Origin of the sequence: Gemmatimonas phototrophica (assembly GCF_000695095.2) — a bacterium.
GTDB lineage: Bacteria > Gemmatimonadota > Gemmatimonadetes > Gemmatimonadales > Gemmatimonadaceae > Gemmatimonas > Gemmatimonas phototrophica.
In genome coordinates, this window is sequence record NZ_CP011454.1 from 3453145 (window position 1) to 3510815 (window position 57671).

General features: G+C 64.4%; 38 protein-coding genes, 1 pseudogene and 1 riboswitch (2 of these 40 only partly in view). Of the genes and pseudogenes, 17 read left to right on the top strand and 22 right to left on the bottom strand.

Annotation, left to right across the window (positions count from 1 at the left end; all coding sequences use genetic code 11):
* The 5 genes from GEMMAAP_RS14635 to GEMMAAP_RS14655 all read left to right on the top strand — a co-directional run.
* On the top strand, window positions 1–296 hold the 3' portion of the coding sequence (locus tag GEMMAAP_RS14635; protein ID WP_026848594.1) for a hypothetical protein. 97 nt of this gene lie to the left of the window's left edge; 296 of the gene's 393 nt are visible here — the last part of the coding sequence; the start codon falls outside the window, past its left edge; the stop codon is at window positions 294–296.
* 139 nt (window positions 297–435) lie between these two features.
* A complete protein-coding gene (locus GEMMAAP_RS14640; RefSeq protein ID WP_053333702.1) occupies window positions 436–1290 on the top strand; it encodes an alpha/beta fold hydrolase in 855 nt (284 codons plus the stop codon).
* Window positions 1291–1304: 14 nt separating this feature from the next.
* Window positions 1305–1607: a hypothetical protein gene (locus GEMMAAP_RS14645; protein WP_026848593.1), complete on the top strand. Its 303-nt coding sequence runs from the start codon at window positions 1305–1307 to the stop codon at window positions 1605–1607.
* 29 nt (window positions 1608–1636) lie between these two features.
* Complete coding sequence (locus tag GEMMAAP_RS14650; RefSeq protein WP_026848592.1) at window positions 1637–2446, top strand: cyclase family protein; 810 nt, start codon at window positions 1637–1639, stop codon at window positions 2444–2446.
* A gap of 66 nt (window positions 2447–2512) precedes the next feature.
* A complete protein-coding gene (locus tag GEMMAAP_RS14655; RefSeq protein WP_053333701.1) occupies window positions 2513–5272 on the top strand; it encodes a serine/threonine-protein kinase in 2760 nt (919 codons plus the stop codon).
* A 55-nt stretch (window positions 5273–5327) separates the two neighbouring features.
* Here the strand turns inward: GEMMAAP_RS14655 and GEMMAAP_RS14660 are convergent, their stop codons facing one another.
* Complete coding sequence (locus GEMMAAP_RS14660) at window positions 5328–7484, bottom strand: serine/threonine-protein kinase (RefSeq protein WP_053333700.1); 2157 nt, start codon at window positions 7482–7484, stop codon at window positions 5328–5330.
* Between the two features lie 16 nt (window positions 7485–7500).
* Window positions 7501–9648 carry a serine/threonine-protein kinase gene (locus GEMMAAP_RS14665; protein WP_053333699.1) on the bottom strand — a complete coding sequence of 716 codons (2148 nt, stop codon included), beginning with the start codon at window positions 9646–9648 and terminating at the stop codon, window positions 7501–7503.
* 335 nt (window positions 9649–9983) lie between these two features.
* Between GEMMAAP_RS14665 and lon the strand changes: the two genes are divergently transcribed.
* A complete protein-coding gene (lon, locus tag GEMMAAP_RS14670) occupies window positions 9984–12533 on the top strand; it encodes an endopeptidase La (RefSeq protein WP_026848591.1) in 2550 nt (849 codons plus the stop codon).
* Between the two features lie 62 nt (window positions 12534–12595).
* On the opposite strand, the gene GEMMAAP_RS14675 is transcribed toward lon, so the two are convergent.
* From GEMMAAP_RS14675 to GEMMAAP_RS14690, 4 genes are all read right to left on the bottom strand, one after another.
* Window positions 12596–16183: a M1 family aminopeptidase gene (locus GEMMAAP_RS14675; RefSeq protein WP_026848590.1), complete on the bottom strand. Its 3588-nt coding sequence runs from the start codon at window positions 16181–16183 to the stop codon at window positions 12596–12598.
* Window positions 16183–17079, bottom strand: coding sequence for an ABC transporter ATP-binding protein (locus tag GEMMAAP_RS14680; protein WP_043579448.1), 897 nt, complete (start codon window positions 17077–17079; stop codon window positions 16183–16185). Before GEMMAAP_RS14680 ends, GEMMAAP_RS14675 begins: the two co-directional genes overlap by 1 nt.
* Before the next feature lie 115 nt (window positions 17080–17194).
* Window positions 17195–18376 carry a porin gene (locus GEMMAAP_RS14685; RefSeq protein ID WP_026848589.1) on the bottom strand — a complete coding sequence of 394 codons (1182 nt, stop codon included), beginning with the start codon at window positions 18374–18376 and terminating at the stop codon, window positions 17195–17197.
* 70 nt (window positions 18377–18446) lie between these two features.
* A complete protein-coding gene (locus GEMMAAP_RS14690; protein WP_082821364.1) occupies window positions 18447–19367 on the bottom strand; it encodes a prohibitin family protein in 921 nt (306 codons plus the stop codon).
* Window positions 19368–19794: 427 nt separating this feature from the next.
* Between GEMMAAP_RS14690 and GEMMAAP_RS14695 the strand changes: the two genes are divergently transcribed.
* A complete protein-coding gene (locus GEMMAAP_RS14695; RefSeq protein ID WP_053333698.1) occupies window positions 19795–21486 on the top strand; it encodes an aminotransferase class V-fold PLP-dependent enzyme in 1692 nt (563 codons plus the stop codon).
* On the opposite strand, the gene GEMMAAP_RS14700 is transcribed toward GEMMAAP_RS14695, so the two are convergent.
* From GEMMAAP_RS14700 to GEMMAAP_RS14710, 3 genes are all read right to left on the bottom strand, one after another.
* On the bottom strand, window positions 21409–22545 hold the full coding sequence (locus tag GEMMAAP_RS14700) for an NAD(P)-binding domain-containing protein (RefSeq protein ID WP_026848588.1): 1137 nt from the start codon (window positions 22543–22545) through the stop codon (window positions 21409–21411). The two genes, GEMMAAP_RS14695 and GEMMAAP_RS14700, sit on opposite strands and share 78 nt — an antisense overlap.
* 44 nt (window positions 22546–22589) lie before the next feature.
* Window positions 22590–23798: a ferrochelatase gene (gene hemH, locus GEMMAAP_RS14705; RefSeq protein WP_202969145.1), complete on the bottom strand. Its 1209-nt coding sequence runs from the start codon at window positions 23796–23798 to the stop codon at window positions 22590–22592.
* Window positions 23799–24269: 471 nt separating this feature from the next.
* Window positions 24270–26354 (bottom strand): penicillin-binding protein 1A, encoded by a 2085-nt coding sequence (locus tag GEMMAAP_RS14710; protein ID WP_026848587.1) that lies wholly within the window; start codon window positions 26352–26354, stop codon window positions 24270–24272.
* A gap of 62 nt (window positions 26355–26416) precedes the next feature.
* On the opposite strand from GEMMAAP_RS14710, the pseudogene GEMMAAP_RS21250 reads away from it, so the two are divergent.
* The 5 genes and pseudogenes from GEMMAAP_RS21250 to GEMMAAP_RS14730 form a co-directional block, all read left to right on the top strand.
* Window positions 26417–27253 (top strand): annotated as a pseudogene (locus GEMMAAP_RS21250) (nitrilase-related carbon-nitrogen hydrolase); the annotation flags it as partial.
* Window positions 27254–27511: 258 nt separating this feature from the next.
* Window positions 27512–28342 carry an NAD+ synthase gene (locus tag GEMMAAP_RS21255; RefSeq protein WP_026848586.1) on the top strand — a complete coding sequence of 277 codons (831 nt, stop codon included), beginning with the start codon at window positions 27512–27514 and terminating at the stop codon, window positions 28340–28342.
* 26 nt (window positions 28343–28368) lie between these two features.
* Window positions 28369–28959, top strand: a complete 591-nt coding sequence (locus tag GEMMAAP_RS14720) for a HupE/UreJ family protein (RefSeq protein ID WP_026848585.1) — start codon at window positions 28369–28371, stop codon at window positions 28957–28959.
* 30 nt (window positions 28960–28989) lie between these two features.
* The gene (locus GEMMAAP_RS14725; protein ID WP_026848584.1) at window positions 28990–31065 is read left to right on the top strand and encodes a M1 family metallopeptidase; all 2076 of its coding nucleotides are present in this window, start codon (window positions 28990–28992) and stop codon (window positions 31063–31065) included.
* Between the two features lie 12 nt (window positions 31066–31077).
* Complete coding sequence (locus GEMMAAP_RS14730; protein WP_026848583.1) at window positions 31078–31587, top strand: DUF6702 family protein; 510 nt, start codon at window positions 31078–31080, stop codon at window positions 31585–31587.
* A 608-nt stretch (window positions 31588–32195) separates the two neighbouring features.
* On the opposite strand, the gene GEMMAAP_RS14740 is transcribed toward GEMMAAP_RS14730, so the two are convergent.
* The 4 genes from GEMMAAP_RS14740 to GEMMAAP_RS14755 form a co-directional block, all read right to left on the bottom strand.
* Window positions 32196–32984, bottom strand: a complete 789-nt coding sequence (locus tag GEMMAAP_RS14740; RefSeq protein ID WP_043579445.1) for a creatininase family protein — start codon at window positions 32982–32984, stop codon at window positions 32196–32198.
* Complete coding sequence (gene ypfJ / locus GEMMAAP_RS14745) at window positions 32984–33844, bottom strand: KPN_02809 family neutral zinc metallopeptidase (protein WP_026848581.1); 861 nt, start codon at window positions 33842–33844, stop codon at window positions 32984–32986. Before ypfJ ends, GEMMAAP_RS14740 begins: the two co-directional genes overlap by 1 nt.
* Window positions 33845–34282: 438 nt before the next feature.
* A complete protein-coding gene (locus GEMMAAP_RS14750) occupies window positions 34283–34762 on the bottom strand; it encodes an HNH endonuclease (RefSeq protein WP_043579443.1) in 480 nt (159 codons plus the stop codon).
* Between the two features lie 339 nt (window positions 34763–35101).
* A complete protein-coding gene (locus GEMMAAP_RS14755; RefSeq protein WP_043579441.1) occupies window positions 35102–35569 on the bottom strand; it encodes an HIT family protein in 468 nt (155 codons plus the stop codon).
* A 198-nt stretch (window positions 35570–35767) separates the two neighbouring features.
* On the opposite strand from GEMMAAP_RS14755, the gene GEMMAAP_RS14760 reads away from it, so the two are divergent.
* Window positions 35768–37918 carry an alpha-ketoacid dehydrogenase subunit alpha/beta gene (locus GEMMAAP_RS14760; protein ID WP_026848580.1) on the top strand — a complete coding sequence of 717 codons (2151 nt, stop codon included), beginning with the start codon at window positions 35768–35770 and terminating at the stop codon, window positions 37916–37918.
* A gap of 147 nt (window positions 37919–38065) precedes the next feature.
* Here GEMMAAP_RS14760 and GEMMAAP_RS14765 read toward each other — a convergent pair whose 3' ends face one another.
* From GEMMAAP_RS14765 to GEMMAAP_RS14790, 6 genes are all read right to left on the bottom strand, one after another.
* Window positions 38066–40024 (bottom strand): polysaccharide biosynthesis protein, encoded by a 1959-nt coding sequence (locus tag GEMMAAP_RS14765; protein ID WP_053333697.1) that lies wholly within the window; start codon window positions 40022–40024, stop codon window positions 38066–38068.
* A 167-nt stretch (window positions 40025–40191) separates the two neighbouring features.
* Entirely contained in the window at window positions 40192–42639 is a 2448-nt protein-coding gene (locus GEMMAAP_RS14770) for an SLBB domain-containing protein (RefSeq protein ID WP_082821367.1), read from the bottom strand.
* 114 nt (window positions 42640–42753) lie between these two features.
* Window positions 42754–43752: a DUF4412 domain-containing protein gene (locus GEMMAAP_RS14775; RefSeq protein WP_043579439.1), complete on the bottom strand. Its 999-nt coding sequence runs from the start codon at window positions 43750–43752 to the stop codon at window positions 42754–42756.
* A gap of 157 nt (window positions 43753–43909) precedes the next feature.
* Window positions 43910–45550 carry an ABC transporter permease gene (locus GEMMAAP_RS14780; RefSeq protein WP_026848577.1) on the bottom strand — a complete coding sequence of 547 codons (1641 nt, stop codon included), beginning with the start codon at window positions 45548–45550 and terminating at the stop codon, window positions 43910–43912.
* The gene (locus GEMMAAP_RS14785; RefSeq protein WP_053333696.1) at window positions 45547–46479 is read right to left on the bottom strand and encodes an ABC transporter ATP-binding protein; all 933 of its coding nucleotides are present in this window, start codon (window positions 46477–46479) and stop codon (window positions 45547–45549) included. Before GEMMAAP_RS14785 ends, GEMMAAP_RS14780 begins: the two co-directional genes overlap by 4 nt.
* A complete protein-coding gene (locus GEMMAAP_RS14790) occupies window positions 46472–46891 on the bottom strand; it encodes a GntR family transcriptional regulator (protein ID WP_026848576.1) in 420 nt (139 codons plus the stop codon). Before GEMMAAP_RS14790 ends, GEMMAAP_RS14785 begins: the two co-directional genes overlap by 8 nt.
* A 104-nt stretch (window positions 46892–46995) precedes the next feature.
* Here GEMMAAP_RS14790 and GEMMAAP_RS14795 point away from each other — a divergent pair, with 104 nt between their 5' ends.
* The 3 genes from GEMMAAP_RS14795 (at window position 46996) to GEMMAAP_RS14805 (ending at window position 50960) form a co-directional block, all read left to right on the top strand.
* Window positions 46996–47328: a PadR family transcriptional regulator gene (locus GEMMAAP_RS14795; RefSeq protein WP_053333695.1), complete on the top strand. Its 333-nt coding sequence runs from the start codon at window positions 46996–46998 to the stop codon at window positions 47326–47328.
* Complete coding sequence (locus tag GEMMAAP_RS14800) at window positions 47328–47942, top strand: hypothetical protein (protein ID WP_026848575.1); 615 nt, start codon at window positions 47328–47330, stop codon at window positions 47940–47942. The genes GEMMAAP_RS14795 and GEMMAAP_RS14800 overlap by 1 nt, the downstream gene beginning before the upstream one ends.
* Before the next feature lie 81 nt (window positions 47943–48023).
* Window positions 48024–50960: a S9 family peptidase gene (locus GEMMAAP_RS14805; RefSeq protein WP_053333694.1), complete on the top strand. Its 2937-nt coding sequence runs from the start codon at window positions 48024–48026 to the stop codon at window positions 50958–50960.
* Window positions 50961–51154: 194 nt separating this feature from the next.
* Here the strand turns inward: GEMMAAP_RS14805 and GEMMAAP_RS20630 are convergent, their stop codons facing one another.
* The gene (locus GEMMAAP_RS20630; protein ID WP_158514879.1) at window positions 51155–51304 is read right to left on the bottom strand and encodes a hypothetical protein; all 150 of its coding nucleotides are present in this window, start codon (window positions 51302–51304) and stop codon (window positions 51155–51157) included.
* A 422-nt stretch (window positions 51305–51726) separates the two neighbouring features.
* A riboswitch (cobalamin riboswitch) is annotated at window positions 51727–51926 on the top strand.
* Window positions 51927–52122: 196 nt separating this feature from the next.
* On the opposite strand from GEMMAAP_RS20630, the gene GEMMAAP_RS14810 reads away from it, so the two are divergent.
* Window positions 52123–54552, top strand: a complete 2430-nt coding sequence (locus GEMMAAP_RS14810; RefSeq protein ID WP_075071540.1) for an ATP cone domain-containing protein — start codon at window positions 52123–52125, stop codon at window positions 54550–54552.
* Between the two features lie 200 nt (window positions 54553–54752).
* On the opposite strand, the gene GEMMAAP_RS14815 is transcribed toward GEMMAAP_RS14810, so the two are convergent.
* Together GEMMAAP_RS14815 and cphA are read right to left on the bottom strand one after the other, a co-directional pair.
* Window positions 54753–56603 carry a Mur ligase family protein gene (locus GEMMAAP_RS14815; protein ID WP_053333693.1) on the bottom strand — a complete coding sequence of 617 codons (1851 nt, stop codon included), beginning with the start codon at window positions 56601–56603 and terminating at the stop codon, window positions 54753–54755.
* Window positions 56596–57671 carry the end of a cyanophycin synthetase gene (cphA, locus tag GEMMAAP_RS14820; protein WP_026848571.1) on the bottom strand. It continues 1771 nt past the right edge of the window, so 1076 of the gene's 2847 nt are visible here — the last part of the coding sequence; its start codon lies off the right edge, out of view; the stop codon is at window positions 56596–56598. The genes GEMMAAP_RS14815 and cphA overlap by 8 nt, the downstream gene beginning before the upstream one ends.

Here is a 57671-nt window from a genome sequence, read left to right on the forward strand (position 1 = left end):
AGATGTCGCCCGAGCAGCGCATGGCGCGCCAGAAAGAAATGCTCTTTGCCGGCATTACCCTGTCCAGCGACCAGGCGGCCAAGGTGGACACCATCATGGTCCAGGGCATGAAGAAGCAGGCCGAGGCCCGGCAGGCTGCCATGAGCGGTGGCGGCGGCGGCCCCGCCATGATGGAAGCGATGCGCAAGATGAACGGAGAGCAGATGGAGGCTCTCAAGGCCGTGCTGACCGACGAACAGAAGAAGAAGTTCGACGAAAACGTGGCCGCCATGCCCCAGCGTCGCGGCGGCCGCTGACACGTTCCATCCGGGGGCCTCTCATGATGCCCCGAAAATCGGGGGCATCGGCGATCACAGCCGGTGCCCCCGTGTTCGTGTGTTCATTACCCTTGAAGCAATGGCGCCTACGGCCTGCCCCCTTTCGTTCCGCCGCTGAATGCGCGGTGAATTTGTGGACCTCAACGGGGTCCGGTTGTACTGCTATGCCTTTGGGCAGCGCGGCGCCGGTCATCCCATTGTGTTGGTCCACGGCTCCTTCACGTCCTCACATCTGTGGCAGGACGTGCTGCCACGCCTCCCCAAGGGGCATCGGGTCCTCGTGCTCGACCTGCTTGGCCACGGGCGCAGTGATCCACCAGGCTCGACGTCCATGACCGTGGCCGCGCACGCAGACCGCCTGGCGCAGCTGCTCGACGTGATGGGGGTGCGTGAGGCGATGCTGGTGGGGCATGGCATGGGCGCTGCGGTTTCGGCACGTGTGGCGCATGAGCACCCGGACCGCATTGCGCATCTCATGCTGGTCAACCCCACGCTGCTTTCCGGCCACGTCAATGAAGCCGTGCTCAATCACCGCGTGCGGCGCGTGGCCGCGCTGGTGCCACTCTGGCGGCGCCTCGCCCCCTCGTGGCTCGCCTCGGCGCTGCACGCCGCGTTGCTCCCGTGTTTTGCTCACCGTGACGCAGGAGCCCGCTCCCTCGACGTCTACCTCAAGCCCTTCCGTCTGCGCGATGGCCGGGATGCGGCCTGCGCCCAGCTGTCTGCACTGGCGCTCTCGCGCGGAGATACCGTGCCGGCGCTGGCGCCTGGCGCTCTGCAGTGCCCCACGGCCCTGGTGCTCGGCGCCACCGACCCGTTTCTCGATGACGCTCGCAGCGCCCGTGTCATCAACTGGGTGAAGACGGCCACCGACAACACCGCCACCGTACACTCACTCCCGGGCGTCGCCCACGTGGCGCCGGAAGAGGCGCCCGACCGCCTGGGCACCCTCGTGAGCGAACTCATTACCCGCTGACCTCTCCAATTCTCATGACCGATCGTCTCGAAACCATGCGCGCGATGGCCGCGCGCCAGCCGAACAACGCCCTCGTGCGATTCGGCCTGGCCAACGAACTGCTCAAGGCCAACCTGCTCGAAGAAGCGGCAACTGAGCTTGGGGCCTACCTCGCCACGTACGACGATGAAGGCAACGGCTGGCTGCGCTATTGCGACACGCTGGTCGCCCTCGGACGCCACGACGAGGCGCGCGCCGCAGCCGAACGGGGCAAGGACGCCGCCTCGCGCTATGGGCATGGAACGCTCATGCAGGAATTCGACGAACGGGGCTACTGATCATGACTACGCGTTGCCCGCGCTCTGCGATGCGATCGCTGGTTCCGGTTGTCGCGGTGTTGCTCAGTGGTTGCCAGTCGCCATCGTCGCAGGCGACGAAGACACCGCCGGCACTCGACCTCGCACGGCTGCGCCCCATCGATCTCTCGCACGCGTACAACGCGCAAACCATCTACTGGCCCAATTCACCCACCACGTTCTCTCTGCAGTCCCAGGCGAAGGGCCCCACGCCGGGCGGCTGGTTCTACTCGGCCAACAGCTTCTCGTCACCTGAACACGGCGGCACCCATCTCGATGCACCCATTCACTTCAGCGAGCAGGGGCGCAGCAGCGAGCAGATTCCGGTGGCGCAGCTCATTGGCGCAGCGGTGGTGATCGACATCAGTGGCAAGGTGGCGCAGGCGCCCGACTATTTGCTAACGCGCGACGACGTGTTGGCATTCGAGCAGACGCACGGGAAGATCGCCGCGAACAGCATGGTGCTGCTGCGCACCGGCTGGAGCAGCCGCTGGCCCGACCGCAAAGCCTACCTCGGCGACGACACGCCTGGCCGTACCGACCAGCTGCACTTCCCGAGCTTCGGCCCCGAGGCGGCAACGTTACTTGTGGAGGAGCGCCAGGTGTCGGTGCTCGGCGCCGACGTGGCGAGCATCGATGGCGGGCAGTCGAAGGATTTCCGGGTGCATCGCATTGCCGCGGCGAAGAATGTACCGGGGCTCGAGAATCTCACCAACCTCGATTCGCTACCGCCCACGGGTGCGTTCGTACTGGCGCTGCCCATGAAGATCGAAGGCGGTTCGGGCGGGCCGCTGCGGGCCGTGGCGCTGGTGCCGCGCTGAGCCGTTCCGACCACCGGCGAGCGCTCAGCGCGCAATGGCGAGGGCTTTAGTGCAAATTCTCAAACCATGACTGTCTTCTCCCGACTGGCCACGGCCCTCGCCGACCGCTATCACGTAGAGCGTGAACTGGGCGCCGGTGGCATGGCGACCGTGTATCTCGCGCACGATCTCAAGCACGAGCGGGATGTGGCCATCAAGGTACTGCACCCCGACCTTGGCGCCGTACTTGGCGGTGAGCGGTTCCTGGCCGAGATCAAGACGACTGCGAAGTTGCAGCACCCGCACATTCTGCCGCTGCTCGACAGCGGGGTGGCGGACGGATTGCTGTTCTACGTCATGCCGTTTGTCGAAGGCGAGACGCTGCGGGCGCGCCTCGACCGAGAGCGGCAGTTGCCCATCGCCGATGCCTTGCAGCTCGCGCGCGAAGTGGCCGATGGGCTGCAGTATGCACACGACCGCGGCGTGATTCACCGCGACATCAAGCCGGAAAACGTCCTGCTCCAAGGCGGTCATGCGTTGGTCGCGGACTTCGGCATCGCGTTGGCGGTGCAGCAGTCAGGTGGCGCGCGCATGACGCAAACGGGGCTCTCGCTGGGCACGCCGCAATACATGGCCCCTGAGCAGGCGATGGGCGAACGCGCCATCGACGCGCGGGCCGATGTGTATGCCCTGGGTGCCGTTACGTACGAAATGCTCACCGGCGAGCCGCCGTTCACGGGACCTACGAGTCAGGCTATCGTGGCGCGTGTGCTCACCGTGCCGCCGGCGCCGCTTTCGCAGACACGCAGCACGGTGCCGGCGCACGTCGAAGTGGCGGTACTGACGGCATTGCAGAAACTACCCGCGGATCGTTTCGCGACCGTCGCCATATTGTCCGACGCGCTGCGTGGGGCCATGACGGGGCCGACGGTCACCATACCTGCCGGCAGTCCCAACGTGGCCGTGCGGCGTGGAGTGCCGCCGCTGCTTTTCGGCGCGGTGTGTATGGCCGCCATCGGCGCCGCGCTCTGGGGGTGGCGCGCGTCGCGCGTACCTGCCTCCCCGACGGTAGCCACCCGCTTCATGCTCGCGCTGCCCGACTCGTTGCGCTTGAGTACGACCGGAGCCCAGCAGGTCATCGCGGTCGCCCCGAGCGGCAGCGAATTCGTGTTCGCGGCCGAAGGCGATCGCCTGTCGCTATATCGGCGACGGCTCGACAGCCTCGAACTCAAGCGCGTGCCGGTCAACGTCGGCTTTGGCAATCCCGTCTATTCGCCCGATGGCCGCTGGTTGGCTTTGCAGGATGCCGACGGTCAGCTGGTGCAGGTACCGCTCGGCGGAGGTGACCCGGTTCTGATCGACAGCAGCGGGAGCCGCCCCTCGTGGTCCGACCCGGACCGTGTCCTGTATCTGCGGGAAGGGCGCCTCTGGGTGCGCGACGGGCTCGACGCTCCGCGGGCCGTCGAACTCAACGGTGTGTCATTGAAGGGCGTCGGACTGGCATTCCCCTTCCTGTTGCCCGGTGGACGTGTGGGGCTCGTGAATCTCCGGCGCGTTGGCGAGGACAACCCAGACGAGTGGGAGGTGGCGGCCGTCTCGCTCTCCGATGGCACGCTCACGCCGCTCGGCGTGCGCGGCGCCCAGCCCCGATTCGTCGCCCCTGACCTGCTCCTGTTGGCCCGGCAGAACCAGACGCTGGTGGCCGTCACGTTCGACCCCGACCGGTTGGCCGTATCCGGGACGCCGTTGACGGTGCTCGACGAGGTGTTCGTGCGAAACGGCGGCGCCGGCATGTATGGCCTCTCCGGGAACGGGGTGCTGGCCTATTTGACGGGAGACTTCCTGGCCGAGGCCGTCGTCGTAGGGCGCGACCGGACGACTAGGTTCCGGCTCGCGGCAAGCCAGGGCGCCAACCGGGCGAGCCAAGGCCTGTTCAACAATCGCGACGGGCGACTTTCCCCCGATGGGCGACGGGTGGTGCTGGTCGCCGAGCGCGCCTTCTTGAATGACCTGTACATCGGCACCGTCGCCACCGGCGAATTGCAGCCGTTTTCCTCCCGTCAGCGGAATCTGAGTACCTCACCGGTCTGGAGTAGCGATGGCCAGTCGGTGCTCTGGACGCGGGTGGAGAACGGGCGCAACGAAGTGGTCCGACGGCGTGTCGATGGAACGGGGGGCGAAGAGGTCGTCCATCGCCTGGAGCCCGGCCTCCGGGCGCGCTCCATGGAGACGATCCCTGGCCGCCAGGAGTTCCTGCTCGCGGTCTATAGAGATCGAAGTGGAATCCAGAGTGTGACCGAACCCGCAAAGCCGAATGCGGCCGAACTCTGGGCGATCACCCCGGGCAGCACGACGCCACCACGTGTGTTGCTCCGCGGTCAGGCCGTCTGGCAACTGCGGAGTTCACCCGACGGGAAGTGGGTGGCCGCCGCGTTCATCGAGGGCGGCAGCTCATTCGTGCGCATTCTCGACCTGGCGCGTCCCGAGCGGTCGGTCGTGGCGTTCAACGCGGCGAGTGCGATCAATGGTAGTCTCTTTTCGTGGCTCAGTGACGCGCGCACGCTGCTGTATCGTCAGGGGGATCAACTGGTGACCGCGACCATCGCCGAGGATGACCGGCTGGAGATCGTCCGGCGGGACACGCTTGGCCGCACACCCACCGGCGCCCCCGCCCCGGGGGTGCTCGCGCAGGCCAATGCCCTCGTGACCGATGTCAGCCGCAACGGCGACCTGATGCTCGGCACTGTGCGCGGCGATGGCGCCACCGGCAACTTGCTCGTGGTTGAGACCCACTGGATCGAGCGGGTGCGGCAGTTGATGGCCCGTATGCGCGACACGAACAAGTAACCGGGCGATTCGATTCGCCTTTGGAAAGTTTTCCGGCATGCCGGGGTTCAACGGGTCAGAGCCGCCGGGTTTCCTCGGCAGCGTCCAGCACGTAGCCCAGATCGCGTGACACGGCGCGGGCTTCCTGCGTGGCGTTCGTAAAGTCGTCGGCAGTGGCACTCACGCCCATCGTACGCAGCTTCACGATATCGAAACGGAGTGACCGCAACGCCATGCTCGCGCTCTCGAGCTGCCGCTGCATGGTGGCCCGACGTGACTGCAAGTCCTCCAGACTGGTCCGCTGACGTGTGAGCAAGTCCAGGCGACGCTCCCGATCAGGCGCCTGCGCAGGTTCCGCTTCCACGGCCGCAATGCGCGACTGCAACTCCGCCTGCGCATAGCCCGGCAAGTCACGATCCAACCGCTCCAGTCCCGTCGCCAACGAGCCCACCCGCTCCAGCAGCGCCTCGGCGGTGGGCTCCACATCGGGCACCAGCTGTCGGTCTTCCGGCGTCAACGCGCTGGTGATTTCCTGAATCACCAGGCGATCGTCGGCCGCATTGCGCACGGCATTGCCGTACGGGGACTGCATTACCACCGGGCCCGCATGACGTTCGGTGAGTTCGCGCAGGCGATCGGCGTGCGTGCGGGTATCCAACCGTGCCGCCGTCTGACGCCAGTCTTCGCGCCACGCGGCCAAGGGCGAGACGCCCAGCTTGCGCAGTTTGAAAAAGTCGATCGTGAGGAGCTGCAGACTCACCATCGACGCAATCAGACCGCCAACCGCCGGAATGAGGAGCGGCTCGATGTTGAGTGGGGCGCCAATCAGAAGGCTTGCCGTGCCAACTGCCGCCGATGCCCCAAGCCATTTGACGTGTTTGCGGAAGGTGAGGACACGCTCCGCCAACTTGCCCGGTGTCGCGGCGGGGAGATTGGCCAACTGCTGCGCCTTCAGCTGTTCGACGAATACCGCCGAATTGGCCTTGCGCTGTTCCTTCACCGATTGGCGCCATGTGCGCACCGCATCCTTCTGTGCCTTCTTCCAGGCGCGCTGCGCTGAGCGGTCGGCGCCCAGCGGCAACGGCGGCAGCTGCGGCACCGGAGGCAACGCGCCAACCGCTGGCAACTGCCGCGGTGCCGGTGCGGGCTCCACGATACGACGCGGCGCCCAGTCTTCCGCCCGGTGTCCGAACTTGTCGTCCCCCGCCTCACGTGACAGCGATGGCGGCGGCACCACGGGCGCCAGCGCCTGAGCAGCGTGCGGCCCCACGTTTGGCGACAATAACGACCCGTCGCGTTGCACGCGCCGCAATGTATCCCGCAGTTGCAGGGCGCTTTCCCACCGGTCTGACGGCCGCTTGGCCAGACACCGATCGAGAATCTCCACCAGCACGCGCGGCGCATCGGGGCGCAAGCCGCGCAGCAGCGGCGGCGTCTCGCTCACCTGCTTCATGAGCATCGCCGGCGTAGTCGACGCCTCAAACGGCAGCTTTCCAGTGAGCATGAGATAGCCAATGACGCCCACGGAATACACGTCACTGCGGCCGTCGACTTCCTTGTCGCCCATGGCTTGTTCAGGGCTCATGAAGGCAGGCGTGCCCACGGCAATACCGGTCTGCGTCAGCCGTGATCCGCTCTCAGCAGCGCGCGCAATGCCGAAGTCGGTCACCATCGCGCGCCCGGAATCCTTGTCGAGCAGCACGTTGTCCGGCTTGATATCGCGATGCACCACTCCGCTGGCATGCGCATACGCCAACGCATCGGCCATCTGCTCCAGCATATTGGCCACAAAGGCAAACGCGGGGCGGGGCTCGCGCAGAATCCGCGCCGCGAGGCTCTCCCCTTCCACCAGCGACATGGCGAAGCACACCAGCCCCTGCGTTTCGTGCACCGCGTAAATGGGCACGATATGCGGGTGATTGAGTCGTGCCGCCGTCTGGGCTTCACGCACAAAGCGCTCGCGAACCTCAGGGCGAAACGCGAGGTCGGGCGGCAGCACCTTCAAGGCCACCTTCCGCTGCAGTCGAATGTCCTCGGCTGCGTACACCACGGCCATGCCCCCACGTCCCACCTCACGATCAATGAGGTAGATGTCACCGACCGCCGCGGTGACCCGGTCGCGCAGCATCGCTGCGTCTGCGGCGTGCGCATCGTGCCGGCCGAGGTTGCCGTGCACGTTGCCGGCACGATGTCCGGGGAGCTGCTCAGGCGCGACGTCAGGGGTGTCGAACATCGACGCGCCTACGCTCTCAGACGCGGCCGGATGCCGCGCCAGTGGCCGAGCGTGGCGACGTCAGATCGCGCACCTCGTTCACCGCCTGCACGGCAATATCAACGTCCCGGGCCATTTGCATGGCCTGTTCGGCAATGAGTGTGACGCTCTGCACCGAGCTGTTCCCGGTGCGGAGGCGCACGAGATCGAGGCGGACGTTTTCGAGCGCCAGCCGGCAGCTCTCCAGCTGGCCGCGCCGCGCCTGCACTTTGGCTTGCCCGTCCACCAGCGCGCGCCGTTCGCGACGAAGCTGCGCCAACCGCCGCACGCGGGCCTCACTGCGCGACGTGTCCAGCGGGTTGGCTTCGGCTTCGAGGCTGGCGATTTCCTGATCGGCTCGCGCGAGCAGTTCGGGCGACAGCGTCACCTCCATGCGCACGAGATCCCTGGCGATCGTCTCCAGCTTGTTCACCAGATCGACAGCCGTGGCCGCGACATCAGGAATGCGCTTGCGCTCGTCGGCAGGCAGCGTGGATAACAACCGGCCAATCTCTTCACGATCAGCCCGTGCCGCACGGACGAGCGGCATATAGCTGCCCAATTCGTCGTCGCGCGCCGGGGCCATGGCGGCGCCTGGGCGCGACGGACCGCGCACCGTGAGCGCCGTATTGGGCCCGCCCAGCGTGAGCGATCCTTTGAGGCGGTTGGTGAGCTTGCCTTGTGCGCGCAACTCCTCGCGCTTCTTGCTGCTGAAGGTGGCCAGCACCGAGTTGGTCAGGTCTTCGATGACCTCCCCAAACATGCGGTGCTTGGGCTGACGCAGCACGTCCTTCCAGTCGTACCCATCGGACCAGAGCTTGGCGTACTTCCACGCCATGAACACGGACCAAATGGTGGTGACCCCACCAAAGCTGGCATCCCCAAGAATGGAGAAGACCACGAAGGCGCTGTTGACGAACAGATATGGCACCAGCTGCCGACGGAACTTCTGGACCTGCGGCGCTTCCCAACGCGCCACATCCTCGGCGGTAGCCACATACGCGTCATCGTGAGACGCGTACCCCTGACCGTATGACAGCGGCGTCGGCATCCCCGACGCCCCGGTGGCCGTGGACATGCCGAAGCCTGCGGGAGCGGTCGTCAGCGTGCGGGGCGAATAGGCTGGGGCCTGATAGGACGGCGGCGAAAACGACGGCGTTCCGTTCCCGGGCAACGGCATCCCGCCAATGGGCGCGCCATTGAAGGTGACAGGCGAATTGGACAACGGCATGCTGGCGGACGTCGCGCCGGGATGCGCGGGCGGCAGAATACCGGTCTTGATGGCCTGCGTGAGGTCGTTGGCCTGCTGAAACCGATGGTCCGGGTTCTTCTCCAGCAGACGCATGACAATAGCCGCCAGATCGGGGGGCACGTCAGGGCGACGCTGCGTAATGGGGACCGGCGCTTCGGCGAGATGCTTGACCAGCAAGGCCGGCGTGGTGCCGCCCGTAAAGGGTGGTTCACCACACAGCATCTGATACGCCACGATGCCCAGCGAATACAGATCGCTGCGGGCGTCCAGATCCCGATCGCCCGAAGCCTGTTCCGGGCTCATGTACGCCGGTGTGCCAATGGCCATGCCCGTGGCGGTCAGCCGCGGTGTATCGGTGCCATCGCTGCTGGCGGCGCGTGCGATCCCGAAGTCGGTCACCAGCGCCCGGCCATCAATGCCGTCGAGCAGAATGTTGTCAGGCTTGATGTCGCGATGCACCACACCGCGCGAATGCGCATAGGCCAGGGCATCCGACACTTCCTGCAGCCAGCGCCGCACGTTCTCAATGGGCAGCGGCCCGCGCTTCTGCACGAGGGTGCCGAGGTTGTCTCCGTCAATGCAGGCCATGACGAAGAACACCAGATTGCCCACCTCATCAACGGAGTAGATGGGCACGATGTTCGGGTGGCTCAGCTGCGCGGCGGTTTCGGCTTCCTTGAGAAAGCGCGAACGCACATCGCGCCGGAACGACAGCTCCGGCGGCAACAGCTTGATGGCCACGAACCGTTTGAGACGCCGGTCGCGGGCACGATAGACGATGCCCATACCGCCACGACCGATTTCCTGGTCGAGCTCGTAGGCGGCGCTGAGCGCCTGCTCTACGTGAGCACGCAGTTCGGCGTCTTCGGCGTGGTGGGCGGCGTTTTCGGACACTCGGGACGGATTACGGGGAGTCGGACCGGTACTTCATAGTGTAGCACCGCGGGCAAACCGGGAATAGCATCTGGTTGGGACCAACCGTCTCCCGGAGCACCTGTGTCACCCAGCCAGGGCCGGGATGGGGGGTAATACGGGGGGAAGATACCTGAAGTTGCAAAATGACTCACCCCACGGCGACGGGAGGGGCGACGCCTTTTTGGCAGGGGGCGGGGAGGTCATCCCGGCACCCTTCCGCCGGTTCAGCTTGCGAATGCTGCCGCGATGGCGTAATCCCGACGGTGCGGATCGTGCTCCTTCATGAGCGCCATTCCTCTTGATCGGGATTTCCTATGAGTCAGCGCCAGACCCTTCCCGTCCTGCCCCTGCGTGGGACGGTCATGTTCCCCGGAATCACCGCGCCCATTGCGGCGGGGCGACCCGGCACCCTTCGCGCCATTGAAACAGCGCTCAAGGGTGACCGGCTTGTCTTCGCCGTGGCGCAGCGGGATAACACCGAGGAGCCTACCTCCGACATCCTCTTCACCACGGGCGTCATTGCCCGCATCGGTCAGGTGCAGCGCGGCCTGGGCGGGGTGCAGCTGCTGCTGCAGGGAGAGCAACGCGCCACGGCGCTGCACTACGCCGAACAGGATGGCCATCTCACGGCGGTCATTGTGCCGGCCGAAGAGATGACGCCGCTGGATCTCAAAGATCCCGCCTTTACCGCCTTGCACAAGGAAGCCCGCGAACGGGCGGCTGAACTGGGCGAGAAGCGCGGCCTGCCGGAAGAGGTCGTGCATCAAGTGCTCGACTCGGTCGAAGACGCCGGTCGTTTTTCTGACCTCGTGGCGGGCTACATCGAGCTCACCGTCCCGGAGAAACAGGGACTGCTGGAAACGCTGAGCGTGGAAGAGCGCCTCCGCCGGGTGCTCGTGCATGTCCAGCGGCAGATCGGCCTGCTGGAAGCGCAGGAGGACATCAAGAGTCAGGTGCAGGAAGAGCTGGGTGAACGGCAGCGCGAGATGTTCCTGCGCGAGCAGCTCAAGGCCATTCAGAAGGAGTTGGGCGACGACGATTCCAGCAAGGAGATCTCCGAGCTGCGCGACAAGCTCAGCAAGCTCGATCTTCCCAAGGAGGCACGCGCGGAAGTGGAACGCGAGCTGGGGCGCTTGGAGCGTGCCGGACGCGAAAGCATGGAGGCGCAGGTCATTCGCACCTACCTCGAGTGGATCGCCGAACTGCCGTGGAACAGCCGCAGCGATGATCATCTCGAACTGGCGCGCTCCGGTGAGATTCTCGACGAAGATCACTACGGCCTCAAGGATGTGAAGGATCGCGTGCTGGAGTTCCTCGCCGTGCGTCAGTTGAGAGCGCAGCAGGTGGCGGCCGAAGTCGCGACGACGGGGGAGTTCCCGGTGTCGAAGCTCAAGGGCGACACGTCAGACGCGACCCCATCGCTGGGCAGCAGCGACGCCGAGCAGAAGATCACGGACACCAGGGAAGCCAAGTCGCGTGCCATGGCGCGTGGCCCCATTCTGCTTTTCAACGGGCCGCCGGGGGTGGGCAAGACCAGCATTGCGAAGTCCATCGCACGCGCCCTTGGCCGTGAGTACGTGCGCGTGGCGCTGGGTGGCGCCCGCGATGAGGCAGACATCCGTGGGCACCGGCGCACCTACGTAGGGGCGATGCCGGGGCGTATCATCCAGGGCATGAAGCAGGCGGGCACGCGCAATCCGGTCTTCCTGCTGGACGAGGTGGACAAGCTCGGCCAGTCGTATCAGGGCGACCCGAGCAGTGCCCTGCTGGAAGTCCTTGATCCGGCACAGAACGATTCCTTTACCGACCACTACTTGGGCGTCCCCTTCGACTTGAGCGAGGTGCTGTTCATCGCCACGTCGAATTTCATCCAGAACATTCCCGGCCCGCTGCTGGACCGTATGGAAGTGGTGGACTTCAGCGGCTACACCGAGCGGGAGAAGGCGGAAATCGCCAAGACGTATCTGGTGCCGCGACAGCTGGAGGAATCCGGACTGGCCGGGCGCGAACTCGTCTTCAGCGACGAGGCCATCATGAAGGTCATCAGCGAGTACACGCGCGAGAGCGGCGTGCGCCAGCTGGAGCGTCAGGTGGGCGCCGTGGCGCGCAAGGTGGCGCGACGGGTCGCCATGGGTGATACGGCCACCATCGACGACAAGGTGATCAGCGCGGACGAAGTGCGCGAACTGCTGGGCCGCCCCAAGGTGCATCCGGAGCGTGCCAACGAACACGATGAGGTGGGGATCTCCACCGGGATGTACTACACGCCCATGGGCGGCGACATCATGTTCGTGGAAGCGAGTATTCGTCGCGGCGGCCGTACCAAGCCGACGGACGATGAGGAACAGGTGCGCGTGGGGCCCATCTCCCTCATCCTCACCGGGCAGTTGGGTGACGTGATGAAGGAAAGCGCCCGCGCGGCGCTGACCTACGCGACCAACAACGCCGAGCTGTTGGGCATTCCGGCCGATCGGGTGGCCGGGGCCAGCGAAGCACATATCCATGTGCCCGCCGGCGCGATTCCGAAGGATGGTCCCAGTGCCGGGATCGCCATTGCCACCGCGCTGGTGAGCGAGATGTCCAACCGCAAAGTGCGGCGCGACGTCTCCATGACCGGAGAGATCACCCTGCGCGGCCGTGTGCTCCCCATTGGCGGCGTAAAGGAGAAGGTGCTCGGTGCCCACCGGGCGGGCATCAAGGAAGTGATCATCCCCAAGGCCAACGAGGCAGACCTTGAGGATGTGCCGGATGAAGTGCGCAAGCAGCTCACCTTCCATCCGGTGGAGACGCTGCGTGATGTGCTGCGCATTGCGCTCATTGATGCCGGGGCAGCCGCTGCGGTAGAGGAGTTGGTGGGGGTGTAAGCTCACCGAACAACAAACGGCCCGCGCATGGCTGCGCGGGCCGTTTGTCGTTTCAGACCTCCTCAGTTGCCGATATCGCGGGAGTTGTCCCCCGGATTGCGATCAATGAGGAGGTTGTACGGGTCAATACCGGCGCGAGCCGGCTTGACCGGTACCACGAATTCGTAGCGCGCGGTGCCCGCTTTCACCCGCACACGCCTGAGGCTCAGCGCCTCGCCAATGCGGGTTCCAGTCTTGGCTGCACCGAACACCCCGATATCCACCAGATCGTTCATGGGGATTTCGGTTTCCGCGCCAAGTGAATCGGCCCGCAGCTTCTTGGCCGTGGCCGTGAGCACCACCTTGTACGACCCATTGGCCAGTTTCGTACTGGAGAGACTGTCGGTCTTCACATCCCACAGGGTGATCGTCTCGAAGTAATCCTCAATGGCGTACTTGAGCGAATCCGGCGTGGCCGCATTGATGTGCCGCATGAGGTCGAGCGAGGTGGCGTACGGCGGGCCGGTAAACCGGCCTTCGTCGAGGTAGGCGCGCAGCGCGGTGTGCAGCGCCTCCTGCCCAATGAGATCGCGTAAGGCGAAAAACGCGATCGCTCCCTTCTGGTACCAGATGTAACTCTGGAGATCTACCCGCGTGAGTGGCCGCTCGCCCTTGCTTTCACCGGCGCGACCACGGAGGTACCGCTCCAGTTCGGCGCGCAGGAACTTCTGCGTAAAGGCCCGCCCGTGCTGGCGGTCGGTCACCACCAACGCCGCGTACTCCGAGAGCGACTCCGACAACATCTGCGAACCTTCCACATCGGCCGGCATGCGCTGATACGGGAACCACTGGTGGGCGATTTCGTGCGCGGTGACAAAGTACGGCAGATCCGTGTCTTCCACGTCCGAACTGTCTACCCGTGCCACAAAGCCGATGTCCTCGGAGTACGGCACCGTATTGGGAAACGACTGCGCAAAGCCGGCGTAGCGCGGAAATTCGAGAATGCGGAGCTGCCGGTGCTGGTACGGACCGAACTCCTGCGAAAAGAACGCCAACGATGCCTTGGACGCATCCAGCATGCGCGCCACGTTGAACGTGTGCGTGGGATGGTGATACACCTCCACTGGCACCGTGCCCCACATGGCTTTCGTCACGGTCCACCGTGCGGACAGCACCGAAAAGAAATTCGGCATCGGCGTATCCATCACATAGTGGAAGTAGCGCCGCCCATTGGCCGTCCATTCCTTTTGCAGGTAGCCGGGCGCCATGGCAATCTGATCCGGATCGGTACTGACGGTGGCCTCGAACGTCACGAAGTCGGCATCGGCCAGGAACGACTGTCGCTGTAGCCCCGCCGAATCGGTGCGTGGCTTTCCACGGCGGGCGAGCGGCAGTGCATACTTGCGACGCAGTTCATCGCTGGCGAGCTCGTTGGACGCCTGGTACCCGAAGGAGGGAAACATCTCCCGGTTGAAGAATGTGCCATTCTCCACCAACGAGCGGTCAGGCTGCCCGTTCGGGAAACCACGACGGGCAAACCGCTGCACCACGCGAACGCGCAGCGAGTCCCCGGGCGCGAGAGGGCTTGCCAGGCGCAGCAGGTGCACGCCCCAGGCGCTGTCGTGCCGGATTGTCGTGAACGGCCGGTCGATGGTGACTGAATCCAGCGTGACGGTCAGTGCGGCGGCATCGGCGGCCACATTGAGCAACATTGTATCAATCGGCACGCCACTCCGGTTCAGCACGGTATAGCTCGTGGCTGTGCGGGCCGTACCGGCCGTGGGTGCAAGATCTACCTGCAGCTCAACGGCCACGACCTTGGGCAGCACCAGCCGTTCCATCGGGCGCCACTGCTGTTCGTAGCGCACCTGCCGCTGCTCCCGTTCCTTACGCGTGAAGTAGGGATTGAGCACACTGGCGTTGTAAAAAAAAAGTCCACCAAACGCGCCGGCTCCTGCCAATCCGCCCGCCACCGCCGCGCGCGTTCCACCGGTGAACCGCGCTCGCATACGCACCGCAAACGGTACGTCCGCCGTGCCCCGTTGCCAGGACAGATACGCCAACACCGCCAGCACCACGCCAATGGATGTCCAGTACCCATGTATTGCCGGAAAGGCCTGCAGATACGGACCGGTGCCGTTAAGGTCGGACCAGCGCAGACTGGGCGTGGACAGCAGATTCAGCAGCCGGTAGTCATATCCCAGATTGGCGGTGGCAGCGGTACTCACCCACACCAGAATCATGATCACATGACCAATGGGCTTGCGCGGCACCAGCGCTTGCACGAGAAACGCCAACGCCACCATGGGCATCCACGTCGGAAAGTCCGCGACGTAGACGTACAACCCGTACACCGGCAGATCGAGCACCGGATAGCCCTTTAGCAATTGCACGGCCATGGTGCCCACCATGGCGGCGGTGGCGAACGCCAGCAAGAGCAGCAGCATGGCCGACATCTTGCCCAAAACAATACTCGCTGTTTGTACCGGTGAGGCGTCCAGTACCTGATCAAGCTTCACCTGTCGTTCACGCCACACCAGCTCCCCGGCATAGAACGTCAGCAGAATGAGCATGAACAGGAACGACGCGTTAATGGACGACTCGGCCATCAGCCAGCTCATGGGCCACGAGCGGTTCTGCCCGTTCTGATCCGCATACCACGCGTTCATCAGCGTGTTGATAAGTCCGATGGTGGCAATGGCCAGAAACGGCACGCTACGTACGAGCGATTGGGCATGAAACCGTGTGACGCTCCACCATCCCGCCACCATACCTGGTGGTGCATAGCTCCCTGCGGCTCGTGGCAGCACATTCACCGGGTCGCGCACCACGGCGTCGGCCTTGGACGCGCGTGACTTACGCGTAACCCGCGATTCCTTTTCGAGTCGCATGAAGCGGAACGTCACGGCAAGCAACAGCGCCCCGAGCGCCGACCACGCCGCGCGATTGATGCCAATGAATCCCTCCACCGGGAGCGTCCGGGCGTTCTTCTCCACCGGCGTCCAGTAGCGCGTCACCAGATCGATGGAGCGAATGGCAAACGGATCAATCAGGTTGGCGAGCTGGTCGCGATCGAGCGTGCGCACCAGTTCGTCGGCGACGGAATACCCCACCAGCAGCAGGATTCCAGCTACGTACACACTAAAGGCACTGCGGGTGAGCGACCCAACCGAGAACAGCAGCGCGCTGAGAAAGAAGACCCCTGGCACGCCAATGAGCAGAAATGGCTGCAGGTAGAACCAGAGATTGATGGGCTGCAGCGTTTCCTGGTCGACCCATGGCATGGCCGAGCCCACGATGGCGCCCAGCGGCAGCGCAGCAAACACGAGCAACATGGCCAGCAGGGCAGCCATGTATTTGGACGCGAGATATCCGCTGCGGGAGATTCGGGTGGTAAAGACCAGTTCGTGCACGCCGGCCTCGAAGTCCCGCAACACCGACGACCCCACCAGCGCGCTGGTGATGATCTGCCCAATGGCCAGCATGATGGCGTACATCTGTGCCAGAGCATACGGGCTGTTCTTCTTTACCTTCCCCATGGCCGCGCCGGTGAGCACCGCTTCCGTACTCAGGGCAAAGAAGGCTAGGAAGAACATGATGGCCACGTACAGCCATGTGGTGGGACGCCGGAAGTGCCCGCGCAGCTCAAACGCAAACAGAGGGCCGAACATCAGGCCTCCACGGGAACACGACCACCGGAGGCTTCCGCCAGACGGTGGAAGTACACGTCCTCGAGACTGGGCTCCACCTGTTCGAAGCCATCACCCGGGTGACTCGTGGCATACACATGCAGCACCGTGTTGCCGGCCACCATGCGACTCGAGATCACCTGATACTGCGCGCGATACGCCTCGGCTTGTTGCCGCGGAATGGTGCGGCGCCAGATATGCCCACGCACTTCATCCAGAATGCGCTCCGGCTCCCCCTGCACCACCACCTGCCCCTTGTTGATCACGGCCATCTGCGAACAGAGTTCGCGGACATCTTCCACGATGTGTGTGGACAGGATCACCACCACATCGTCACCGATCTCGGCCAACAGATTGAGAAAACGGTTCCGCTCCGTGGGATCAAGGCCAGCGGTGGGTTCGTCCACAATGAGCAGTTTGGGGCTGCCGGCGAGCGCAATGGCAATGCCCAGCCGCTGCTTCATGCCTCCCGAATACCCGCCCACACTCTTCTTGCGGACATCGTAGAGGTTGACCTGATGCAGCAGCGATGCCACCAGCTCCTTGCGCTCGCCCGGCTGCACCACCCCTTTGAGCGTGGCGAAGTGATCGAGGATGGCGTCGGCCGGCATGTTGGGGTACAGCCCGAATTCCTGTGGCAGGTACCCCAGTTGCGCGCGCAGCTTCTCCGGCTCGCGCAGGACATCGAGGTCGCGGAACATGATGGAACCGCTGTCGGGTGGCTGCAGCGTCGCAATGGTGCGCATCAGCGACGACTTGCCCGCACCGTTGGGGCCAAGCAGCCCGAACATTCCCGGCGCAATAGTCAACGACAGATCCTGCAACGCACGAACGCCGTTGGGATACGTTTTGGAAACGCTTTGAATTCGCAGGGTCATAGGGGCCGGCCGGTAATGGAGGGGGCTTTCCAGAGTCACCGATCAGCTTGCAGCCACGCCCCGTCATTCGCAACGACGACATACGTTCCCGTTCATGACACGGGGTACATCCGCACTAGAACGCCTGCTGCCAACGCATGACCGCGACATGTTCACGACGACCGCCAAGGGTCGGTGTGGTTGCATCAAGAGCGGCAGTCAGGCGAGTGGTCACGGTGGGAATCCACCCAATGGCCACACCAGCCGTGCGAGCCTCACGCACCGATCCCCCCGCTAACAGCCGCGGGGCCACGTCATGCGTGAGCCGCAACAGGCCGGCGCGTGCGCCTACTTCGATGGCGCCGGCGCCGCCGCGTGGCGTGATCTCCTGATGCACATCGCGGATGCCGTTCAAGACCAGTGCCGAGCGCAGCGAGAGCGCCGCGCTGCGAACGAGGCGATCGGTGGCGGACAGTCGGACCCGCTGCCACTGCTGCGCGGCTTCGGCGCCAACCATGAGGCGCGCAGTGCCCGCGACGCCGCCCACCGAGGCGCGCCCGCGCCGGCCGTCGGCAATAACCGTCCCTTCGTTGGTCCCGTCGCTGCGAAACACGGCCAGCGGCTGCTGGCCGACCGAAAGCAGCCGGGCCACGGCTGGCGTCTCGAGTGTCCCCCGTTCCTCGCCCGCCAGGACGCTCGCCTGCACTTCCGCATAGATCGTCTTGGCGGTACGTCGCCAACTGCTGCGCGCCAGCAGGTCGTAGCCGACGCCGGAGGTGGCACTGACATCGCCGTCGGTGTCCACAATAGGCGCATCGGTCCGCAACGGCGTGCGGAAGGCGCCGCCCGTCAGGGTGAGCGCCCCTCCCTGAACGCTGATTTGGCCACCCATACTGCGGCTGGGCATAAGCGTGTTCACCGCGCTGCGTTCGGCGAACAACAGTGTACTGGAGGACTGCATGCGCTCGGTGCCGAACGCGGGGCGAAAGCGCCCCAATCGAGCCGTCAGGGCGCGGCCGCGCCAGCCCACAAAGGCATCCTGGACCTGCACGCGCCCCTGGCCGAAGTCCGGTTGTAATCGCACATGCCATCCTTGCCGATGGGCGGCATCGAAGACCAACCGCGCGCGACGCAGCAGCAGGCCATCGGGGGCGCGCGCCTGCGGTCCGGATGCCCATCGGCCATCCACCTGGAGATAGCCGCCAAGACTGACGCGTATCTCATCGCCAACGCCGAGATCAAGACGGCCGCGCTCATCATCGGTGCGCGCCGGCGGGCGCCCAGCATCCTGTGCATCGAGGCGCCCCCCCACAAGCATCGCCCAGCACCACCATGTACGCCGCCAGAGCACGCGCCCCCTCATGCGCCGCCCCGTCCGACCGGTACGATCACGGCTTGCGTACAGGGAGCGGCGGCAGCGACGGCCGGACTTCGCGACGCGGGGCGTTGGCCGTACTCGATTCCATCGCGCCCGTGCTGATGCGCGGGTCCACCGAGGTGTCGTTTGTCAGCATCATGGGTGACTTGCCATCCGTCACGATGACCTTGGCGTTGTTGCTGCGCGCCAACTCCCGGAACGCTTCGATCTGCTGGTAATTGATGATGGCCGGCGTCAACCCCTGGGCGATGATCGCCCACGAATCACGGATACCCTGCGCCTCAATAGTCCGCCGCTCGGCCTCCTGCTTTTCCCGATCAAGAACGAAGCGCATCTGCTCCGAACGCTGCTCCGCTTCCAGCTTCTCCTCAATGGCGCGCGCCAGGTCCGAAGGCAGCTTGATACTCTTGAGCAGCACATTCTCCACCACGAAGCCTCGCGGTGAGAGGGTCTCCATCATCTGCTGCCGAATGGCCTGCTCGATGCCCGTACGGGTACCCGAGTGCATGTCCTTGGCCATATAGCGCGCCGAGACATCGGCCGCGGCAGAGCGGAACACCGGAATAATGACATCGTCTTCGTAGCTCACACCGCTCGTTTCGAGGATCTGGCGGATGTTTTCCGTTTTCGCGCGATAGAGAATGGATACTTCCGCCGCCACATTGAGCCCTTCCTTGGACGGCATCTCAAGACGCACCTCGCGATTGACCACACGTGCCGGCACGCGCAGCACCGAGTTGATGCCGGGAATGACGAACTGGGCACCGGGCTGCAGCGGGCCGCTGGAGATCCGCCCGAAGCTGGTCTTTACCCCGATTTCATCCTGACGGATGGTGGCGCAGGCCGTCAGCAGTGGCACCGCACAGAACGCGAGCGCAGTGGCGCGGTAAGCCGTTGGGAATCGGCGGGAGGAGACACGGGTCGCATGCATGGCAAGAGCTCCAGGATGTGCGAAGTGCGAGCGCTTCGCGTCTTCCCTCGGACGGGACTGCACGGTCGTGCAAGGTCCGATAGGTCGCGAAGGTCTCGCACAGGCCACAGTGGTGGCCCCAGCCGATCCGTGCGCACTCGCGGGCGCAGTCTTGGCGAATCGGTCGCACCTGCAGCCGGTCCACGTCAGCAGGCGGCGCTACTCCCCTTCTGAATAGAGCGTAAGCATCCACATTGCATTGTCCCAATCGAATGTTTTGATGTGATGCATAGGTTTTGCCGATGCGTCTCCGCCTGGCCCTGCCCCCTCCATCTTTTGTGGCAGTCGCCGCACGTTCGCCAAGTTTCCCGGTTCCGCGAGCCATATGTGGGCTATATCCGTCACGTGACGGATGTTGCGATGCGCTCCGGCCGGGCATAATTGCCGTATGAACATGCCCCTTTCCGGAACGGTGAGACTGGCGACCCCGGCCGACCACGAGGCCATTCATCGCCTGAACTACCGCACATTCGTCGAGGAAATCCCTCAGCATGCGCCCAACACAGCGCACCGCCTGGTAGATCGTTTCCACGACGAGAACGTGTACGCGGTCTATGAGGTGGGCGGCGAGGTGGTCGGTATGGTGACCGGCCGTGCCCAGCGCCCATTCTCGCTCGACCAGAAGCTCGGCGCCATCGACCAGTGGCTGCCGCCGGGGTGCACGCCCGTGGAGATCCGGTTGCTGGCCGTGGAACCGGCGTTCCGGGCCACCAGAGTGTTCGTGCGATTGGCGCAGTTCATCACCGCACACTTCATGCAGCGCGGCTTTGATGCGGCCGTCATCTCCGGCACCACCCGCCAGCTGGCGCTCTACCACCATATGGGATTTACCCCTTTTGGCCCGCGTATTGGCTCAGACGACGCCCAGTACCAGCCGATGGTCATAACCCAGGCGCAGGTGCAGCAGTGGCCACCGGCGCTCATGGTCACAGGTCACCGCCCGGTGCGTGGCGGCAACTTCCAGACGGGTCCGGTAGGTATGAAGCCTGCCGTCCAGGCCGCCATGAATGCGTCAGCCCTGTCGCACCGGGCAGACGCGTTCATGGCGCAGTACCGCGAGGTGCAGACACAGCTGTGCACCATGACGCAGGCTCGGCACGCCACCCTGCTCCTTGGTTCGGGGACGTTGGCCAATGACGTGGTGGGTGCGCAGTTGCTGCAGCTGGATAGCCGTGGCGTGATTGTCAGCAATGGTGAGTTTGGTGAACGGCTCGTGGATCATGCCACGCGACTTGGCCTGCCCCATACGGTGGTGAGGGCGCCGTGGGGGGCAGCGCTGGATTTCGATGCGGTGGACGCGGCCATGATCACGACTCGCGCCCAGTGGCTGTGGGCGGTGCATACGGAAACCAGCACCGGCGTGGTGAATGATCTCGATCTGCTGCGCACGCTGGCGCAACGGCATCGGGCCCGCCTGGCCCTCGACGCCGTGAGTAGTGTAGGGGCTCTCCCGATACGTCTCGATGGGGTCTGGTGTGCCAGCGCGGTGAGTGGCAAGGCGCTGGCGTCATTTCCAGGAGTGGCCGTGGTGTTGTACGAGGAGCTGCCGGCAACACCGCCTGTGCGGGTCCCCCGCTACCTCGATCTCCACCTCGCCGCTGCCAGCGACGGCGTCCCTTTCACGCAATCGTCCAATCTGCTCAATGCACTGCATGCCAGTCTCACCAGCACCGACTGGCCCACCCGCATCGCACAGCGACGGCGCGATGGGCGCTGGCTGCGCGAGGCGCTGGCGCAGCGGGGGCTGCACACGCTCGCCGCTCAGGACTGCGCGTCGCCCATCGTTCACACGATCCCGCTCCCCCCAACCGTGTCCGCGCAGCTGGTCGGGCTGACGCTACGGCAACAGCAGTGGCATGTAGGGTTCGAGAGTGCCTACCTGCGAGCGCGTAATTGGCTGCAACTGTGCCTCATGGGGGAATACGAGGACGCATCGCTGCGGGCACTCCCCAGTGCCGTATCCACGGCCACCGCGCATGTCACCCGATCCGCCAACGGGTCGTCAGGCGCGGGAGAGTTCCCGCAGCACGAGGCGGGTCACTTTTCGCACCATTTCGTCCACGGGCGCGCTCTCGTCTGAGGTGGCCACGGCAAGCGCCTGCTCTTCCAACGCCCCCAGCCGGGCGCCAAGGTGATGGCGATGGGTGGCTCGGGCATAGCGCGCGAGCTCCTGCTGCAAGGCCACCGCTGCTCGCCGGTGACGGGCTTCATGCAGCGCGCGCCACTGCGCACGATGAACCTCCGCACCACGCTGGGTCTCGAGCGCTGCCAAGGTCACGAGGTCGACCTGCGGCGCGGCAAACGCGGAGTGCACGGCGGCCGGCACGCCGAGATCGATCCACACCGCCGACGTGTAGCGCGTCGGCAGGGTGTCTTCAAACCCGGCCGACACCAGAGGCGAAGTCACGTGCACGGCGAAAACCACGGCATCCGCGCTGCGTATCGCGCCCTCGCGATCGCCCCAGGGCACCACCGGACACTGGTACGCCGCCGCCAAAGTGGCGGCCCGGGTATCGGTCCGGCTGGTGACTGAAACCATGGCTCCCGGAATGGGGCGAGTACGCAGCACTTGAAGCACTCCGCGGGCGGCGTCGCCAGAGCCAAGCACCAGAACGCGTGAGGGATTGCCCAATTGTGCCGACAGTCGCTCGTGCACCAGTTCGCCGAGGGAGGCGTCGGCATCCGTGCCCATGTCGGCTCGAATGTGGCGTGCCGCATCAATGGCCTGGCGGAACGCCCCATCAATCGGACCGCGGCTTGTTCCCGCGCTTTGCGCAAGCATCCACGCGCGGCGGATCTGACCAAGGATCTCCGGTTCTCCGAAACGCGCTGACTTCATGCCTGCCGCCACGGCAAACAAATGACGGACGGCAAGATCGGCGTCGGCGCGTTCGAACTTCAAGTCATCGGTGCGCCCATCGCGCAGCAGCTCGGCAAACCATTCATGCAACTCCCCGTCACCCCACCAGTACAACTCAGTGCGATGACAGGTACTCACGATCACCGCCGACACATTTCGGCGCTGGAGCTCGGCAAGCGCCCCGGTGAGGCGCTCATGTGACAGTCGGACGCGCCCCACGAGATCGGCTGGATTGGCCTCGTGCGTACACCCGACGACATGAAACGGGAGGAGGAACATGAGTGATAGTCGGTGCGTGGCTCAGCAGGCGTCGTTCGCAGGATTCAGCGACGACCCGCCAGCTCCACGGCCGACGCACTCCCTGGCGTGCACACCGTAGCGGGGTTGGCGCTCGCCGTTGTACCAGCCACTCTCGACGGAACGCCTCGGCATGCGGTGTTCACACATCCGGGGCACTTCTGCCGATACTGCGTGCTCCAGGGCGCACCGGCCTGCAGATGTTCGTACACGATGTCGGCCAGCGCATCCAGAAACTCCGGACGGGCGTTGAGAGCGGGTGCTCGCTTGAAGCCTGGCATGCCCAGCTTGTGCGCGAGTTCGGCGTACTCGATATCGAGCTCGGACAACGTCTCGATGTGATCACTGGTAAAGGCAATGGGCACCACGAGTACGTTTTTCTGCCCACGCTTGGCCAGCTGTTCAATGACCGTTTCCGTGCTGGGCCCCAGCCACCGCACGGGCCCCACTTCGGACTGGTAGGTCACCATGTGCGGATTGCGCAATCCAATAGCCTGCACCACTCGGCTCACCGTCGCCGAGATCTCGGACGGGTAGGCGTCGCCACGGTCAATGACCGACAGCGGGAGGGAATGCGCACTGAACATGACCAGGACGTCGTCGCGCTCTTCTGCCGGAAATTCGTCCAGCCCGTCTTCCACGGCGCTGGCCATGGAGCTCACGAACCCGGGATGCTCTCCCCAGCGATCAATCAGGCTCCACTCGAAGGCATCCTTGAGCCCCGTGCGCTCGGCGGCGCGCCAGAGATCATTGAGACTGGACCCTGTGGTGGAGCACGACCACTGCGGGTACTGCGTAAAGGCAATCGCACGCGTGATGCCATCCGCCTTCATGGCCTGCAGCGCATCATCGGCAAACGGTGGCGCATAGCGGAAGGCCACGTAGAACTTGTGCGGCGCCGACTCCGGCGACATCTCGTCGAGCCGACGGCACATGGCTTCACCTTGCGCTTCGGTCCACTTGAGAATGGGAGACCCTCCACCAATGGCATCGTACAGCTTGCGCACTTTGGGCGCGCGCCGGGTGGCGATGAACTTGCCGAGGTAATCCTGAAACGGTAGCTGAATGATTTCGCGATCAGCAAACAGGCGGAGCAGAAACGGCTCCACCTGATCGAGCGTCGCGGGACCACCGAGATTCATCATCACGATGCCGGTTCCGCCAGCGGGGCGCGGGGCCGCGCCGGCCGAGGGGGCGGCGGGGCGGCGGAAGGGGAGTACGTCGGAAGGCGTCATGCAGTGTAGTCTCGACAGGTGCACGCCAGCATTCCATTCCGTGGAGATACGCACCCACCCCCGTACTCTTACCTACCGTGAGATCTGAGAGGTGAGACCGCCGATGCGGGAGGTAGAGGTGAGAGCGTTGGGAGTCGCGAGGTGCGATGGAGATCGAGTGTGAGAGGCCCGATGAAAGCGAGTTGAGAGGTACGAGTGCTGGCGTCCGCTTGTAACAGCGCGGACGGCCGCTATAGCAGCGGCGTCCGGGGGGTACGACGGCGTGCCGGGGGGTGGCAGCGGCGTCCGGGGGGTAACAGCGACGTCCGGGGGGGAGCAGTGTCCGTGTGGGGCACTCGCGCGCGGACGAAGTGCTCGGACCTCGCATCGTCGTGTTTATCTCGACACTCTCACCGTCGATATCCATCACACGTTCGCGAATCAGACCTCGGGACATCTGATTCGCGACTCTGAGCGCTCAGATCATAGATCTCAGTACCCGATGGGCCCGACGCGGAAGAGGCTGAGTGGCCATGCCAGTGCTCCCGGTTCGGTGCCAATGAGGAACCACTCGGTATAGCGGCGGTCGGTTGGCGTTTTGGCGTCGGCGACCTGGCCATTGGCACGGTCGATCTCCACCGCGACGACCCCCGGCGGCGCGGTCCAGCTGCCTGCCGAACGGGACTCGTAGGCAGCCGCAATAATGCGGCCGGCAATGGGCGCGGCGAGCGTTCCGCCGGCGGCACCGGGGGCTATCATGGCGGGCTTATCGAAGCCCAGCCATACGCCAGTCACCAGCTCTGGCGTCATGCCCACAAACCAGACGTCGGTGTTGTCGTTGGTGGTGCCTGTTTTGCCGGCAACGGGTACGCGGGCGGGCACGAGACGGCGCAGTGCCGTCGCGGTACCTCGCTCCACCACGTCTTTCAGCATGTCACGCATGATGAACGCCACGCGCGGGTCCATGGCGGGGCGCATCGCGGCGCCCTGCGGGGCGAAGACCGTGCGACCGGTGCGATCCTCGACTTTGAGAATGAAACGCGGATCCACCGAGACGCCGCCGTTGTCGAACGACGCATAGGCGGCCACAAAGTCGAGCGGCTGCACGACACTTGCTCCCAACGCACTGGAGGGATACGAGGCAATGGGCGCCCGCAGCCCCGCCCGTCGGGCCAGTGCAATCACGCTGTCCATGCCAACGGACAGTGCCAGCTGCACGGCCACCGGATTGCGTGAACGCGTAAGCGCTTCGCGCACGGTGAGCGCGCCGAGAAACTCGTTGTCGGCGTTGTCGGGCGAATACACTTGACCGTTCTCCAGCCGGATACGCAACGCGGTGTCGGCCACCATGCTACTGGCCGTGAGCCCCTGCGACATGGCTTGCGCGTACACGAATGCCTTGAAGCTCGATCCCGGCTGACGGTTCCCGTCGACCGCGCGATTGAAGCTGGAGCGAGCGTAGTCACGGCCCCCCACCAGCGCCCGCACTTCGCCGCTGGTGGGATCAAGCACGACGACCGCCCCCTCCAGGCAGGCATCCACCCTGGGCGTTCGGGCCTTGGCTGGAGTGGGCGCCGGTGCCGTGAGCTTGGCGCACTGCTGACCGCGAAAGCCCGGCCGCTGTTCAATCTCATCCAGCCCCGCCGACAAGGCCTGCTGCGCTGATCGCTGCAGCGCCGGATCGATGGAGGTGTGAATGCGATAGCCGCCGTTCATGATGGGTACGCCCCCCCGCTCTGCCTGCACCTTCACCACATCGGTGACCCAGGGCGCCAGCTTCTCCAAGCGGCTCACCGTTTTCACGGGTTCCTTCTGCGCCGCGCTGGCTTGTGCCGGTGTGATGTACTGCTGCTCGGCCATCAGAGCCAGCACCGTATTGCGTCGCTCGCGATTGCGATCGGGATAGCGCGACGGATCGTACTGCACAGGGCTCTTGGGCATACTGGCCAACGACGCCGCTTCGGCCAACGTCAGCTCGGAAGCGCCTTTGCCAAAGTACTGACGCGCCGCCATTTCGATGCCGTACGCCCCACGCCCGAACGAGATCTGATTCAGGAAGGCTTCGAGAATCTGTTCCTTGCTGTAGCGACGCTCCATTTCGCGCGCCGCCTGCTGCTCGCGCAGCTTGCGCCCCGGCGACCGGTCGCGCCGGTCAATGACATCAGGGTGCATGTTGCCCACCAGCAACTGGGTAATGGTGCTGGCCCCGCGCAGGTTGCCCTTGGTCACGGCATCCTTGAGCGCGCCGGCCACCCCCACCAGATCCACGCCATCGTGCTGATAGAACCGCTTGTCTTCCACCGCGATGAACGCCTGCCCCACGTACTTGGGAAGGGTGCGCAGCGCCACGTTGAGACGCCGTTCCCGCCCCAGTTCGCCAATGACCGAACCGTCCCGTCCCAACACCAGGGTAACCTGGGGAGGCGTGATGATCGTCCAGGGTTCACCGGTGCTTGTCCCACCGGCCTGTTGGGCGGAGACGGCGGACGCAGCGGGCCCCGAGAGGGCGGCCAGCAGCACGACGACAGACGGCAGGAACGACAGGTTGGCAGAGGGCAGGACAGGCGCGTAGGTCATAGGGGAATTCTACACGGCGCCGGTGGGACCGGTCCGGGCGGTTCCCCCATTATCATTCCGGGATGCCCGGTGATCCGATCCGCCCATTAACTGTTGCGCTGTGCCAGTTCGCCCCCCGCAAGGGCGACACAGCCGGCAACCTTGCCCGCATTGGCCGCCTCTGTGCGCAGGCCGCCACGCTCGAGCCGCGCCCACAGGTCGTCCATTTTCCGGAGACGGCCCTGTCCGGCTACTTCGTGGAAGGGGGCGTGCGCGAGGTGGCCTGCACCGCCGGTGCCTTGGCCAACGACCTCGACGAGGCCTATCGCACGGCCTGCCTCAGTGCCGGCATGGATTGCGTGCCCATTGATGTGGTGATCGGCTTCTACGAGCGGTGGCGCGAGACGCTGCACAACAGTGCCGCGTACATCACCATTGGTCTCGACGACGGGCCGCCCAACATTCGGCACGTCCACCGCAAGAACTTCCTCCCCACCTACGGGCTCTTCGACGAGGAGCGCTTCGTGGAGCGCGGCGCCGATATCCGCGCCTTCGAAACGCCGTGGGGACGCGCCGCGCTGCTTGTCTGCGAAGATGCCTGGCACTCCATCAGCGGTACGATTGCCGCTCTCGATGGCGCGCAGATGGTGTTCATCTCGTCGGCCGCGCCGGCCCGTGGACCCTGGCCGCGGGAAGATGGTATTCAGGGCCCGCACAGCGCGGCGCGCTGGGAACGGCTCATTCGCGATATCGCCGACGAACACGGCGTCTTTGCGAGCTTCGTCAACCTCGTGGGCAGCGAAGGAGGCAAGCGTTTCTTTGGCACCTCGCATCTGGTGGGCCCCGGCGGCGATGTACGCGGGCGCGCTCCGGTGTGGAACGAAAGCTTTGTCTCCATCACCATCGATCTCGACGACCTCGTTCGGGCCCGCGCCGACAGCCCGCTGCTGAGCGATCTGCGCGTCGCGTTGCCACATGTCCTCGACAACGTGCGCCGGGTTACCGAGAGCACGCCGTTTACGCTGTCGTACGATGGGCCCGAGCCCGCGGCGGCCGATCTGCTGCGCGGTGCCCGAGGCTTTACGACTGGCGAGTTTGCCATTCCCACCGAATTGCTCGAAAAAGCCAACACGGTGGTGCGGGCGCTCCCCGAGCAGTTGCCGGTCATTCGCCACGGTATGCGCGATCACGGTGGCCCGCCGCCGTTGCTCCTCGACTGCGATCTCACCGAAGAGTGGCTCACCGGCTTCTTGCGCGAAGAAATGGCGCGCCGTGGCTTTGGCAAAGCGGTCATTGGCATGTCCGGTGGTGTGGACTCGGCACTCACCGCCTCGCTCGCCGTGCGCGCACTCGGGCCGGAGAATGTGATTGGGGTCCGACTTCCCTATCGCACGTCCAGCCAGGAATCGCTCGATCATGCGCAGCTGGTCATCGACGCACTGGGTATTGAAGCACGCACCCTCGAGATCACGCCCGCAGTAGACGGCTACCTCGCCAACGAGCCCGATGCCGACGCTGCCCGCCGTGGCAACGTGATGGCGCGTATGCGCATGATTGCACTCTTCGATCTCTCGGCCCGCTACCGGGCCTTGCCCCTGGGCACGGGCAACAAGACGGAGCGCCTCTTTGGCTACTTCACCTGGCACGCCGATGATTCACCGCCGGTAAATCCCATTGGCGACCTGTACAAGACGCAGGTGTGGCAGCTGGCGCGCTATCTCGGCGTACCCCAGGTAATTGTCGACAAGGCCCCCACGGCGGACCTCGTGGTTGGGCAGACCGACGAGGGAGACCTCGGCATCAGCTATCCGCGCGCCGACGAGATTCTCAACGGCATGCTGCACGGATTCACGCACGAAGCGCTCCGGGCCCGCGGCTACCACGAGGACGAGCTGAACATCGTCTCCAAGCGCCTCAACGGCACGCACTGGAAGCGCCGCCCGCCCGCGGTGGCACTGGTGAGTCAGAGCGGCATTGGCGAGTCGTATCTGCGTCCGGTTGACTACTGAGTCACGCACAATGGTGAGCAACGGCGGTGAGTGAATTCTGGCTGTACGCACAGCTTGGTTTTCATCACATCGCCGACTTGGCCGGCTACGATCACATCCTGTTCGTAGCCGCGCTGGCCATTCCATACGCGATCAGCGATTGGCGGCGGCTGGCGGTGCTCATCACCGCCTTCACGCTGGGGCACAGCCTCACGCTGGCGCTCGCCACCGTGCAGCTGCTGTCGGTGCCGTCCACCCTGGTAGAAGCGCTCATTCCTGCCACCATCGTCATCACCGCCGCCCTCAGCTGGACGGCCGGTCACGAAAGCGTGCGACCGGAGCCCGTCGCTGTCGGGCGCTACCTGATGGCCACAGGATTCGGGCTTATACATGGTATGGGGTTCTCCACCTACCTGCGGGCACTGTTGGGCGAAGAGGAACACATCACCATGCCCCTTTTTGCCTTCAACGTGGGTCTTGAAGTAGGCCAATTACTCATCCTGGCGGTGGTATTGGCAGCCGGGGCACTGCTGGTGCCCGGAATCCTTTCCCGTCGAGTCTGGGTATTGATTCAGGTGGGCGCGACGGGCGGTCTCGCGCTCATGCTGCTGGGCCAGCGGCTGTTCGCTGCGGGCTGAGCACTCACGACCGTCCTTTTTACTACCCCCATGCGACCAATCGCTCGCCTTCTGGTCTGTTCGCTGGCACTGCTGCCGGCCAACATGTCCGCGCAGCAATGGCTCAACACCGAGCCCAATCCCAAGACCAACAAGTCCTCGTTCCGGGCGCTCGATGAATGGCCCTCGCCCAACGACTTCCGCGATGCCTCCGGCTCACCGGGCGCCCGCTACTGGCAGCAGCGCGTGGACTACGTTATTCGCACGTCGCTCGATACCGCCACGCACACGGTCAAGGGCTCGGAGCGCATTACGTACCACAATAATTCGCCGCAGGCGCTCAGCTATCTCTGGTTTCAGCTCGACCAGAACATCGAACAGCAGAATAGCCGAGCCAATCTGACCAAATCGGCATTGCCGGCCACGCTGTCGCCGCAGGCCCGTCGTTTCCTGCTTCCCGACGAAGAGGTGTTTGGCGGCTACGCCATTACGCGTGTCGCGCTGGTAAAGGTGACCGGGCAGCCCGCGAGGGCGGCACGTTACATCATTAACGGCACGCAGATGCGCGTGAATCTCGACACGCCACTGCCTACGGGCGGCAAGGCCGTCGTGGAAATTGACTGGACGTTCGTGGTGCCCGAAGGGGGCAACAACAACCGTGGTGTACGCGAGCAAGTGAAAGACGGCTGGATCTACGAAGTGGCGCAGTGGTTCCCGCGCGCGGCGGTGTACGACGACGTGACCGGTTGGCAGAACGATCCATTCCTGGGCCAAGGCGAGTTCTACCTCAACTTCGGCAACTACGACGTAAGTATCACGGTGCCGCGTGATCACATCGTGCGCTCCACCGGTACGTTGCGGAACTCGGAAATGGTACTCACCCCCACGCAACGGGCACGCCTTGCCACGGCCATGGCCGGCGATACGAGCGTATTCATTGTGCGCCCCGACGAAGTGCAAAAGCCATCGTCGCGGCCGGCTGGCAACGGCATGCTCACGTGGCGGTTTACCGCCGACAACGTGCGCGATTTCGCGTGGGCGTCGAGCAAAACGTTCGTGTGGGATGCCGCAGGCTTCCGGTACGCGAAGGGGGGCCGCGTGATTGAACTGCACTCGGTGTATCCGCGCGAAGCCATGCCACTTTGGAGTGACATTTCCACCAAGGCCATTGCGCAAACCATGCGTACGTACGGCCGGCTGGCCTTTGAGTATCCGTATCCGCAGGCGTCGAACGTGAACGGGCAGGTGGGCGGCATGGAGTATCCCATGATTGCCTTCTGTGGCGGACGCCCGGGCCCCGACGGCAAGTACTCGGTGAACCAGAAGTACGCACTGGCCGCCGTGACCATCCACGAAGTGGGCCACAACTGGTTCCCCATGATCGTGGCGACCGACGAGCGGAAGTGGACGTGGATGGACGAAGGGATCAACACCTTCCTGGAGTACTACGCGAGTCTGGATTTCGAGAAAGGGTGGCCGGCGGCACGGTTGCGTGGCCCGGCACCCAACATCGTGAACTACATGAAGGACACCAACCAGGTGCCGCTCATGACGGAGTCAGACTTCATTCACCGGCAGTTTGGCAACAACGGCTACAGCAAGCCGGCCACGGGGCTGGTCATGTTGCGCGAGAAGGTGGTAGGCCCGGAGCGGTTTGACCTGGCGTTCGCCGAGTATTCGAAGAAGTGGATGTTCAAGCATCCGCAGCCGGCCGATTTTTTCCGTACCCTGGCGAGCGGGGCCGGCGAGCGGCTGGACTACTTCTGGCGCGGCTGGTTCTACAGCACATACAACAACGACCAGGCCATCACCAAGGTGGAGAGCCAGGACGCGCAGACCTTTGCCGGCACCACCAAGCGCGGCAAGTTCTACCACCGCATTACAGTGGATAACAAGGGCGGTCTGGTGTTGCCGCTGGAGCTCGAGGTGGAGTTCACCGACGGCACCAAGCAGCGGGTGAACATGCCGGCTGAGGTATGGCGCGCCAACGAGCGCACGCATGACTACGGCTTCTTCTCCGACAAGGAGATCGCCAAGGTGGTGGCCGATCCCGACAGCGGCTACGCCGACGTGGACCGCAGCAACAACACGTTCACCAAAGCGCCAGCGGCACGTCCCATTGGGTAACGGAGTACCCTCGTGAAGAGTCTGGTGATGCTCGTGCTGGCCGGGACGCTGTTTGGTAGCGCTCCGCACGAGATCCACACCACCCACACCCGTGCCGTCGTTGAAGGCGGCGCGGTGTTGTGGCGCGTGCGCCTGTTCAGTGACGATCTGGAGAAGGGGCTGCGTGCGTGGTCACGCCGCCCGGCCTTCAAGCTGGATGGGGACAAGGCCGCCGACTCGTTATTTACGGCGTACTTCAATAACAAGGTGAGTGTGATGGCCGATGGTCGCGCACTCACCGCCACCATGATGCAGAAAGGGACGGACAAGGATCCCGCAGGTGGTACCGTGCAGTGGTACCTATTGCAGTTCAACGCCGGAAAACAGCCCGTTTCCCTATCGGTGCGGAACAGCTTGCTGGCCGAGCAATTTCCCAATCAGGCCAACATTGTGGTGGTGCTGGCCATGCCCGGCGAGAAACGGCACTCGCTGTACTTCGGGGATGGCGACATGGACGCGCAGACGGTGGATTTGCGGCGGTAATGGGAACGGCAACAGCAGGGCGCCCTGCGGGCACGACAACGGCATGACCTACCGCATGACAACAGCATGACGAGAACGGTCGCAGAAACGGGACCGCCCGCCGTTCCCCGCTTTTGTCATGCTGTTGTCATGCTGTTGTCATGCAGGAAGTCATGCCGTTGTCCCGGTGAGCCGTTGTGTTCCCGGTCTCGGCCCAACACTGGCCCCACGGCCGCAGTCCGCCTTTCTGAGCTACGGGAGGCGCTGCCGAACGAGCGCGTAGAGAATTGCAGCGGAGCCAATGGCGATTACCACAAACGTCGGTAGTCCCTTCAATCGCATTGCAAGGAACGGCATGACCAACACCACAAACGCTCGAAGTATATCGAGCCCGAGTTGGCGTCGCTGACTCAAGTCCTTGGCGGGGATAGTTCGCGCAAGCAAACCCGAAGCAGCATAAACAAGCACAAGCGTGATGAAGTGCAGTGTGCCGAAGAAAAACAGGCCCGATATCACAGACTCCACATTGACGGATCCATTGACCAATACGTCCATGATTGTCCCAAGGACAAGCGGTCCCATTACGACCAACATCACCACGTCGATGCTGAAGTCGCGCGCCGAGCCTCTCATGGGGCCTGCGATGCCCACAGCCGAGCCGGATCCGCCACTGCCAGCTCGCAGCAGAACGCACTGATCCGCTCCACGGCCTGCTCCATGAAGGTGGCGCCGTTCTCGGCGGTCGCGGCACGCGGGTCGCCCACCCCGGTATCGACCGTGGCTTGCGTCCAGCGACGTGGCATCCAGGCCACTCCTTTGCGTACGCCTTCGAGCGTGCTGGGGTTGCTACGGCCGTCGCCCCACTGCGCACGATCGGGCACTACCAGATGCGGCGCTACGTGCATGACGGCGGCAGTCTCCAGTTCACCGGCGTGATCGCCCGCCTGTTCGAACGTCGATTGGTCGGCCGCTTGCCACCAGTTCACGATGGCCAGCATGATTGGAGTGGAGGGCTGCAGCTCGCGCACGAGCGCGCGCAGTTCGTTGCCGCCGTGGGCGTTCAGCAGTACCAGCCCACGCACCCCATGGGGCTCAAGGCTGCGCACCACATCGCGCAGTACAGCCAGCTGGGTACTGGGCATCAGGTTGATGGTGAACGGCAGATCGAGCTGCGTGGTGTTCACGCCGAACGGTACAGCCGGAAGCGCTACGACATTGGTACCACGCGCATTACACGCTGCCGCCACACGCGCCGCGACTTCGCTGCCGAGTATGGTGTCGGTGCCGTACGGCAAATGGGTGTTGTGCGGTTCGGTGGCCCCAAAGGGGAGTAGCGCTACCGGCCAGTGTGCATCGCGCATGGCCGGCCACGTTTGCTCCTGCAGCACACCTGTCCGTGGCGAGTAGTCGTGCGGCATTACCGCATGGCAGCGAAGGTATCACAACGCCGCGGGTCGCCACTATCAAACCCGGTACGGAACCACTGGCGCCGTTCGGCCGACGACCCGTGCGTGAACGACTCCGGATGTGCCCGCCCGCCGGCCATCTGCTGCAGACGGTCGTCTCCTACGGCGGCCGCAGCATTCAGTCCTTCGTCGATATCGCCGGCTTCCAGCATGCGATCCTGTGCCGCATCGTGCGCCCAGACACCGGCGTAACAGTCGGCCTGCAGCTCCATGGCCACGGACAGCCGATTCTTTTGCGACGGGTTCTGTTGCTGCAGCTGCCGCACCTGCTGTTCGGTGCCCAGTACGTTCTGCACATGGTGGCCAATTTCGTGGGCCAGCACGTAGGCCTGCGCGAAGTCGCCCGGCGCCCCGAACTGCCGGTCCAGCTGATCGAAGAAGGCCAGATCGATGTAGACCTTCTCGTCACCCGGGCAATAGAACGGACCGGTGGCCGACTGTCCCGTGCCACAAGCCGTTGGCGTCACGTCGCGAAAGAGCACCAATTTGGCCTCGCGGTACTGCCCCATGCTCTGCGCCCATGTGGACTGCGCACTGTCGAGCACCATGGAAACGAACCGCACCATCTCTTCTTCCTGCGGATCGTTCAGCGGAGCCGGCTGCGCACTTTGTGCCGGCGCGCTGAGCCCGGCCCCACCGCCGGTGATGGGCGTGACCAGATCGGTTTTGAAGACATAGCTGAGCACAATGAGCACCAGCATGCCGCCAACGCCGAGCTTGATGCCGCCACCCCCGCCTCCGCCCCCACCGCCACCTGTGGCCCCACGGCGATCCTCGAGATTCCGGCTTCTGTTACCTGGGGTCCAGCGCATAAAGGGCCTTACTGATGGAGAACGGGATACCGCGCCTTGAGAGGCGAGACGCGGAGGTGAGAGCGTTGCGAGTCGAGAGCCGGCGATGGATATCGACGGTGAGAATGCGAGATAAACTACGACAATGCGAGGTGCGAGTGCTGGCGTCCGCACGAAACTGCGGGGACGGCCGCTGTGCCAGCGGCGTCCGTAAGGGCTTAAGCCGCGCGATCCCCGCAGTTACCAGCGGACGCCAGCACTCGCACTTCTCACCGTCGTGGTTGTCTCGACACTCTCATCGTCGATATCCATCGCACTTCCCGACTCGCAACGCTCTCACCTCCGAATCCCGACTCGGAAGCCTCCCCGCTCGAAAACCTGCGGCCTAGAAGAGGAGCAGCAGGATGGTCGCCCCGAGTACGGCGAGCAGCGTCGGCACGAGTGGTATCGCGCGGTGGTTCATGCAGCCAGCGCCTCCCCGTCGCGGGCAAAGGCCAGGCTCACCGCCCGCCGAGCGCCCCGCTTGATGGCCCGCGTCACATTGCGGGCATAGCGGATGAAGTTGGCACCCGCCCAGGGGTGCCGCGCGAAGAATTCGTAGGGGAGCAGGTCGCTCTTGAGTCGGTTGCAGGGGCCACAGGCGACCACGAGGTTCCCGGGATCGTGGGCCCCGCCTCTGGCGAGCGGCACCACATGATCCAGCGTGGCCGTGCGCTGATCGAGGTGCGTGGCGCAGTAGACGCACCGCTGGCCACAGTCGCGCAGGGCGCCTTTGCGCAGCGCCCGCTTCATGGCTACATGCACCACCACCGGGCGGGGCGCGTTCCCGCTGCGACTGCCGCCGCGCACGCGAACCGCTGCGCTTTTGGACGGGCGACCGCCGCGTGACGAGGGGCGGTCACTGCCTCGACTCACCTTGAGGGCAGGACGTCGGGCCATCAGGCCACCCTCCGCAACAACGACGCCCCGGCGGAGGCGGTAAGCCTCGCGTCGGGGCGATAGGGGGCAACAGACCCCGGCCGCAGCATCGGCGACCGGTGGAGCGCAGCCAGGCCGCGCACATGGGAGCTACCGCGAATGGAACGCATCATCCTCCTGGAGCACCAAGTGGACACGCCTACCGTCGGAATACCTCGGGCCGGGTGTGGTGCGCCAAGACTTTGCTCGCACACACGACCCGGTTGCGCGACTATACGATCACGTTCCTGCTCCCGTCAATAGCCAAGCGGGGCTTCGTAGCTGTTCGGTGACATTTGGATGTGCGGACGGCCCCCCGCCTCAGCCCAGCTTCATCCCGTCGTTCTGCAGCGGGTCCCGCAGCATGCTGCCAATGCGCGCGGCCATGGCATCGAGCTGCTGGCGGTTCGGCATGACGGAGCCCGGAAAGGGCAACGGCACGTCAAACCCATCCCCTTCCTTTCGTGGAATGAGGTGGATGTGATAGTGCATCACGTTCTGCCCCGCCGCGGCGCCCGAATTGACCACGATGTTCATGTCCGTGGCATTCGATGCGGTTTGTACCAGCGGAATGAGCTTCGTCGCCACCTGGTACAGGTGAGCCCCGACTGCTTTCGGGATGTCCTGTAACACCTCGTAGTGCTCACGAGGGACCACCAGCACGTGGCCGGGGTTGACCGGCTGAATGTCGAGGAAGGCGATGGCCGTCGCGTCCTCATAACAGATGGAAACCTCAGCCGCGCCGCGGATGAGATCGCAGAAGATGCAATGGCCGGTGGACGGCTTCATGGGAGCGGTAGGTGCGTGCATAACCAGTGACTGGGGAGTCCAGACTTCAACTGCCAACCTGCGTAACGGACCAATGCTCGGCAAGCGCCTGCGGATCCCGTACCGGGATCCCGATTTCCCTGGCATGGCTCCACCGGGCGGGGCTTTCGGCTATTTTCCGAGGGTTGTCCGATCCTTTGTTCTCCTCTGAGTCTCCCGATGGCCACTTCGACCCGTCCGAGCCGTGCCCGAAAGGGCGAGGCCAGCGAGCCGGCTGACACCCCCGCTTCGGCGGCGGCGCTCACTCGCGATCAGCTCATCAACGCCTATCGCGTGATGTACACGTCGCGGAAACTCGACGATAAAGAAATTCAGCTGAAGCGCCAGAACCGGATCTTCTTCCAGATCTCCGGTGCCGGGCACGAGGCCATCATGACGGCGGCCGGCATGGTGCTGCGCCCCGCCTACGATTGGTTCTACCTCTACTACCGCGATCGAGCGCTCTGTCTGCAGTTGGGCATGACGCCCGCCGAAATGCTGTACAGCTCGGTGGGTGCCGCCATTGACCCCAACTCCGGCGGGCGGCAGATGCCCAGCCACTGGGGCCACAAGGCGCTCAACATCACGTCCGTTTCTTCTCCCACCGGCACGCAGTTCCTGCAAGCCGTGGGCAGCGCCGAAGCCACCCTGCGGGCGCAGCAGCTCAACGTGACCGACGGCTTCACGGGCGACGACGTCACCCTCGTGACCACCGGCGACGGCACCACCAGCGAAGGCGAGTTCTGGGAGTCGCTCAACACGGCGAGCAACCTCAAACTGCCCATCGTCTACGTCGTCGAAGACAACGGCTACGCGATTTCGGTACCGGTGGAAGTGAACACGGCCGGTGGCTCCATCTCCAAGCTCGTGTCGTCCTTCCCTGGCCTCTACATCCAGGAAGTGGACGGCTGCGATCTGCTTGCGTCGTACGATGTCATGCAGCGCGCGGTGCAGTACGCCCGCGAGCGCAAGGGACCAGCGCTGGTGCACGCCAAGGTCATTCGGCCGTACTCACACTCGCTGTCGGACGACGAAGTGTTCTATCGTCCCACCGAAGAGCGTGAAGCCGACGCCGCCCGCGACCCGCTGACCACGTTCCCCGCCTGGCTCATGGCGCAGGGACACGCCACCGCCGACGAGTTGCAGGCGCTCCGTGACACCGTTGACGAGCAGATCCTCGCCGCCACCGATGACGCCCTCGCGCAGCCCATGCCGACCCCCGAGTCGGTGCCCTTTGGTGTCTATTCCCCCGACGTAGATCCCACGTCGGAGCGCTTCGACACCGAAGACGATCCGCAGTTCGAGGGAGGCCCCACCACCATGGTGGAGCTGCTCAATGCCTGCATGCGCGACGAAATGGCGCGCGATGAACGTATCCTCGTCTTCGGCGAAGACGTGGCCGACGTGTCGCGCGAGCAGTACCTCGGCAAGGTCAAGGGCAAGGGCGGTGTGTTCAAGGTGACGCACGGCCTGCAGACCAAGTTCGGCAGTGCACGCGTATACAACTCGCCGCTGGCCGAAGCCAACATTGTGGGTCGGGCCATCGGTCTGGCGCATCGCGGCTTCAAGCCCGTGGTCGAAATTCAGTTTTTCGACTACATCTGGCCGGCCTTCATGCAGATCCGCGACGAACTGGCCACCATGCGCTGGCGCTCCAACAACGCGTTCAGCTCACCCGTGGTCATCCGCACCACGTACGGCGGCTACATTCGCGGCGCCATCTACCACTCGCAAACGGGCGCGTCGCTGTTTACGCACAACCCCGGCCTGCGTGTGGTGTGCCCGAGCAACGCGCTCGACGCCAACGGCCTGCTCCGCACCGCCATCCGGTGCGAAGATCCGGTCATTTTCCTCGAGCACAAGCACCTGTACCGGCAGACGTACAACAAGGCGCAGTACCCGGGCCCGAACTTCATGATTCCGTTCGGCAAGGCCAACATTCTGCGCGCCGGCACCGATGTAACGCTGGTGACCTACGGCGCCACGGTTCAGCGTGCGCTGGTGGCCGCCAATCAGATTGCCGAAGAAGGCGGTCCGAGCGTGGAAGTCATCGACCTCCGTACGCTGTCGCCGTGGGATAAGGAAACGGTGTACGCGTCGGTGAAGAAGACCGGCCGCGTGATCATGGCCACCGAAGACTCACTCTCCTGGGGCTACGGCGCCGAAATCGCCGCCAGCATTGCCGATGAGTGCTTTTCGTGGCTCGATGCCCCGGTCAAGCGTGTCGCCAGCCAGGATGTGTTCGTGGGCTACGCCCCGAGCCTCGAGGACGCCACGCTCCCTCAAGTGGAAACGTTCCGCAAGGCGTATCTGGATATCGTGGCGTACTGAGGTTGTTGACTGACAACTGAAAACTCCGACTGACCACTGAAGACTCCAACTGAAAACTCCCCGCCATCCGCGGGGAGTTTTCAGTTTTCGGTCAGAGTTTTCAGTGATCAGTTCGAGTCGCCAGTGGTCGGTTCCTCTCCCCCGCCCCTACGCCACCAGCGTCAACGGCGCGGGCGCTGCCACCGGGTGCGTGGTCCCCAAGGCGATGTATTCCGGCACCAGTTCGGCGATCTGCTGACGCAACGCGCCGTCCTCCGCGCGGTCCAGCGCCTTCTGGACCAGAAGGTCGACCTGATAGGTCAGGCCAGTGGGCGGGGCACCCAACCGGGCCCGCAGTACCGAGGCGTGGCCGGTCGGCTGCAGCTGTTCATCGTCCCGCGACAGCTCTTCGAACAGTTTCTCCCCCGGGCGCAGTCCGGAGAAACGAATTTCGATATCCTCGCCTTCCCGGAATCCCGACAAGCGGATGAGATCCTTGGCAAGATCTAGAATGCGCACCGGCTCACCCATGTCGAGTACGAACACTTCACTGCCAGTCCCCTGCACCGCCGCCTGCAGTACCAGCTGGACAGCTTCCGGAATGGTCATGAAGTAGCGCTGCATGTCCGGATGCGTGATCGTGAGCGGACCACCAGCCCGAATTTGCTGCAGAAAGGTGGGCACCACACTACCGCGACTTCCCAGTACGTTGCCGAAGCGCACACTCACGAACTGACGCCCCGTCGCAATGGCGGCGCGCTGCACCAGCAGTTCCGCGATTCGTTTGGTGGCGCCCATAATGCTTGACGGATTCACCGCTTTGTCGCTGGAGATCAGCACAAAGCGATCAACCTGATGACGCACAGCAGCGTCGACGATCGTCCGCGTCCCCTTCACATTGTTGGTAATCGCCTCCGGCAGATTCCCTTCCATGAGCGGAACGTGCTTGTGCGCCGCCGCATGGAACACGGTGTTCGGTCGGTAGCGCGCGAAAATGTCATCAATGCGCGCTTCGTCGCGAATATCCACGATCAGGCAGCGCATTGGCACGAGCGGAAAGGACTTCTGCAGCTCCTGCTGGATCTCGAAGATCGAGTTTTCGCCGTGGCCCAACAGCAGCAATTCCGCCGGCTCGGTGCGGGCAATCTGCCGGCACAGTTCACTCCCGATCGACCCGCCCGCTCCGGTGACCAGCACGCGCTGCCCACCAAGTGTCCGACGGACGGCCAGCAGATCCGTCTGTACGGGGGCCCGGCGCAACAGATCCTGAATCTGCACCGGCCGCAGTTGGCTCAGCGCCACGCGCCCGGACAGAATATCTGACACCGGAGGCATGATGCGCAGGGGCACACCAGCCTCCTCGCACACCTGCACAATACTCCGCATCATGACGCCGTTGGCATTGGCACAGGTGACAATGACCTGACGCACCCCGTGATCGGTCAGCTGCGTGGCCAGTTCCGTCATGGGCCCCAGCACGCGGGTCCCCCCGATCATCAGATTGTGCAGCGACGGATCGTTGTCCAGGTAGCCCACCGGACGCATCCCCAATTCGGGATGCTCGGCGAGCTCGCGTGCTGTCAGTCGACCTGCGGGGCCTGCGCCAAGAATGAGGACCGGGATCAACCCACGTCCGGCCTGGCGCTGCCGCCGGTGCAGGTGCCACACCCGGGCCAGCAAACGCGGCAACATGAGGGCGGCCATACTCCACATGGTGCTCGACGAGACCACCGACAAGGGCAGCCGAGTGGGAGACAGACCGAGCAGTGGCAACAGGAACAGCGCCAGCGAGATGTTCGCCAGCGCTCCGGTCAGCACGGCCAGCAGCATGGCCTTCACTTCGTCGATCGAGGCGTCAGCCCATGCCCGGCGATAGAGCTTGAAGACCGCTAGGCAGCCGAGCCACATGGGGACGCTCAACAGCAGGTGGTACGCCGCGGGACCGCGCCACGCCGACTCCAACCAACCCGTCCCTTCAAATCGTAATGACCACGCAATCCCCCACGTCGCGAGCAGCGCCGTGGAGTCAAGGACAAACAGTTGCTGATAAGAGAGCCAGCCATCCCGCGTAGGGAGGCTGGTGCCGCTGCGAGATTCCTCGCGATCCGACAATCCGTGAAATGACATGGTACCATCGCTGCAAGGAGACTACGCAGGGCTCTCGCAGCGTCGCACGGCCCACTATAGAATTTCGGTTGATTCGAAGGCGGACTTGAACTTCGGCCGAACATCCGGGGCATCCACCACCACCGCTATGGGCCACGGCACCGATCTGGCCGTGACCTGTCCGTCTGCTAATTCGTGCGACTGAGCACTACGACAACGGTGACCAGACTCCCGAGCACCTGCGCTACGGTCCCCATGAGCTGAGCCACGTCCCGCTTCTCGGATGGGTCGCGCGCGGGCACCACGACACGACTTCCCGGGGTCGGAGCAGGCGTATGCTGGAAGACCATGAAATGCCGATCGCGTGCCGTCACCTTGCCGTTGGCCTGCTGCACATAGGCGCGCTTGGTATCCGCCAGCCGGGTTGGCCCTCCGGCGGCCCTGATGTAGTGGGCCAGTGATGCGCCTGGTTCATAGGGCACCGCCACGGGGCTGTTCACGGCCCCGGTCACTGTAACCAGGGCATTGTACCGCGGGATATCCACCGAGTCGCCATCCTGCATAAGCAGGTTGTCCCGGTCTCGCGGGTCCTTCAACACACTCGGCAGGTCCACACCAACACGGTCATGGTTTGCACCGCGCTCAAAGAGGATGCCCGCCGGATAGGCGGCCGTGGTGAGACCACCGGCGCGCGCAATGAGATCACTCAGTCGCTCCCCCTTGCTGGTGAGGGCGTAGACGCCAGGAAACCTCACTTCGCCTGAAAGCGTGACCGACCACAACAGCTGCCAATCCGGCTGGCGCAAGATGAGCACATTATCGTACGGCTGCAGCACCACGTCAGTACCCGGGCGGATAGCGCGTGGCGTGTCCACGAGATACGAGGAGTCCAGTGGAGCGCGAAAGGTGCGGGCCAGGCGACCTTCTTCCCGCTGTTCCGGCAACCGGGCAATTTCGGCCTCGACGATCTGAGCGCTGGGGAGCAGCCCACCGGCCTGCAGCACGAGGTCACGCATCGTCATGCCTTCGCGATATGCGTACCGCCCTGGCTTGCGTACCGCACCCGTCAGCGACACGTGGCGTTCGGCGCGGAAGTCAGTCACGGCAAACACGGTGATCTCGTCATCCTCACGCAGCAGCACCGGTTCCGCCGTCGAGCCGTCGGCGGCGCGCAGCATTGCAGCCACCTGCTCTCGCGTGGAATCCGGCCGGAGGCGGGAGATGAGCACGCGACCGAGATAACTGTCGGGCTTCAGCCCACCGGCGCGCTGCAAGGCCTCGGTGAGCGTCGTGCCGGCCGTGATACCCTGGGCTCCGGGCTGCCAGACGTTGCCACTTACCACAATGCGCTGCCGCACCCGTGTCGCCACCCGCGGAATCTCAACGATGTCGCCAGACTCCAACGGCACGGCGGCGGCGGATGCCACGCCAGCCGGTAATTGCACATCCAGCACCAGACGATCACTGCCTTCGGCCGTACGCTGCGCCTGCGGCACAATGCGTTGAATGCGCAGCCGTCGCGATGAGGCATCTTCGGAGAACCCGCCGGCCGCCTGAATGAGATCCTTGAGGGACTCACCAGCGCGCAATTCATAGGTTGCCGGACGCAGCACGCCGCCGGACACGCGGACCCGCGGCCCGTGCGGTGGCACAAAAATCACATCGCCCTGCTCCAGCCGTACGTCACCCGACGCGTCGCCGCGCACGAGATAGTCGTACACATCGAACCGCTGGACCGGGGCACCGCGGCGCCGAATTTCGACTTGACGCAGGGAGCCGCGCTCCGCGGGTCCTCCTGCCGCATACAAGGCCGTCAGCGCCGTCCCGGCGCTGGAGATGCGATAGCTACCGGGCTGCTGTACATCGCCCGCGACAAACACCTGGTTGCTGCGCAGTCTCGCAACACTCACCGTGAATCGCGTCGTGCTACCAACACCCGAATACACCCGTGCCAGTCGCGTGCGCAACAGCGCTTCCAATTGTCCCAACGTCAGCGAGGCCACCGGTACCGTGCCAACCACCGGCACCACCACAAAGCCCTCGCGAGTCACATCCAGCGTATATGCCGCCTCAACATCTCCACTGAGGATCAGCACCAGCTGATCGCCTGCCCCGAGCCGGTAGGACGCATCCACCGGACCGCCCATGTTGGGATCAAAGAGCGTGGTCGCCTGGGCGAACAGCGCGTATCCAAACAAGGTGCTGCCGTCGTCCACAGTAGGAGCCGTCGGGCTTTTCCCGGCGCCAGCCTCTCCAGTGGCGCTGATTACCTGTCGTCGCAGCGTAGCCGCATCGGTTTCGTCCATCAGCCCCAATGCCCGTACCGCTCCAATCAGCGAATCCGGGTTGGTAGCCAGTGCACCAGCTGGTCCCGGGCCCATGATCTGCTCAAGCAGCGAATCGGGGTACCCGGCGGCGCGCAGACGGGCCGTGAGTTGGTCGCGTGTCAGTCCTGAGGACTGAATGCGCTGCCGCAGTTGCACCACCAATTCGGGGCGCTTCTGCAGCAGATCCTGGGCTTGGGTTGGCGTCGGGAGATTCGCGGGCAGACCCTGCGCCACAAGTGGTGCAGGACCAGCAGCGGCGCCGGTCAGCAGTCCTGCCGCGAGCGCCATACGCACTCGTGCAAGTAACATCGGGAGCAATTCAGGGAGAAAGAAAATCGGGCGTCCAGCCCAAGGACGCCCGATCTGGTGCCGCCGTAACACCGGTGCCGGTGCTGTAACGGCGCCCTCATTACCGTCCGTCCATCAAACGGGCGGCTTCTTCTTGAGGAAGCCGCCCAGCCCGGACTTGATGGCGTCCTTCGCGCTCGGCTTCTTCTCCTCCTTCTTGCCACCTTCCGCCGCATTGAGGCTGTCCATCTTTTCGCCGATGCCGGCCATCATCTGGCTGAGATCCACCACTTCGTAGCCCTTCGGCACCTCAAACAGTGCGACATCGAGGTCGCCTTTCTTGAGTTCCGTCACTTCCATGGTGAGCGTGTCGGCCGTGACCTTTCCTTTCTTGTCTGTCTGGGTAGACCAGCTAATGGTCTTGAGCGCCATGCCCGTACGGCCGTATTCGGCGGTGTACTTCTTCATCTCGGCGGCAAGCTCCGGGTTGGTGCTCTTCACGCCGGACGCAAACGACTTGGCCCACGTTTCCATGCTCTTGGGGCTGCCCAGATCGATGCCGGTGGCAATCCACTGGTCGCTCGAATCATTCGACACGACCTTCTGATCCGGCATCATCATGGCTTTGAGTTCCATGGTGCTGGAGTAGTACGTGCGCACCTTCCGGGTCTTGTAGCCAAGGATGGGTTCACCAGTGCCCATGTCCTTGAAGCGGAACGAGGTGTTACTCACCGTCATCTTGAGCAGCGGGTTGTTCATGAGCGCACCCATACCGCTGCCAAAGGCATCGGCCGTCATGACCATGGCCTGTTTGTCCTTGGGATTCACAATGATGAATTTCCCCGTCTCCCCCTGCACAATGACGTAGCCGTTCTTCTGGCCCATGGGGGTGGTGCCTTCCACGTAGTCCATGCGGATGTTGCCATCCTGCATGCTCACGTTGGCCAGCGTGCCCTTCTTGTCGTTGGTGGCCGAGGTGATGCGGTACTTGAACGTCACGCCGGTGGCGCGTGGCGTAGAGGCTTTGGGCGGCGTGACCGGCTTGGCGGCCATGAGCAGTATGGAACCGCCGGCCAGCGTAGCAGCGCCAACCAGAGCGCGCATGGATCGCGCGCGGGAGTGCGAAGCGTTCATGGGGACCTCTTCGAGAGATAGTATCCAGTGCCGACGCTGTGTGGCGTCCGCGAAGGTGAAACGGGCTACATCTGCAAGAAGCTATGGTCTTGGGGCGCTACGGCAAGCGCATGAATTGGCGCGAGCTGTCACGGAAGCGTGCCCAGCCGTAGCGACATCATGGCGCGCCGGTTCCGAGAGCCCTTCTCACTTCGCGTCTTGGTGGGCGCCGTGGCCAATCATCCACACCGGTAATCTGGCGTACGCGGCGTCGCCCATCTTCCACCCATCGATATACCGCCAGCGACGCGTTGTGCGAACCTCGAGCGCCGAGCATCGCACGTAGCGCAGGCTGATAATCGAGCTGGTTGCTGGTAACCCAGCGAAAGGCTCCGGGGAGCACCATCCATTCAGTCGCGCCGTACTCGTTTGAGGATCCCAACAACCGTACGGTCTGCTGCCCCGAGTCGATTACGGCGAACGCAAACTCGCGATACAGTGGAGAGGTCCCACCAGCGAGACCGTTGCGATCCGGTGCGTTGTAGAAGGAGGTCCAGGCAAGTTCCAGCAAGCCGTTCCGGCCCTCGGTAAGCTGTATGGACACGGCGGAATCGCCGTACACTGGACCAAGAGCAAATGGTACGACCTTTATCCGTTCCGCGCGGTACCGTACCACTACGCCTTCGAGCGAAATGGAGCGCACCGTATCGAGCGTTTCACTGACTCGCCAATCGCCGTAGATCAGTCCGCGATCGGGTGTCAGCGACGTAGCCATCGGCTCGTCAGTACTCCATCCTGCCGTGGCAGGCATGGTAAGCGCTTCGGGGGACACTGCCAGCGGTGTGGTTGTCAAAGTGATCGAGGGGCCACCAATGCCACGTCCATCAAACGGGGTAAGTCGCAGTTGCTGCAGTTCATAGCGACGATCGCCCCGCGCCTCTGTAATGGTGAACGGCACGCGTCCTCCCACTTTTTGCCCTTGAGGTATTGAATCGAAGCGTACGGACTCGGTCATGCTCGCCGGCGCGTCTGCCGTCACCCGCACTAATGTCCTTCCGGCGTAGGCGATCGAGGGACTTCTCGTTCCGCTGAGCACCGCGAAAAACTGGCTTACGGTTGCTACAGTTCCCAGCAGCAGTGCCGTTGCAACCAGCCAGATCGGTCGCACGTGATTGACTCGTCTCCAGCTGTACAGGAAAACAAGCGCCAGCGAACTGCACAGCAGTACCGAGCCGCTGGCGTTCGTCCAAGCACTGGTGGTGAGGCCAACGGCCGCATTCGGCATACCGGTTGAGAGAAAGACCGCCGGTACCAGCAAGAACATGAGCATCAGAAAGCCGACCGACAGCAGCAGCGCGCGCGCCAGACTTCGGGTGACGGCTCCAAAGATCGCGGTGAATAGAACCGGGATGAGGTACGCCGGCACGGCCTGCCGGAGCGTAGGCACGATCAGCCGAGGGGGCATATCCATGGCGCGCCAGACAATCACTGCAGTGATCGTGGCGGCCAATACGATAAGCCCCAGTACCACCAATTTCGCCGTTCCAAACGCTCGCTCCTCGAGTGGCTTCCCCTTCCAGAATGCCGTCGGGGAGAGTGGAGAATCAGCCTGCACCACGATCACCGCCAGGCCCATTCCGACACACCAAGTGAGCAGTGGCAGGAACATCCGACTCAGCGCCGGCAAACTGTGGTAGAGCGGTTGCCCGAACATTGCGAAGGGCGTGATCGCCAACAGCGCGAGGTAGAGCATCCACCATATCGCCGTACGCCTGAGGTCAAAGCGCACAACGTGCTGCACCTGTTGGGTAAAGGTCATGACGCCGTCTCCCGGCGCGATGCCCGTGGGCCATTGGTCGCGCCAAAGGCCAGATAGAGTTCACGCAGCGACCGCGCACGCCACTGCACGTCAGTGCAGGACAATAGAAACGTCTCGGACTCTTGAACGGGGGCACTTCGATCTACCACCGCCGTCAAACGGCGGCCGGCCCGCTCCACCTGGGTCCACGCGGGCGGCCAGTGATCCGTTGTCACATCGGCAGGAATTGTGGCGTCTACCCGTTGCCACCGCGCCTGCATGGCTTCCATTGAACCCGCGACCGCAATGCGCTGCTCACGCAGAAAGGCCACGTGATCAACGAATGATTCGATCTCGCCAATGTCGTGCGTACACACCAGTGTCGTGCACTCCGCGTCGGCAGACGCCTCCAGCAGTCCACCCACCAGTTCTTCCTTCACGGCCACATCAAGGCCGGTGAAAGGTTCATCCATGAGGAGCACGTGCGGCCGCGCCGCCAAAGCACACATCAGCGATGCCTGCATGCGTTGCCCACGGGACAGGCGTGACACGCGCTGTTTCTCACTCAAGCTGAAGCGCTCCCTGAGACGCGCGGCCAACGCTGCATCCCACGCCGGATAGAGCGGCGCACAATACGATTCCAGTTGTGCCACCGTCATCCACCCCGGCAAGTCCTGCCCCTCAGCTACATACGCCATCTGCTGCCGCTGCCGCAGCGTAAGGTCGTCAACATCGGTACCAAAGAGCGCGACACGCCCGTCTTGTACCTCCTCTATTCCGGCGAGCAGGCGGAGCAGCGTGGTCTTCCCGGCACCATTGGCACCAAGGAGTGCGCAGGTGGCGCCTTGGGGCACATCGAGATCGAGGTCATGCAACACCCGCGTGCGGCCGTATTTGTGCGTGAGGCGCGCGGCGGAAATGGCGACCGCGCTGGAATGGCGGCTATTCATGTGCGTCAGTTGATGAGGGGTTCATTGGGTCTGCTCCAGAGAGCTCACGCCACCGTGCCGCAATGGCCTGACGCACGGTGGGTTCATCCACCCCCAGCCGCAGCGCTTCCACAACCAGCTGCTCCACCTGCGTGGACAGCAGCGCGGCACGGTCGGCCGCCGAGGCGTGGCTGCTGCGGGCGACTACCGTGCCGACTCCTGGGAGCACTTCCAGCAGGCCGTTGCGCACCAGCTCCGCCACCACCTTGTGCGCCGTGTTGGGGTTGATGCGCAGCGCCTGACTGAGCTCCCGGACCGACGGAAACGGCGCCCCCGGCGGCATGATGCCAGCCACCACCGCCTTGGTGGCGGCGTAGACGACCTGGCGATATGGGGACTCGCCGGGGGTCAGGGTGACCGGGAAGGGAAGCATGGAGGTGTACTATGTGTACTAGTACAGTTAACGTCAAGGAGCGAGACCATGATGCCCTGAACTCGGATCTGGTGAATTGGGCCTATTTGTTCTACAATGTATTTATGACTTTGGCCCTTCGTGGACCCTTCGAAGCCACCCTGCTCGCCACCGTGGCCGCTCTCGGCGACGGTGCCTCCGGCCTGGACGTACGACGCGTCATAGCTGAGCGCACCGGACGCAGCTACGCGGTGGGTGGCATCTATACCGGCCTCCAGCGACTCGAAACCAAGGGGTTTGTGGTGGCGCGCACTGACGAACCGCGAGCCATCCGCGGCGGCCGCACCCGCCGGCTCTTCTCCATCACCGCCATTGGCGTGCGGGCGCTCGATGACTTCCGTCACCGGGCGACGCTCTCCTGGTCGCTCCCTTCGTCCCTGACACCGGATCCCGCCTGATGCGTGCACAGCTGGCAGAACGGCTCCTCCTTTCCGTTGGGGCGCCACCGGCGTTCGTAGACGATGTGCTCGGTGATCTCGAGGAAGAGCGCGTTCATCGCGAAGCGCTCGGCCTGGGCCCGCAGAACAGGTGGTTTGTCCGCCAGATACTTGCCGCAATGCCGTATGCAATCGGCCAGGGACTTCGCACCAATCGGCTGCGCGGTGTGCTGCGTCTGCTGGAGACCAGCCTTGCCGCTTGGATGGTGGTGACCATCGCGACCGCCATCCCCATGCTGGTCGTGGCCGGCGTGTATTCCACTATGAGCGGCGAACAGTTATCGCGCTTCGCCGCGCGGCTGCCGCTTTGGCCAGGCCTTGCACTGGGGCTACTTAGCGCGGCCGCCGTGGGGTATACCGCGGCCTGGCTCGACCGTCATCGTCCGCTGCTGGTGTCGTTGACCAGCGGCGTGGTGTGGGCGGGCATCCAAAGCGCTGTGATGCTTGCCAATATCGGGCAGACGGCGGCGTGGCAGTGGGCCCTACCGTTCATCAACTTCGTCGCAGTGAGTGTCGGGGGCCTGTACCGGATGTCTCGCCATGCGCCAGCCGGCGAATCCGTCTCCATTCGTTAAAATCGTTGGCGAGCCTCGGCAGCGGATAAACGCGGACGGGGCTTCAGACGTATCTTCGGGCGTCCTTCATCAGGAGTCACGATGCATTCGTCCATCCGGCGCCACGCTGTGCGCCCTCTAGGGCTGTCTCTAGCCGCCTGCCTCGCGGCTGCCCCGGCGCTGTTCGCACAGTCGGCAGCGCCTGCCCCCCGCCCCATCACTGCCGCCGATATCTCGGCCTGGAAATCGCTGCGTGGTGCGACGCTTTCCGCCGACGGGGCCTGGTTTGGCTACATCCAGGCGCCCAACGAAGGCGACGCCGAGGTGATCATTCGGCAAACGTCGGCCGCCGGTACGGTACGGCGCTATCCCATTGGTGAACCGCCCGCGGCAGCCGGTGGGCCGGGCGGCGGCGCGGCCCCGGGGCTGCAGCTCTCTACAGATGGGAAGTGGGCAGCGATCCTGGTCTACCCCAAGGCCGCCGAACAAAAGCGATTGCGACTGGCGCGTCGCCCCATTCAGAGCAAGGCGCTGGTGGTGAATCTCGCCACGGGTGAGCAGCGCGAGTTTGAGCGCATCCGGCGCATTGGCTTTGGTGGCGATGCACCAAAGTTTCTCGCGATGCATGCGTATGGCCCCGATGCCCCGGCCGGTGGCGGTGCTGGTGGGGCCGGTGGCCCGGCGCCGGGAGCGCCGGGCATGGGCGGCAACCCGCAGGGGGGAGGCGCCGGCCGAGTTGACGGCACCGACCTGCTGCTGCACGAGTTGGGGACCGCTGCCGTGTTCAACATCGGCAACGTGGCCGACTTTGCGTTTGATGACAAAGGCCGCTGGCTGGCCTATACCATTGATGCCCGCGAGCAGGTGGGCAACGGCGTGCAGCTGCGCGACCTTTCCACCGGTGTGGTGAAGAGTCTCGATGCCGGCAAGGCGCTCTTTCGTCGTCTTGCGTGGAGCGACACCGCGGCGAGTCTCGCCTACCTCAAGGGCACGGCCGACAGCGCTGGCACCGATACCACGTGGACCGCAGCTGGCATTTCCCGCGTCGGCGCTCCCACGCAGCGCGCGGTGAGCGTTGGCGCCGGCACCGCGGTGGCGCTGCCCAACGGTATGGAAGTGAGCCCCGACCGCACGCCGCGCTGGCTCGAGGCGCAGGATGCGCTGCTCATTGGGTTGCGTGTTGCTGCCGCACCGCTCCCCAAGAGTGAACAGCTCGAAGACGACGACCGTCCCACGCTCATTCTGTGGCACCACAAGGACGCGCGCCTGCAGTCCATGCAGCTCGTGCAGGAGCAGGCCGACAAGGGCTTCTCCTTCATGGCCACGTATCTCCCGGCGTCGCAGAAGGTCGTGCAGCTCACCGACGCCACCGTCCGCACCGCCACCATTGGCGCGCGCGACGACATGCTGCTCGGCTCCGACAATAGCGCGTACGAGCGACAGACCAGCGTGGACGGCATTCAGCGCCGCGATGTCTATCTCATCAACGCGCGTACCGGAGAGAAGACGCTCGTCAAGAAAGAGGCGCGCAGTCAGGCGCAGCTTTCACCAGACAGCCGCACGGTACTGTTCTGGGATGATGGCCATTGGCAGGCGTACGATGTGGCCACCAAGGCCACGACCAACATCACCAAGAGTGCGCCGGTGTCGTTTGTCGATACGGAAGACGATCACAACGTTGACCGCCCGCCCACCCAGGTGGTGGGCTTCAGCAAGGATGGTCGTTCGGTGCTGCTGCAGGACAACTACGATGTATGGCGCGTGAGTCTGGCCGGTACCAGCCACGCGAATCTCACGGTGGACGGCCGAGCGAAGCGCATTCGCTACAGCCGGCGCATTGTGACCGATGCCCGCGAACGCGGCATCGATCTCACGAAGCCCATCTATATGGTGGCCATGCAGCACCTCACCAAGAAGGAAGCGTTCGTGCGTCTCGACCCGGCCAAGGCCGGCGCGGTGGTGCTGAGCGGGTGGCGCGATGCGCGTCTGGCCCCGCTCAAGGCGCGAGATGCCGATGTGTGGGTGGGGAGCATTCAGACGGCGGCGCGCTTTCCCGATTGGTGGCGCGTGAGCTTCGCCAACGGCACGCTTGCCGATTCGGTGCGTCTCACGGATGCCAACCCCAACATGAACGGGGTGGCGTGGTCGCCGGGCTCGCGTCTGGTGAGCTACGTAACGGAGAAGGGGGACTCGCTGCAGGGCGCGCTGTACCTGCCGGCCGGCTACCAGGAAGGCAAGTCGTACCCCACGCTCACGTTCATCTATGAGCTGCAGTCGGACAATCTGAATTCGTTTTACTCACCCACCTATTCCAGCTCCCCCAACGCGCTCATTGGCGTGCACACGTCGCGTGGCTACGCGGTGTTTCTTCCGGATATCGTGTACAAGCTCAATGATCCGGGGATGAGTGCCGTGTGGAGCGTGGTGCCGGCGGTGAAGGCGGCGATCAAGACGGGCGTCGTGGACTCGGCGCGCGTGGGACTGCACGGCCACTCGTGGGGCGGCTATCAGACCAGCTTCCTCGTCACGCAGACGAACATCTTCAAGAGTGCCGTGGCCGGCGCACCGCTCACCGACATGGTGAGCATGTACAGCTCGGTGTACTGGAACACCGGTGGCGCCAATCAGGGAATCTTCCAGAGCTCGCAGGGGCGCTTCAAGGGCAACTTCATCGAGAACAAGGATGCCTACGAGCGCAATTCCCCCAATCGCTTTGCCGACAAAGTGAAGACGCCGCTCATCATCATGCACGATGACAAGGACGGCGCCGTGGACTTCAATCAGGGGATTACGTACTACAACACGTTGCGGCAGCTGAACAAGGACGTGATTCTGCTGGAGTATGTAGGCGAGAATCACGGCCTGTCGCAGTTGCGCAACCGCCGTGACTATTCACAGCGGCTCATGGAGTACTGGGACGCCTATCTCAAGGAACAGCCGGCGCCGGAGTGGCTCAAGAACGGTATTCCGCGTCTCAAGATGGACGAGCACCTGCGCGAGCAGAAGAAGAAGCTCGAGGGGAAGAAGATCGCGATGTAATGCGGTTGGATTGGGTGGTGCAGCTGTTCACTTCACCGTGATCAGCTGCACCATCCCCTTCTCCGTTCGAGGAACTCCTTGACCCTATTTTTGGCCGGGAGTTCCAGCAGGGTCATGGCGTGCAGATCCTGCCCCACGTTGGTCAGATTGAACGTGACAATCCCGTTCTTCACCGTGGGCGGATTCTTGAAGCCCTAATCGGCGCCCTCCACCAACACATACTCCACCGTGGTGGCCACCTTGGGCAGCGCCTTGGCGGTCGCGGGGCGCGTCTGCGCCTCCAGGGGGGTGACCAGTGCGGAAATGGTGAGCGACAGAAGGGACAACAGGCTCTTGAAGCGCATCGCAACCTCGGCGATAACGTGCGGAAACGCACTACGTCCGGCGGAAAGGGTCCTACCCAACGGCCGTTGGAGGGTGCCCACGGGGCCGAGCGGTTGGAATCAAGGAGTCCCTGACAAGGCTGTCCGGCTTCACATTTCCTGACGGCAGTCGCTGGCTGTTTTCTTTGTCTCATCTTCAGGAAAACAGCCAAAAGTTCCCGGGAAAAATTGCCTTCATGTTCCGTCACTAACCCATTGTCAATAAACATCTTATCACAATTCTGCGACCACTGAAGTTTTACTCTGTCAGAGTGGCAGCGCGCCGCTCGAAAAAGAAGGCGGTTGCAATGTCAAACTGTCTCTTGACTCCCGGCCCCGAATGCCGGAAGTTGCTCCTCCTTGCTCGCCTGCACGTGTGTGGGCGGGCAAGGGTTCGCCACTGTTGTACGACATAGGGCACTGGTCACCGACCTCCTCCCCCAGGGGTCGGCGCTAAGAGGGAACCCGGCGTAACTCCGGGGCGGCCCCGCCGCTGTAAAGGACGACGAGGAAGCTTTCCGCCACTGTGCCGTGTCTGGCTCGGGAAGGCCGCTTTCGAGGACGAATCCTGAGCCAGAAGACCTGCCAGTGCCCGAGTCCGCGCGCCCCCTCGAGGGAGGGTTCGCCGGGGATCGTTGCGCCGCACCGCATTTCGAGTGCGCGCGACCCCGTTCGGGCTCCCTGCAATGTACCGCTGGGAGCTTTCGTGTTTGCCGCGACGTCGCGGCCGTCACGTACGACCGGTGAAGGTCCTCGGGGGGTGTGCCTCTCACCGCTGTATCCACCTCTGGAGAGCATTAATGACCACGTCCGTCGCCCCACGCAGCAGCGAAGTCCGCCCGACGTTCGGCAGTTACGACAACAGCGGTGTCCGCACCGTGACCGAAGTCATCAAGCGCGACGGCCGCCGGGCGCCGTGGGACCCGGAACGCATCACGCGCGCCATCGCCCTCGCCTTCTGGGCCTCGCGTCATGACGACGCCCCCAACCCGCACCACAGCGACGCCGCCCACCGCTTCGGGCTCGGCTTCACCGAGTTCGCCGACGTCTGCGAAATCACGCAGCTCGTCGTCAACACGGTCGAACGCAAGGCGCAGGAACGCACGCCCACGGTCGAGGAAGTCCAGGACATCGTCGAAATGATGATTGCCGCGCGCGGCCACTGGGATGTGGCCAAGCGCTACGTCATCTACCGCGCCCAGCGCGCCCAGGTGCGCCTCCACGCCCACGGGGAAAGCGGCCTGCAGGACTACATCTTCCTCTCGCGCTACTCGCGTTACCGGGATGACCTCGGCCGCCGCGAAACGCCGTCCGAAGCGTTCACGCGCGTCATGGACATGCACCGCGCGCACTTCGCCGACAAGCTCGACCTGCCGGTGGCCGGCTTTGGCGGACGTACGCTCAGCGCCCTCATCGACGAGACGGAATCGGCGCTGCAGCGCAAGGCCATTCTCCCCTCCATGCGCTCGCTGCAGTTTGGCGGCCAGGCCATTGAGGCGAACAACGCCCGCATGTTCAACTGCGCCTTCACGCACATGAACCGCGTGGACGCGTTCAAGGAATCGTTCTTCCTGCTCATGTCGGGCACCGGCGTGGGCTTCTCGGTCCAGAAGCATCACGTCGCGCAGCTGCCGCACTTCCCGGTGCGTGGCGCCGAGAACGAGCTCGAAGTCATTCACTACAACGTGGGTGACACGCTCGAAGGGTGGGCGGATGCGCTCGACGCGCTCGTGCACAGCTACCTCGACAACAAGAAGATCGAGTTCAACTACTCCGGCATCCGTCGTCGTGGCGCGCCGCTCCGCACGTCAGGTGGCCGGGCTCCGGGACACATCCCGCTCAAGAAAGCGCTTACCGCCGTTGAGCGTATGCTCGACAACGTGTCAGGGCGCGCGCTGCGTCCCATCGAAGTGTATGACATCCTCATGCACGTGGCCGTCGCAGTGCTCTCGGGCGGCATCCGTCGCTCGGCCACCATTTGCCTCTTCTCCGCCGACGACGACGAAATGGCGGCGGCCAAGACGGGCAACTGGTTCGAAACCAACCCGCAGCGCGGCAAGTCCAACAACTCGGCCGTGCTCGTGCGCAACGTGCACACCGAAACCGAGTTCCAGAAGCTGTTCGAGCTGCAGAAGGAATTCGGTGAGCCCGGCTTCTACTTCGTGGACGACGTGGAGTACGGCGCCAACCCGTGCGTGGAAATCGGCCTCGCGCCGTTCGCGGTGGTAGACGAGGCGGCGCAGGCCAAGCTGGCCGAGTATGGCCGCCCGGACGTGCCGCTGGGAAGCACCGTGAGCGGCTGGCAGATGTGCAACCTCACCACCATCAACGCCAACGCCTGCGAAGACGAGGCGGGCTTCCTGGCCTGCTGCCGCGCGGCAGCGTTGCTGGGCACGTTGCAGGCGGCCTACACGAACATTTCGTACCTCGGCGCCGCCACGCGCTTCATCAACGAGCGTGAGTCGCTGCTGGGCGTGAGCATCTGCGGCATTCTCGATCGTCCCTCGCTGCTGCTCAACCCGCAGACGCTCGAGCGGGGCGCCAAGGAGTGCCTCGATACCAACGCCGCGGTCGCGGAGCACCTGGGCATCCCGGCGGCGGCGCGCATTACCTGCGTGAAGCCGGAAGGCACTGCCAGCCTCGTGCTCGGCGCCGGGTCGGGCATTCACCCGCACCATGCGCGTCACTACTTCCGTCGTGTGCAGGCCGCACGCACGGAGCCGTTGTACCAGTGGTTCAAGCTCAACAACCCGCACATGACCGAGGCGTCGGCGTGGGATCCCGATACCACCGACGTGATCACCTTCCCGGTAACCGCGCCGTCGGACGCGATTCTCCGCAAGGATGTGGGTGCGGTGCAGTTCCTCGAGTACGTGCGGCTCGTGCAGCAGCATTGGGTAGTGGCCGGCCGTCGTCATGAGAGCTATAACCCCGGCCTGCACCACAACGTCTCCAACACCGTCACCGTGCGCGACGACGAGTGGGACGCGGTGCAGCAGTTCATCTTCGAGAACCGTGGCTACTTCACGGGCATCTCGCTGCTGCGGGAAACGGGTGACAAGGTGTACACGCAAGCGCCGCGCGAAGAAGTGACGACCGAGATGGACATGGCCAAGTGGAACGCGCTGGTCTACAACACGGTCGACTACACCGCGCTGTGGGAAGGCACCGACATGACCACGCTGGCCGACACGGTGGCCTGTGCCGGTGGGGCGTGCGAGATCATCTGATCAGCCTGCGCTGATCGGAGTACGGCGAAGGGGAGCAGCCTTGGTGGTTGCTCCCCTTTTTGTACCTCGGATGCCTTGGTTGCGTCGGATGTCTTCGTGTGATCGGTTCACGATTCTCGCGCAAGGGCGGCATTGGTGAACTGATGGCACGAAGGCATCCAAGACATCAAGGGCATCCAAGGTTCAACCCAACTCAGCCCCTACAACGGCGCCAGCGGCTCCCCCGCGTACCAGCCCTGCGCCTCCAAGGCATTCAGGAGCGCGTCCACCACCTCTTTCTGCGCATGCGTGGGCAACACCAGCAGATCACCCGGCTGCGCCCACGCCAGCGCCGCGCGTACCGCGTCCAGCTCACTCGGCCACTCACTAATGACATCGGCCGGCGCACCGGCCTCCAGCAACGCCGCTCGCAATACGCGCGTCACGTCACCCGGTTCGCGGCCACGCAGCATTTCCGGCATCTCCTTCAGGAACACGCGGTCGTAGCGCGCACTGGCCCACGCCGCCTGCGCCAGCGCCACCAGCTGTGCGTCGTCGCGGTTGCCGGCCTGACCCAACACCAGCAACCGCCGAGCGGCCGGAATGGCCATGGCCGTGGCCCCCAGCACGCGCATCCCGTCAGGGTTGTGCGCATAATCCACCAGCACAGTGACATCGCCCAGTACTCGGCGATGCAAGCGCCCCGCATTATCGCCCGCATCGGCACCAAACGTGTGCAGCGCTCGATGCACGGCGGCAAACGGAACACCCGCCACACTGGCCGCGAGCGACGCCGCCAGCGCGTTCTCCACGTTATGCGGCGCCAGCCCGTTCAACGTGAGCGGCATGTGGAGCAACGCGCCGGCATCGCTCCACACCCCCTGCTCCGCCAGCATCAGGCGGCCGTCGCACACCACGGCCCCATACCCGTGCAACTGCACCCCACGCTGCACCAGCGGATGCGCGGCGTCCTGACTGAACCAGGCCACCGCATTGGGATGCTCGCGTTCCATGGCCGCGCCAAGGGCCCGCAGATGTTCGTCGTCGGCGTTGAGCACCAGCAATGCATCAGGTACCAGAATGCGGGCCACGGTGGCCTTCACTCGCGCCAGATCGCCCAGCGACTCCACCCCATACTCACCAAAGTGGTCGGCGCTGATGTTGGTAATGACCGCCGCATGCGCTCGGCTGGTGGCCAGTCCACGGCGTAGCATCCCGCCACGCGCCGTCTCCAGTACCGCCGCCTGCACGGCACGATCACGCAGTACCAACCGCGCGCCGCCGGGCCCGGTGTAGTCACCCTCAGCCAATTCACGCGTCCCAATGTCATCGTGCACAAACACCCCATCACTGCACGACAACCCCACCGTGACACCCGTCGCGCGCCACATGGCAGTTACCAGGCGGGTAGTGGTGGTTTTGCCATTGCTGCCGGTTACCAGCACCACAGGTACGTCAGCCACGGTGTACCAGGTGACCAGTTCGGCCACGGGGACACGGTCCAACGGCCAGCTAAGCCCGTAAACGCCGCTACCGACGCTGACCATGTCCTCATCGAGCTGCCATGAGCAGCCGCGCTTTGTGGCCTCCGCCACCACGGCGCAGGCAGCCACGAGTGGCGCACGTTCATTGTCGTAGCGAGTGCGCAACGCGTCATGCACCGTTGGCGTAGACGATAGCAGCCACGCCGCCGCGTCGGCATCACCATCCTGACTGCGCACCCACAACTCCGCCCGTACCCACGCCTGCTCTGCCACGGTGGTAGCCGTCATGAGCCCATCCAGCGGCGCCGCCAGAAAGCACACACTCAGCACGCCATGCTGCTGCGCATTGGGTGAGCCGGATGGCCACCCCAGTGCGTCGCACAGCACGCGCACCTCGCGGGGCCACTGTTCGAGGGCGCGGCGATCGATTGCTTCGGCGTTGCGTACCTCAAGCACCGCACCCGGCTGCTCACTCCACCAGTTCGCGCCCGTCAACCGCCGACTGTCGAGAATGGTGGGTGTCGGGTACTCCTCGTCGTTGGCCAGCACGGCAGAGAGCGGTGCCGGGAGCGCAGGGCGCTCAGTCATTCGACTCCGGCTTCAAGATCACACCACGTCCATCCTGCATGACCAGCACTTCCTCGCCCCCGCTGCGCCAGCGGGATACGGGAAGGTCGGGAATGATCGTGGGCGGGCGATCGTCGTCGGCCGGCGCTTCTTCGGTAACGGCCGCACGCGGCACCGAGCGTGCGGCCCTCGGCGCGGCAAAGGCGCCGTGCCCTTCGGCCCGGAAGTTCACGATCTGCTTCCATCCACGCGCCAGCGCATCGGCGAAGATCAGCACGAGGTCCCCAGGCTGCGCCATTTCCAGGACCGCGTTGATCGCTTCCTGCTCGTCGATGATGATCGTGATGGCCTCTGGCGACACGCCGTTGGCCACGAGCCCATCGCGCAACAGCTCCGGTACTTCGCTGGGACCACGGCCGCGCGGCGAGTCGTCGCGGCGGCAGAGGTAGTGATCGAAGCGTGCGTGAGCGGCCGCCGCGGCAATCGCGAGAATGTCTTCGTTGCGGCGGTCACCCGGCGCCGACAGCACACACAGGCGACGCCCAACCGGACGCAAACGATTGACGAGATCGCACAGCGCCGTGATGGCGTGCGCATTGTGACCGTAGTCGAAGAGCACCTTGAACGGATGCTGGTCGTACACGTTCAAGCGGCCCGGCGCCTGGAAGAACGTCGTGTCGAAGGTGCGGAGGCCATGACGAATGTCTTCGAGACGCACGCCCATGGCGTAGGCCATCGCCGCCGCGAACATCGCGTTCTGCACGTTGAACGTGGCGCGTCCTTCGAGCGTGGCCGGAATGAGATGCGTCCAGAGCAGCGGAATGTGCTTCTCGCCGTCGTAGATGGTGATCATCTGTCCGTTCACACCACCTTCGAGTGCCACCGCACAACCGCCCGCGCGAATGTGCTCGCGCACCAGCTCGTGCTGCGGGTCGAGCGTCACGTAGCACACGCGCCGCGCCTTGGTGTACGCGCCCATGCGCAGGACAAGCGGGTCGTCGGCGTTGAGCACGGCCGTATCGGTGGCGATCTCCACCACAGTGCGCTTGATCTCGGCCAGCTGCTCCAGCGTGTCGATGCCCTTCTGCC

Excerpts from the sequence above, each read along its gene's own strand:
- GEMMAAP_RS14640 (WP_053333702.1), top strand. The coding sequence starts at position 436 with ATGCGCGGTGAATTTGTGGACCTCAACGGGGTCCGGTTGTACTGCTAT.
- GEMMAAP_RS14645 (WP_026848593.1), top strand. The coding sequence starts at position 1,305 with ATGACCGATCGTCTCGAAACCATGCGCGCGATGGCCGCGCGCCAGCCG.
- GEMMAAP_RS14650 (WP_026848592.1), top strand. The coding sequence starts at position 1,637 with ATGCGATCGCTGGTTCCGGTTGTCGCGGTGTTGCTCAGTGGTTGCCAG.
- GEMMAAP_RS14655 (WP_053333701.1), top strand. The coding sequence starts at position 2,513 with ATGACTGTCTTCTCCCGACTGGCCACGGCCCTCGCCGACCGCTATCAC.
- GEMMAAP_RS14660 (WP_053333700.1), bottom strand. The coding sequence starts at position 7,484 with ATGTTCGACACCCCTGACGTCGCGCCTGAGCAGCTCCCCGGACATCGT.
- lon (WP_026848591.1), top strand. The coding sequence starts at position 9,984 with ATGAGTCAGCGCCAGACCCTTCCCGTCCTGCCCCTGCGTGGGACGGTC.
- GEMMAAP_RS14675 (WP_026848590.1), bottom strand. The coding sequence starts at position 16,183 with ATGTTCGGCCCTCTGTTTGCGTTTGAGCTGCGCGGGCACTTCCGGCGT.
- GEMMAAP_RS14680 (WP_043579448.1), bottom strand. The coding sequence starts at position 17,079 with ATGACCCTGCGAATTCAAAGCGTTTCCAAAACGTATCCCAACGGCGTT.
- GEMMAAP_RS14685 (WP_026848589.1), bottom strand. The coding sequence starts at position 18,376 with ATGCTTGTGGGGGGGCGCCTCGATGCACAGGATGCTGGGCGCCCGCCG.
- GEMMAAP_RS14690 (WP_082821364.1), bottom strand. The coding sequence starts at position 19,367 with ATGCATGCGACCCGTGTCTCCTCCCGCCGATTCCCAACGGCTTACCGC.
- GEMMAAP_RS14695 (WP_053333698.1), top strand. The coding sequence starts at position 19,795 with ATGAACATGCCCCTTTCCGGAACGGTGAGACTGGCGACCCCGGCCGAC.
- GEMMAAP_RS14700 (WP_026848588.1), bottom strand. The coding sequence starts at position 22,545 with ATGTTCCTCCTCCCGTTTCATGTCGTCGGGTGTACGCACGAGGCCAAT.
- hemH (WP_202969145.1), bottom strand. The coding sequence starts at position 23,798 with ATGACGCCTTCCGACGTACTCCCCTTCCGCCGCCCCGCCGCCCCCTCG.
- GEMMAAP_RS14710 (WP_026848587.1), bottom strand. The coding sequence starts at position 26,354 with ATGACCTACGCGCCTGTCCTGCCCTCTGCCAACCTGTCGTTCCTGCCG.
- GEMMAAP_RS21255 (WP_026848586.1), top strand. The coding sequence starts at position 27,512 with ATGCGCGATCACGGTGGCCCGCCGCCGTTGCTCCTCGACTGCGATCTC.
- GEMMAAP_RS14725 (WP_026848584.1), top strand. The coding sequence starts at position 28,990 with ATGCGACCAATCGCTCGCCTTCTGGTCTGTTCGCTGGCACTGCTGCCG.
- GEMMAAP_RS14740 (WP_043579445.1), bottom strand. The coding sequence starts at position 32,984 with ATGCCGCACGACTACTCGCCACGGACAGGTGTGCTGCAGGAGCAAACG.
- ypfJ (WP_026848581.1), bottom strand. The coding sequence starts at position 33,844 with ATGCGCTGGACCCCAGGTAACAGAAGCCGGAATCTCGAGGATCGCCGT.
- GEMMAAP_RS14750 (WP_043579443.1), bottom strand. The coding sequence starts at position 34,762 with ATGGCCCGACGTCCTGCCCTCAAGGTGAGTCGAGGCAGTGACCGCCCC.
- GEMMAAP_RS14755 (WP_043579441.1), bottom strand. The coding sequence starts at position 35,569 with ATGAAGCCGTCCACCGGCCATTGCATCTTCTGCGATCTCATCCGCGGC.
- GEMMAAP_RS14760 (WP_026848580.1), top strand. The coding sequence starts at position 35,768 with ATGGCCACTTCGACCCGTCCGAGCCGTGCCCGAAAGGGCGAGGCCAGC.
- GEMMAAP_RS14765 (WP_053333697.1), bottom strand. The coding sequence starts at position 40,024 with ATGTCATTTCACGGATTGTCGGATCGCGAGGAATCTCGCAGCGGCACC.
- GEMMAAP_RS14770 (WP_082821367.1), bottom strand. The coding sequence starts at position 42,639 with ATGTTACTTGCACGAGTGCGTATGGCGCTCGCGGCAGGACTGCTGACC.
- GEMMAAP_RS14775 (WP_043579439.1), bottom strand. The coding sequence starts at position 43,752 with ATGAACGCTTCGCACTCCCGCGCGCGATCCATGCGCGCTCTGGTTGGC.
- GEMMAAP_RS14780 (WP_026848577.1), bottom strand. The coding sequence starts at position 45,550 with ATGACCTTTACCCAACAGGTGCAGCACGTTGTGCGCTTTGACCTCAGG.
- GEMMAAP_RS14785 (WP_053333696.1), bottom strand. The coding sequence starts at position 46,479 with ATGAATAGCCGCCATTCCAGCGCGGTCGCCATTTCCGCCGCGCGCCTC.
- GEMMAAP_RS14790 (WP_026848576.1), bottom strand. The coding sequence starts at position 46,891 with ATGCTTCCCTTCCCGGTCACCCTGACCCCCGGCGAGTCCCCATATCGC.
- GEMMAAP_RS14795 (WP_053333695.1), top strand. The coding sequence starts at position 46,996 with ATGACTTTGGCCCTTCGTGGACCCTTCGAAGCCACCCTGCTCGCCACC.
- GEMMAAP_RS14800 (WP_026848575.1), top strand. The coding sequence starts at position 47,328 with ATGCGTGCACAGCTGGCAGAACGGCTCCTCCTTTCCGTTGGGGCGCCA.
- GEMMAAP_RS14805 (WP_053333694.1), top strand. The coding sequence starts at position 48,024 with ATGCATTCGTCCATCCGGCGCCACGCTGTGCGCCCTCTAGGGCTGTCT.
- GEMMAAP_RS20630 (WP_158514879.1), bottom strand. The coding sequence starts at position 51,304 with ATGCGCTTCAAGAGCCTGTTGTCCCTTCTGTCGCTCACCATTTCCGCA.
- GEMMAAP_RS14810 (WP_075071540.1), top strand. The coding sequence starts at position 52,123 with ATGACCACGTCCGTCGCCCCACGCAGCAGCGAAGTCCGCCCGACGTTC.
- GEMMAAP_RS14815 (WP_053333693.1), bottom strand. The coding sequence starts at position 56,603 with ATGACTGAGCGCCCTGCGCTCCCGGCACCGCTCTCTGCCGTGCTGGCC.